The organism is Bacillus sp. CD3-5, from assembly GCF_006349665.1.
Taxonomy (GTDB): domain Bacteria; phylum Bacillota; class Bacilli; order Bacillales; family Bacillaceae_G; genus Bacillus_A; species Bacillus_A paranthracis.
Genome location: NZ_VEPX01000009.1, coordinates 173,015 through 216,993, shown reverse-complemented (window position 1 = coordinate 216,993; position 43,979 = coordinate 173,015). Strand labels below are relative to the sequence as shown.

At 38.6% G+C, this 43,979-nt stretch carries 49 protein-coding genes and 2 pseudogenes (1 of these 51 cut by a window edge); 4 read left to right on the top strand and 47 right to left on the bottom strand.

Features of this window, described 5'->3' with window-relative positions; translation table 11 throughout:
- The 3 genes and pseudogenes from FH036_RS18270 to nuoA form a co-directional block, all read right to left on the bottom strand.
- Nucleotides 1-368: pseudogene (locus FH036_RS18270) on the bottom strand (NADH-quinone oxidoreductase subunit C); the annotation flags it as partial.
- Nucleotides 365-883 carry an NADH-quinone oxidoreductase subunit NuoB gene (nuoB, locus tag FH036_RS18265; protein WP_000236331.1) on the bottom strand — a complete coding sequence of 173 codons (519 nt, stop codon included), beginning with the start codon at nt 881-883 and terminating at the stop codon, nt 365-367. The pseudogene FH036_RS18270 and the gene nuoB, both read right to left, overlap by 4 nt.
- Entirely contained in the window at nt 874-1,242 is a 369-nt protein-coding gene (gene nuoA / locus FH036_RS18260) for an NADH-quinone oxidoreductase subunit NuoA (protein ID WP_000179273.1), read from the bottom strand. Before nuoA ends, nuoB begins: the two co-directional genes overlap by 10 nt.
- 268 nt (nt 1,243-1,510) lie before the next feature.
- On the opposite strand from nuoA, the gene FH036_RS18255 reads away from it, so the two are divergent.
- Nucleotides 1,511-4,240, top strand: coding sequence for a putative bifunctional diguanylate cyclase/phosphodiesterase (locus FH036_RS18255; protein ID WP_139896051.1), 2,730 nt, complete (start codon nt 1,511-1,513; stop codon nt 4,238-4,240).
- A 50-nt stretch (nt 4,241-4,290) separates the two neighbouring features.
- On the opposite strand, the gene FH036_RS18250 is transcribed toward FH036_RS18255, so the two are convergent.
- From FH036_RS18250 to FH036_RS18160, 20 genes are all read right to left on the bottom strand, one after another.
- Nucleotides 4,291-4,944, bottom strand: coding sequence for a DUF975 family protein (locus tag FH036_RS18250; protein WP_000622476.1), 654 nt, complete (start codon nt 4,942-4,944; stop codon nt 4,291-4,293).
- Between the two features lie 49 nt (nt 4,945-4,993).
- Complete coding sequence (locus FH036_RS18245; protein ID WP_070807225.1) at nt 4,994-5,779, bottom strand: DUF975 family protein; 786 nt, start codon at nt 5,777-5,779, stop codon at nt 4,994-4,996.
- Nucleotides 5,780-5,910: 131 nt separating this feature from the next.
- A complete protein-coding gene (gene atpC / locus FH036_RS18240) occupies nt 5,911-6,312 on the bottom strand; it encodes a F0F1 ATP synthase subunit epsilon (RefSeq protein WP_000847211.1) in 402 nt (133 codons plus the stop codon).
- Nucleotides 6,313-6,332: 20 nt separating this feature from the next.
- Nucleotides 6,333-7,739, bottom strand: coding sequence for a F0F1 ATP synthase subunit beta (gene atpD, locus FH036_RS18235; RefSeq protein ID WP_139896050.1), 1,407 nt, complete (start codon nt 7,737-7,739; stop codon nt 6,333-6,335).
- A 364-nt stretch (nt 7,740-8,103) separates the two neighbouring features.
- Nucleotides 8,104-8,964 (bottom strand): F0F1 ATP synthase subunit gamma, encoded by an 861-nt coding sequence (gene atpG / locus FH036_RS18230; RefSeq protein ID WP_000157696.1) that lies wholly within the window; start codon nt 8,962-8,964, stop codon nt 8,104-8,106.
- A 169-nt stretch (nt 8,965-9,133) separates the two neighbouring features.
- Entirely contained in the window at nt 9,134-9,262 is a 129-nt protein-coding gene (locus FH036_RS27470) for a hypothetical protein (protein WP_256932408.1), read from the bottom strand.
- Nucleotides 9,263-9,337: 75 nt separating this feature from the next.
- On the bottom strand, nt 9,338-10,846 hold the full coding sequence (gene atpA / locus FH036_RS18225; RefSeq protein WP_000027518.1) for a F0F1 ATP synthase subunit alpha: 1,509 nt from the start codon (nt 10,844-10,846) through the stop codon (nt 9,338-9,340).
- A gap of 11 nt (nt 10,847-10,857) precedes the next feature.
- Nucleotides 10,858-11,400 (bottom strand): F0F1 ATP synthase subunit delta, encoded by a 543-nt coding sequence (atpH, locus tag FH036_RS18220; protein ID WP_000064679.1) that lies wholly within the window; start codon nt 11,398-11,400, stop codon nt 10,858-10,860.
- Nucleotides 11,397-11,903, bottom strand: coding sequence for a F0F1 ATP synthase subunit B (gene atpF / locus FH036_RS18215; protein WP_001142620.1), 507 nt, complete (start codon nt 11,901-11,903; stop codon nt 11,397-11,399). The genes atpH and atpF overlap by 4 nt, the downstream gene beginning before the upstream one ends.
- Before the next feature lie 129 nt (nt 11,904-12,032).
- Nucleotides 12,033-12,251, bottom strand: coding sequence for a F0F1 ATP synthase subunit C (atpE, locus tag FH036_RS18210; RefSeq protein WP_000052064.1), 219 nt, complete (start codon nt 12,249-12,251; stop codon nt 12,033-12,035).
- Nucleotides 12,252-12,307: 56 nt separating this feature from the next.
- Nucleotides 12,308-13,027, bottom strand: a complete 720-nt coding sequence (atpB, locus tag FH036_RS18205; protein WP_000399869.1) for a F0F1 ATP synthase subunit A — start codon at nt 13,025-13,027, stop codon at nt 12,308-12,310.
- A gap of 7 nt (nt 13,028-13,034) precedes the next feature.
- Nucleotides 13,035-13,427, bottom strand: coding sequence for an ATP synthase subunit I (locus tag FH036_RS18200; protein ID WP_000567600.1), 393 nt, complete (start codon nt 13,425-13,427; stop codon nt 13,035-13,037).
- Nucleotides 13,427-13,651, bottom strand: a complete 225-nt coding sequence (locus FH036_RS18195) for an AtpZ/AtpI family protein (RefSeq protein ID WP_001171223.1) — start codon at nt 13,649-13,651, stop codon at nt 13,427-13,429. The genes FH036_RS18200 and FH036_RS18195 overlap by 1 nt, the downstream gene beginning before the upstream one ends.
- Before the next feature lie 26 nt (nt 13,652-13,677).
- On the bottom strand, nt 13,678-13,791 hold the full coding sequence (locus tag FH036_RS18190) for a DUF4024 domain-containing protein (protein WP_000232961.1): 114 nt from the start codon (nt 13,789-13,791) through the stop codon (nt 13,678-13,680).
- Nucleotides 13,792-14,169: 378 nt separating this feature from the next.
- Nucleotides 14,170-14,799 (bottom strand): uracil phosphoribosyltransferase, encoded by a 630-nt coding sequence (upp, locus tag FH036_RS18185; protein WP_000517539.1) that lies wholly within the window; start codon nt 14,797-14,799, stop codon nt 14,170-14,172.
- 271 nt (nt 14,800-15,070) lie between these two features.
- Nucleotides 15,071-16,312 carry a serine hydroxymethyltransferase gene (gene glyA, locus FH036_RS18180; RefSeq protein WP_139896049.1) on the bottom strand — a complete coding sequence of 414 codons (1,242 nt, stop codon included), beginning with the start codon at nt 16,310-16,312 and terminating at the stop codon, nt 15,071-15,073.
- A gap of 216 nt (nt 16,313-16,528) precedes the next feature.
- Nucleotides 16,529-17,101 (bottom strand): TIGR01440 family protein, encoded by a 573-nt coding sequence (locus FH036_RS18175; protein WP_000136362.1) that lies wholly within the window; start codon nt 17,099-17,101, stop codon nt 16,529-16,531.
- Between the two features lie 66 nt (nt 17,102-17,167).
- Nucleotides 17,168-17,611: a ribose 5-phosphate isomerase B gene (rpiB, locus tag FH036_RS18170; RefSeq protein WP_000869919.1), complete on the bottom strand. Its 444-nt coding sequence runs from the start codon at nt 17,609-17,611 to the stop codon at nt 17,168-17,170.
- Between the two features lie 95 nt (nt 17,612-17,706).
- Nucleotides 17,707-18,147, bottom strand: a complete 441-nt coding sequence (locus FH036_RS18165) for a low molecular weight protein arginine phosphatase (protein WP_000832383.1) — start codon at nt 18,145-18,147, stop codon at nt 17,707-17,709.
- Between the two features lie 246 nt (nt 18,148-18,393).
- The gene (locus FH036_RS18160) at nt 18,394-18,891 is read right to left on the bottom strand and encodes a PTS sugar transporter subunit IIA (RefSeq protein WP_000473666.1); all 498 of its coding nucleotides are present in this window, start codon (nt 18,889-18,891) and stop codon (nt 18,394-18,396) included.
- A 387-nt stretch (nt 18,892-19,278) separates the two neighbouring features.
- On the opposite strand from FH036_RS18160, the gene FH036_RS18155 reads away from it, so the two are divergent.
- Together FH036_RS18155 and FH036_RS18150 are read left to right on the top strand one after the other, a co-directional pair.
- Nucleotides 19,279-19,665, top strand: a complete 387-nt coding sequence (locus FH036_RS18155) for a DoxX family protein (protein ID WP_000968618.1) — start codon at nt 19,279-19,281, stop codon at nt 19,663-19,665.
- Between the two features lie 159 nt (nt 19,666-19,824).
- Nucleotides 19,825-20,436, top strand: a complete 612-nt coding sequence (locus tag FH036_RS18150) for a flavin reductase family protein (RefSeq protein WP_000949040.1) — start codon at nt 19,825-19,827, stop codon at nt 20,434-20,436.
- A 632-nt stretch (nt 20,437-21,068) separates the two neighbouring features.
- Here the strand turns inward: FH036_RS18150 and FH036_RS18145 are convergent.
- The 16 genes from FH036_RS18145 to spo0F form a co-directional block, all read right to left on the bottom strand.
- Nucleotides 21,069-21,584, bottom strand: coding sequence for a hypothetical protein (locus FH036_RS18145; protein WP_139896048.1), 516 nt, complete (start codon nt 21,582-21,584; stop codon nt 21,069-21,071).
- A gap of 10 nt (nt 21,585-21,594) precedes the next feature.
- Nucleotides 21,595-21,870: a DUF3935 domain-containing protein gene (locus tag FH036_RS18140; protein ID WP_000197474.1), complete on the bottom strand. Its 276-nt coding sequence runs from the start codon at nt 21,868-21,870 to the stop codon at nt 21,595-21,597.
- Nucleotides 21,871-21,950: 80 nt separating this feature from the next.
- Nucleotides 21,951-22,082 (bottom strand): hypothetical protein, encoded by a 132-nt coding sequence (locus tag FH036_RS27465; RefSeq protein ID WP_001037626.1) that lies wholly within the window; start codon nt 22,080-22,082, stop codon nt 21,951-21,953.
- Nucleotides 22,083-22,101: 19 nt separating this feature from the next.
- Nucleotides 22,102-22,650, bottom strand: a complete 549-nt coding sequence (locus FH036_RS18135; RefSeq protein ID WP_000142416.1) for a manganese efflux pump MntP — start codon at nt 22,648-22,650, stop codon at nt 22,102-22,104.
- A gap of 77 nt (nt 22,651-22,727) precedes the next feature.
- On the bottom strand, nt 22,728-23,768 hold the full coding sequence (locus FH036_RS18130; RefSeq protein WP_044791923.1) for an L-threonylcarbamoyladenylate synthase: 1,041 nt from the start codon (nt 23,766-23,768) through the stop codon (nt 22,728-22,730).
- A 108-nt stretch (nt 23,769-23,876) separates the two neighbouring features.
- Complete coding sequence (locus tag FH036_RS18125; RefSeq protein ID WP_000758435.1) at nt 23,877-24,335, bottom strand: GNAT family N-acetyltransferase; 459 nt, start codon at nt 24,333-24,335, stop codon at nt 23,877-23,879.
- A gap of 49 nt (nt 24,336-24,384) precedes the next feature.
- Nucleotides 24,385-25,248, bottom strand: a complete 864-nt coding sequence (spoIIR, locus tag FH036_RS18120; protein ID WP_044792042.1) for a stage II sporulation protein R — start codon at nt 25,246-25,248, stop codon at nt 24,385-24,387.
- 112 nt (nt 25,249-25,360) lie between these two features.
- Entirely contained in the window at nt 25,361-26,212 is an 852-nt protein-coding gene (gene prmC / locus FH036_RS18115) for a peptide chain release factor N(5)-glutamine methyltransferase (protein ID WP_001267033.1), read from the bottom strand.
- A complete protein-coding gene (prfA, locus tag FH036_RS18110; protein WP_000887065.1) occupies nt 26,212-27,279 on the bottom strand; it encodes a peptide chain release factor 1 in 1,068 nt (355 codons plus the stop codon). The genes prmC and prfA overlap by 1 nt, the downstream gene beginning before the upstream one ends.
- Before the next feature lie 395 nt (nt 27,280-27,674).
- Nucleotides 27,675-28,262: a thymidine kinase gene (locus FH036_RS18105; protein ID WP_000280862.1), complete on the bottom strand. Its 588-nt coding sequence runs from the start codon at nt 28,260-28,262 to the stop codon at nt 27,675-27,677.
- Between the two features lie 108 nt (nt 28,263-28,370).
- Nucleotides 28,371-28,616 (bottom strand): type B 50S ribosomal protein L31, encoded by a 246-nt coding sequence (locus FH036_RS18100; RefSeq protein WP_000643437.1) that lies wholly within the window; start codon nt 28,614-28,616, stop codon nt 28,371-28,373.
- Between the two features lie 452 nt (nt 28,617-29,068).
- Nucleotides 29,069-30,340 carry a transcription termination factor Rho gene (rho, locus tag FH036_RS18095; RefSeq protein ID WP_001053898.1) on the bottom strand — a complete coding sequence of 424 codons (1,272 nt, stop codon included), beginning with the start codon at nt 30,338-30,340 and terminating at the stop codon, nt 29,069-29,071.
- Between the two features lie 562 nt (nt 30,341-30,902).
- Nucleotides 30,903-31,868 (bottom strand): class II fructose-bisphosphatase, encoded by a 966-nt coding sequence (glpX, locus tag FH036_RS18090; protein ID WP_000442333.1) that lies wholly within the window; start codon nt 31,866-31,868, stop codon nt 30,903-30,905.
- Nucleotides 31,869-31,984: 116 nt separating this feature from the next.
- Nucleotides 31,985-33,274, bottom strand: a complete 1,290-nt coding sequence (gene murA, locus FH036_RS18085) for a UDP-N-acetylglucosamine 1-carboxyvinyltransferase (RefSeq protein WP_000413260.1) — start codon at nt 33,272-33,274, stop codon at nt 31,985-31,987.
- A 331-nt stretch (nt 33,275-33,605) separates the two neighbouring features.
- Nucleotides 33,606-34,463: a class II fructose-bisphosphate aldolase gene (locus tag FH036_RS18080; protein WP_001131850.1), complete on the bottom strand. Its 858-nt coding sequence runs from the start codon at nt 34,461-34,463 to the stop codon at nt 33,606-33,608.
- A gap of 210 nt (nt 34,464-34,673) precedes the next feature.
- Complete coding sequence (gene spo0F, locus FH036_RS18075; protein ID WP_000398594.1) at nt 34,674-35,042, bottom strand: sporulation initiation phosphotransferase Spo0F; 369 nt, start codon at nt 35,040-35,042, stop codon at nt 34,674-34,676.
- Nucleotides 35,043-35,243: 201 nt separating this feature from the next.
- On the opposite strand from spo0F, the gene FH036_RS18070 reads away from it, so the two are divergent.
- On the top strand, nt 35,244-35,768 hold the full coding sequence (locus tag FH036_RS18070) for a DUF2529 domain-containing protein (RefSeq protein ID WP_000912424.1): 525 nt from the start codon (nt 35,244-35,246) through the stop codon (nt 35,766-35,768).
- A 30-nt stretch (nt 35,769-35,798) separates the two neighbouring features.
- Here the strand turns inward: FH036_RS18070 and pyrG are convergent, their stop codons facing one another.
- The 8 genes and pseudogenes from pyrG to FH036_RS18030 form a co-directional block, all read right to left on the bottom strand.
- Nucleotides 35,799-37,406, bottom strand: a complete 1,608-nt coding sequence (gene pyrG, locus FH036_RS18065; protein WP_000170453.1) for a CTP synthase — start codon at nt 37,404-37,406, stop codon at nt 35,799-35,801.
- Nucleotides 37,407-37,663: 257 nt separating this feature from the next.
- Entirely contained in the window at nt 37,664-38,197 is a 534-nt protein-coding gene (rpoE, locus tag FH036_RS18060; protein WP_000346275.1) for a DNA-directed RNA polymerase subunit delta, read from the bottom strand.
- A gap of 155 nt (nt 38,198-38,352) precedes the next feature.
- The gene (locus FH036_RS18055) at nt 38,353-38,982 is read right to left on the bottom strand and encodes a TetR/AcrR family transcriptional regulator (RefSeq protein ID WP_000238604.1); all 630 of its coding nucleotides are present in this window, start codon (nt 38,980-38,982) and stop codon (nt 38,353-38,355) included.
- A 64-nt stretch (nt 38,983-39,046) separates the two neighbouring features.
- Complete coding sequence (gene acdA / locus FH036_RS18050) at nt 39,047-40,186, bottom strand: acyl-CoA dehydrogenase AcdA (protein WP_000545533.1); 1,140 nt, start codon at nt 40,184-40,186, stop codon at nt 39,047-39,049.
- Nucleotides 40,187-40,207: 21 nt separating this feature from the next.
- Nucleotides 40,208-41,338 carry an acyl-CoA dehydrogenase gene (locus FH036_RS18045; RefSeq protein WP_001011168.1) on the bottom strand — a complete coding sequence of 377 codons (1,131 nt, stop codon included), beginning with the start codon at nt 41,336-41,338 and terminating at the stop codon, nt 40,208-40,210.
- Nucleotides 41,339-41,410: 72 nt separating this feature from the next.
- Nucleotides 41,411-42,262, bottom strand: coding sequence for a 3-hydroxybutyryl-CoA dehydrogenase (locus FH036_RS18040; protein WP_000116031.1), 852 nt, complete (start codon nt 42,260-42,262; stop codon nt 41,411-41,413).
- Between the two features lie 49 nt (nt 42,263-42,311).
- Nucleotides 42,312-43,593 (bottom strand): annotated as a pseudogene (locus FH036_RS18035) (acetyl-CoA C-acetyltransferase).
- Between the two features lie 9 nt (nt 43,594-43,602).
- Nucleotides 43,603-43,979, bottom strand: partial view of a (Fe-S)-binding protein gene (locus FH036_RS18030; protein ID WP_001086786.1) — the end only. 1,735 nt of this gene lie beyond the right edge of the window; only the last 377 of its 2,112 coding nucleotides appear in the window; its start codon lies off the right edge, out of view; its stop codon occupies nt 43,603-43,605.

Below are 43,979 nucleotides of genomic sequence, written 5' to 3'. Positions count from 1 at the left end.
TCTTCCGTTACCTCTTCTGTTTCTTCCCTTTTTTGCTTCGCTAACGCCGCTGCTTTTGCTTTTGCGGCCGCTGCTGCCTTCGCCTTTGCTTTGGCCTTTTCTTCTTCCGTTACCTCTTCTGTTTCTTCCCTTTTTTGCTTCGCTAACGCCGCTGCTTTTGCTTTTGCGGCCGCTGCTGCACGACGTTTCGCTTCTTCCAAATTCATCCCATCATTTTTTGGTAGCGCTTTCTCTTTTTCTTGATTTTCTTCTTCAAGTTTACTTATTTCTACATCATGTTTCGCAACGAGACGCTTTCTCGCCTCTTCTTTCGCACGCCTAGCCGCTTCTCTTTTCAAATCCTCTAAATCTTTGTTTGGATCACTCATTTATTCGTCACCTGCTTCCCAGTCTTTGCCTCGTAACGAATTTTTTCTTTTAATTTATTAATGCCATAAATTAAAGCAGCGGGATTTGGTGGGCAACCAGGGATATACACGTCAACTGGTACAATTTGATCTACACCTTTTACAACAGCATATGAATTTACATACGGGCCCCCTGCTGTCGCACAAGATCCCATTGCAATAACCCATTTTGGTTCAGGCATTTGATCATATAAGCGCCGAACAATAGGAGCCATCTTCTTCGTTACCGTTCCCGATACAATCATAACGTCCGATTGCCTTGGTGAAGTCCGAAAAAATGACCCAAATCGATCTAAATCATAATGTGATGAACCTACTCCCATCATTTCAATTGCGCAACATGCCAGTCCGAATGTCATTGGCCATAAAGAATTACTTCGCGCCCATCCCTTCAACTGTTCCAATGTAGAAAAAAAGATATTTCGTTCTAATTCCGCTCGCTCATTTGGATGTAATTCCTCAAAATTTATAACCATTGTAACACCTTCTTTTTCCAAGCATACGCTAACCCAACTAGCAACATTACAACAAAGATGAGCATTTCAATCAATGCAAATAAACCGAGCTTGTCATATGCAACAGCCCATGGATATAAAAATAAAGTTTCTACATCAAAGATGACAAACAATAAAGCAAAAATATAGTAACGAGCATGAAACCGAATATTTGCATCATGAAAAGGCTCAATCCCACTCTCATACGTCGTCGCTTTCGCTGCACTTGGTTTATTTGGGCGCAGCATCCTTCCTAATGTAAGAGCCACTACCGGAAGCAATATGCCTAATAGCAAGAAAATCAAAACGATCATATAACTATTTTCATATACACTTGCCATTGTGAAACCCTCCCCCCTAAATTAAGAACAAGTTCACTTAGTAAACAATATGTCCTAGTTGCAGTAATTATTATTTTTAAATTTTTCTAAATAATGCAACTATTTTAATCATTATAGCAAACTTCAAATTCCTATGTCGATATGTTGGGGACAGAAACGAGAATTATTAAAATCTATTTTTATAACTGGCTATACCTGTGCAAAATAAGTATAGAAACTATAAAAAATAAAAAGAGGAATTTATATGTATATACCGTGGGTGAGATAAATGAAAAAACAAACACATGTAAGCATTCTTATAAGCATTATATTGTTATCTATAATGATTCATTACGTGACAATGCCTTTTCTATATGAATACTCATTTCCTTTTCAAATATTAATTGGTATGAGTACATTATTCATTGATATTATCGCTTGTAGTTATATACTTTATTTTTCAAACTTGAAAGAAGGGTTACCTCGTTTATTTTGGACCATTTTATGTGTTGGAACCCTCTCTTATTTCATTGGTGATATCGTAGTTGCCTATCAACGTTTAATTTTAAAGGACTACTATACATTCGTTGATCCGTCTGATTTTTTTTATCTACTTTTTTTAATTAGCTTTGCATTTGCCTTTCTGTATGAAATCATTTATAACCGAGATTTATTAGAAAAGCTTTTTATGATATGTGATATTTGCATTATTGTTACAGCACAGTTCACTTTAAGTTACTACTTACTTATTGAACGAACCATTCACATTTCTTCAACATCCTATATCGACATATTTGTTCAACTTACCTATCCAATGACCGATTTACTCTTTTTTCTCATAGGAATTAACCTTTTATTCAAACCACTCTCCTTATTACCGAAAAAAGTTGGCGCGCTCCTTGGTAGTGCTTTAATTTTGTATGCGACTACAGATGCGATTTATGCTTATATCAAATACTTCACACCCGAATATTCTATGTTTACAATTACTCCTCTCTATCAAGTAACTTTAGTGCTAGTAGCAATCGCCTGTATTCTTCATACAAAAGAACCTGAAAGACAAGAACAAGTGCTATTAACACCTAAACTTGGGGAATCGATCAGATTATCATTACCTTATATTTCTGTCGTAATGCTTATTGTTTTCATATTAGTCGAATATGTTTTCGCGCCTATTGTAGTAATTGGGCTTATGATAACTTTCTCCTTCGTTCTCATACGCCATAGTTTAGTTCGAAAACAAAATAAAATATTATTATTAGCCCAAATGCAATTCAACTCAGAACTCGAAAAACAAATTGAACTGCGTACAGAAGATTTAGTAGAACAAAAAAATGAACTATATCATAACCAACAAATGTTTAAATCTTTATACGAGCATCATCCAGATCCAATCTTCACATTAGATTTATACGGTAATTTTCTTAAAGTGAATAACGCTGGTACGACTTTACTCGGTTATCAAACGAATGAATTATTAAATCAGCCTTACTATTCACTTACGTATGAAGAAGATTTGGAAGAAATCATTAATGCCTTTCATCGCGTAAAAAAGGGGAAATCTATTTCTTTAGAAATACGGGCATATCATAAAAATAGAGATATTTACTACTTGCATGTGACAGCTGTTCCTATCTTTTTAAAGGATCATATTTCTGGAGTGTATTTAATGATTAAAGATATTACGGAAAGCAAACAACAACAAGAACAAATTAACTTTCTAGCATATCATGATACACTAACAGAGCTTGCAAATCGACGTGCATTTCATCAATATGTAGAACAAGCAATTGCGCGATCCAAAATATCAAAAATGCCTTTTGCTGTTATGTTTCTTGACCTAGATCGCTTTAAAGTTATTAACGATACCCTCGGTCATAGGGTAGGAGACCTTCTATTAATTGCAGTAGCAAAAAGACTCGAAAGTATAGCGACACCAAATATGAAGCTTGCCCGATTAGCTGGAGATGAGTTCACAATCCTTATCGAAAATTATAAAAAGAGGCCAGATGTAAAAAAAATAGCTGATACAATTGTAGCAGCCATGAACGAACCATTCGAAATTGAAAATCAACATTTACAAATCTCACCGAGCATCGGGATAGCAATATACCCTGAAGCAGGTGAAGATCCATTATCGATTTTACAGCATGCTGATATGGCCATGTACGAAGCAAAAAATAAAGGGAAAAATGGTAGCTCTCTGTACACGAAAGAATTGTATAAAAAAATGGAACGAAAAGCTCGAATTGAAAAAGATTTACCACTCGCTTTAGTAAACGAAGAATTTTATCTCGTCTATCAACCACAAATTGATATTACGAAGAAAAAGATCATTGGTGCCGAAGCATTGCTACGCTGGAAACACCCACTCCTTGGTGACATTCCACCATGTGAGTTCATTCCAATTGTAGAGGAGACTCCTCAAGTCATTCCACTTGGTCATTGGGTATTAAATGAATCTTGTCGTCAGCTAAAAATATGGCATACTTTTGGCTACAAAGATTTAAAAATAAGTGTTAACTTATCAGCTAAAGAGTTCCAGCAAAATAATTTAATCGAGAACATTTTACAAATAATAACAGACGTTAAAGTCGATCCAAAAGATGTAACACTTGAATTAACAGAACGAATTGCAATGATCGATGAAAAGGAAACGTTATCCAAGCTAAAACAATTAAAGGAATATGGTATTCAAACGTCCATCGATGACTTCGGAACCGGCTATTCTTCTCTTGCTTATTTATCCATTTTCCCTATTGATACATTAAAAGTACCGAGAGAATTTACACAACTCGCCGATCATCGCCCTGAAGAAAGGGCCATCGTTTCCACTATCCTTTCTCTTGCAAATACGTTAAACCTATCTGTCGTTGCTGAAGGAATTGAAACAGAAAAACAACTTAAGTTTCTACAAAAGAACAACTGTAAATATATGCAAGGTTACTATTTCAGTAAACCACTTACTAGTCATCAATTTATAAAATTTCTACAAAAAACCCCCAGTATGAATCAATAACTCATACTGGGGGTTTTATAAAACGAATCATCCATGTGGGATGCCCCACTTTATAGTGTCGGAATTGTTTTCTCGTAATATTCCTCGGCAATCTCTTCATAAAAGGCTGCTGACGTCGTATAAAAATATGGAATTAGCCATAAGAATCCAATCCCGAGTGTAATACAACTTAATATAAACCAACCAATAAAGCTCAAACATAAAATGAAATACTCCATCTTATGCCCATCCATCATACGACGGCTTTCTGTAATCGCTTGATTTATAGAATACTCAGGGTGATCATTTATTATAAAGTACGTCATCGCATAAGAAAATGATTTAATAATGCCTGGAATAATAAACAGTAACGTCCATAAGAAAAGATAAAGATTTACTAATAAATATAATAAAAATGACTTTAAAAATCTCTTTCCCTCTGAAAACCAAATGAATACATTACCGATACTAGCTTGCTTTTCACGAAGGATATTTAAAGCAAGATAATATCCACCTAAAGTTAAAGGCCCAGTAACAAAAAATGTAATGATATTTATTGAAATTGAATTTTTCGTTTCTTTCCAATCAAAAATTGAAGAAAATACCCACTCAATACTAAAACTAAAGGTCGTAAGAAGAATCGAAATCAGTAATGTTGCCCCGACAGCTAAGCCCCATTTCCCTTCTAATGAATCCAGTGCTTCTCCTTTTAAATCACTAATCATGTTTAGCCTCGCCTCCTATACACAATAATTCTATTAGTATAGCATACTCCTACTGCAATTCACCCTTTGAAATGTAGCGATAAAAATGCGCTGTCGTTGTACTCACATACGGACTAAGCCATAGAAAACCTATTCCAAGTGTAAAAATCGCTAAAATAGCCCACCCTATAAAGCTTAACCATAAAAGAAATAGATCTAATTTATGCCCCTTCATCAGATTCTTACTTTCTTTCATTGCTTGCGAAACACTATACTCTGGATTTTCAACCATAACATAGTACGTCATTGCATAAGAAAAGTACATCACAATCATCCCAACGATTGAAATAGCTAATAGTACAAAGAAAGCAATAGCAAACGACGTATTTCCTTCTTCACCCAAAAATGCAAATAAGGCTACTAGCAACATCGGAATCCATGTACCTGTATATAATAAAATCGCAAGCATTGCCCACATTGTTTTCATCATTCTTTTAAAGCCACGAAATCCTTCGAATAAGTGATCTACTTTAGCACCTTCTCGTTTACTAATCTGTAAAAATACATTTGTATAACCGTATGATGTAATCCCATACGATGCGTTACTCAAAATTATCATAATGCAATAAAAAATCCCGAATGTAACACCTGCTCCGATTGACATTGTTTCCTCTTCAAGTGAACCTGTTAAACCAGCAAATGAGAAAAATATAATAATTCCTGGAATTAAAAGTATAAGCATTGCAGCCATTGAAACAACATAACTTAAAATAAAATATAAAATCGTTGATCCAACACCTAGTCCCCATTTTCCTTTTAAAGAGTGCAATGCTTCTCGTTTCATTTCACCGATCATTTCTTCATCCCCTTTATAAATTGTTGTACATTCTCTACTTATACGAGCACTGATGTAATTATACCATTTTTGTAAAATTATCCATAAAATCCATAAAAAAAATTCGTAAAGGCAAAGCCTTTACGAATTTTTTATTTCATATCGGAAACGTTTAAACGGTTCACAGCACGTTGTAATGCCATTTCTGCACGTTTAAAGTCAACATGTGCTTGTTTATCTTGCAAACGTTGCTCCGCACGACGCTTCGCTTCATTTGCACGATGGATATCGATATGGTTTGCTTCTTCAGCAGATGATGATAATACAGTTACTTTATCTGGACGAACTTCGATAAAGCCACCACTTACTGCTACATAATCAGTGTGTCCACCATTTTTCAGACGAACTGCACTAATTTTTAATGGTGCAACAGTTGGAATGTGACCTGGTAAAATCCCCATTTCCCCACTCTCTGCTTTTACACTTACCATTTCTACTTCTTTTTCGTAAACCGGTCCATCAGGAGTTACAATACTGACTGGAAATGTCTTCATACTTCGTCCCTCCTAAGGCCTTACGCCATCATTTTCTTCGCGTTTTCAATAACTTCTTCAATGCCACCAACTAAGCGGAATGCATCTTCTGGAAGGTCATCATATTTTCCTTCTAGAATTTCTTTGAAACCACGAACTGTGTCTTTTACAGGTACGTAAGAACCTTTTTGACCTGTAAACTGCTCCGCTACGTGGAAGTTTTGAGATAAGAAGAATTGAATACGACGAGCACGATGTACAACTAACTTATCTTCTTCAGATAACTCATCCATACCTAAGATAGCAATGATATCTTGAAGCTCTTTGTAACGTTGTAAAGTTTGCTGTACTTGACGAGCCACTTCATAATGCTCTTCTCCTACGATTTCTGGAGAAAGTGCACGAGATGTAGATGCTAATGGATCTACGGCTGGGTAAATACCCATTTGTGTTAAACGACGCTCTAAGTTTGTTGTTGCATCTAAGTGAGCGAACGTTGTAGCTGGTGCTGGGTCAGTATAGTCATCGGCTGGTACATATACCGCTTGGATAGACGTGATAGACCCTTTATTTGTAGATGTAATACGCTCTTGTAATTGACCCATTTCTGTTGCAAGTGTTGGTTGGTAACCTACCGCAGATGGCATACGGCCAAGAAGGGCAGATACTTCAGAACCTGCTTGCGTGAAACGGAAGATATTATCGATGAACAGAAGTACGTCTTGTCCTTGCTCATCACGGAAATATTCAGCCATTGTTAAGCCTGTTAATGCAACACGTTGACGTGCTCCAGGTGGCTCGTTCATTTGTCCGAATACCATCGCAGTTTTCTTAATTACGCCAGAATCGCTCATTTCGTGGTATAAGTCATTACCCTCACGAGTACGCTCACCTACACCAGCGAATACAGAGATACCACCGTGCTCTTGTGCGATGTTGTTGATTAACTCCTGAATTAATACTGTTTTACCTACACCGGCACCACCGAATAGACCGATCTTACCACCCTTAATGTAAGGAGCAAGTAAGTCTACTACTTTAATACCAGTTTCAAGAATTTCTACTTTAGTAGATAATTCTTCGAATGCAGGTGCTTGACGGTGAATTGGATCACGGCGTACATCCGAAGGAACCTCACCATCTAAGTCAATAGCATCACCTAATACGTTAAATACGCGACCAAGTGTTACATCACCAACTGGTACAGAGATTGCTTTACCAGTATCTTCTACTTCTGTGCCACGAACAAGTCCATCTGTGGAAGACATCGCAACTGTACGAACTGTATCATCACCTAAATGAAGTGCAACTTCAAATGTTAAGTTAAGTTCACCGTTTTCGTTGCTCTGTTTTACCGTAAGGGCGTTGTAGATTTCTGGTAGCTTTCCGCCATCAAACTTAACGTCTACAACCGGACCCATGATTTGCGTAACGCGCCCTTTATTCATCGGGTTCCCTCCTAGCTTTCTTTTAATTAGCCAACTTTCTACGAGCAGCTAGCTTTTCATTTTTTATTGGTTTATAAGCTTACGCGACTCTTTTGAATGAGCCGCTTCCGCTTTTTATTGAATCTAGTTCCAGCGGCTAGAACAGTCGGTCATTTCGCGCCTTCCTACGAGGCAAAAAACGCCTCTTTGTCAGGAGCTCCAATGCCCTCCTGTTCTGGACGAGCCGCTTCCACTTTTTATTGAATCTAGCTCCGGCGGTTAGAATGTTCGGTGGCTTCGCTTTTTCCTGCGAGGCACAAATCGCCTCTACGTCAAAAGCTCCATCCCCCTCTCATTCTGACCGAACCGCCTACGCTTTTTATTACTACTCTAACGCTGCTGCTCCACCAACGATTTCCGTAATTTCTTGCGTAATCGCTGCCTGACGCGCACGGTTGAATGAAAGTGTAAGTGAATCGATAACTTCCATTGCGTTGTCTGTAGCACTCTTCATTGCTGTCATACGCGCTGCGTGCTCACTTGCTTTACCGTCTAGTAATGCACCGTACACTAAGCTTTCTGCGTATTGTGGCAATAGTACTTTTAAAATTTCTTCTTCAGAAGGTTCGAATTCATAAGCTGTCGTCGGTTTATCAGACGCCACATCAGTAAGCGGTAAAATTTTATTTTCCGTTACTTCTTGTGAAATTTTACTTACGTAATGGTTGTAGTAAATATACAGCTCATCATAAGCACCATCTGCGAACATCGCAATTGCTCGAGAAGCAAGGTCTTTAATATCAGTAAATGATGGGTGATCAGATAATCCAACTACTTCATCAATGATGTTAAAGCCGCGACGTTTTAAATAATCACGTCCTAGTCGTCCAAGCACAATAATTGAATATTGGTTTGAATCCATATTATGACGTTCACGAATTACGTTACTTACTGTACGTAATACGTTACTGTTATAACCACCTGCTAGTCCGCGATCAGATGTAATAACGATGTATCCTGTACGCTTTACAGGGCGCGCATTTAGCATTGGATGATTAATTCCTTTACTTCCTTGCGCAATGCTCGCTACTACTTCTTGAATCTTTTCCATATACGGAACGAAAGATTTAGCATTTTGCTCTGCACGGTTTAACTTAGATGCAGATACCATCTCCATCGCTTTCGTAATTTGACTCGTTTTCTTTGTCGAGTTAATCTTCGCTTTTATATCGCGTAAAGATGCCACAGGTTTTCACCACCTTTTTTCCGGAAGTTGGCACGATTAGTAAGAATTCTCTTCCTAATCTACGTTGCAAGATATTCTTGCTCATGATTGAAGGAAAAGAATAGGTGCACCTACTCTTTTCCTTTACATAACCGTCAGCAATCTCAGAAATTGAGATGCCTTATATATACTATCTAGCTCCAGCGGCTTGAATGTTCGGTGGCTTCACTTCTTCCCCCTCACGTTCAGGACGAGCCGCTTCCACTTTTATTAATCTAGTTCCGCCTCCTAGCCCCTTTCGTCTAAGAACTTTCTCCACAAGAAGGTAAAAAGCACCTTCTGTGAGAAAGAACCTTAGCCGATGGGGCTGAACAGTCGGCTTCACTTTTTATTATTATTCAGAAGCTACGAATACTTTTTTAAATCCGTTAATTGCTGCTGCAAATTTGTCGTCATCCGCAAGTTTCTTAGTTGTGCGGATTTCTTCTAATAAGTCAGTTGCATTAGAATCTAACCAAGCATGGAATTCTTCTTCGAAACGAGTGATATCTACTACTGGGATATCATCTAGGAATCCACGTGTTAAAGCGTAAAGAATGATAACTTGTTTCTCTACACGTAACGGTTTGTGTAATCCTTGTTTTAATACCTCAACAGTACGAGCACCACGGTTTAGTTTCGCTTGAGTTGCTTTATCTAGGTCAGAACCGAACTGAGCGAACGCTTCTAACTCACGGTAAGATGCAAGGTCAAGACGAAGTGTACCTGATACTTTACTCATTGCTTTAATCTGAGCAGATCCACCTACACGAGATACAGAAGTACCCGCATCGATCGCTGGACGTACGCCAGAGAAGAATAGGTCAGATTGTAAGAAGATTTGTCCATCCGTAATTGAGATTACGTTTGTTGGGATGTAAGCTGATACGTCCCCTGCTTGTGTTTCGATGAAAGGTAGTGCAGTTAAAGAACCGCCGCCTTTTGCATCACTTAATTTTGCTGCACGCTCTAATAAGCGAGAATGTAAGTAGAATACATCCCCTGGGTAAGCTTCACGACCTGGAGGACGACGTAATAGTAATGACAGCTCACGGTAAGCTGCTGCTTGTTTTGATAAGTCATCATATACTACTAATACGTGTTTACCATTGTACATGAACTCTTCACCCATTGTTACACCAGCGTAAGGAGCTAGGTATAATAATGGAGCTGGTTGAGAAGCAGATGCAGTTACAACGATTGTGTACTCTAATGCACCATGCTTACGTAGTGTTTCTACTACGTTACGTACAGTTGATTCTTTTTGTCCGATAGCTACGTAAATACAAATCATATCTTCATCTTTTTGGTTAATGATTGTATCTAGTGCAACTGCTGTTTTACCTGTTTGACGGTCACCGATGATTAACTCACGTTGACCACGGCCAATTGGTACAAGAGCGTCGATCGCTTTAATACCTGTTTGAAGTGGCTCATGAACAGATTTACGATCCATTACACCTGGTGCTGGACTTTCGATTGGACGAGTGTTTGTTGTATTGATTGGGCCTAAACCATCAACTGGTTGACCTAATGGGTTTACAACACGACCAATTAGTTCTTTTCCTACTGGTACTTGCATGATGCGACCAGTACGACGAACTTCGTCACCTTCACGGATTTCTGTGTAAGGTCCTAAAATGATAATACCTACGTTGTTTTCCTCTAAATTTTGTGCTAGCCCCATAACGCCGTTAGAGAACTCTACAAGTTCACCAGCCATAACGTTATCAAGACCATGAGCACGTGCGATACCGTCACCAACTTGGATAACTGTACCAACATCACTAACTTCGATTTCAGACTGATAGTTCTCAATTTGTTGCTTTATCAGTGCGCTAATTTCTTCAGCTCTGATGCTCATGTGCTTCACCCCTATCTATTCTTCATTAATTCACGCTGAATACGTGCTAATTTTCCTTGTAAACTTCCGTCATAAATGCGATTTCCAATACGTACTTTAATGCCGCCTAGTAAATCTTCATCTACAACATTTTTTACGCGAATTGCATCTTTTCCTGTTCTCTTTGCAAATGCTTCTGCAATGTTAAGCTTCTCTTCTTCCGATAGAAGACGAGTAGAATATACTGTTGCATCCGCTACGTTACGTTCTTCATTCGCAAGAACTACGTATTCATTTGCAATTTCAGATAAGATATCAATGCGTTTGTTATCAATTAAAATATATAACGTATTTAAAATCGATTCAGAAACAGATCCGAATACGTTTGCAAGAAACGTCTTCTTCTGCTCTTTTGAAATGTTCGGTTGTGTTAAAAAGCTATGTAGTTCTCCGTTCTTCTCATAAACGTTTTGTACAAGGCGTAATTCCTCTTCAAACATTTCTAATACGTGTTTTTCTTTTGCAATTTTAAAAAGAGCGACAGCATAACGTTTTGCTACAATTCCATTGCTCATCGCGCTTCTCCTACTTCTTTAATATAATCGCGAATTAACTTCACTTGATCTTCTTCTTTTAATTCTTTTTCAATTACTTTAGAAGCAATTTGAACAGATAAAGAAGCAACTTGTTCTTGTAAAGCAGCAATTGCTTGCTCTTTTTCGCGTTGAATTTCTTGTACAGCAGATGCTTTAATTGATTCTGCTTCTTCTTTCGCAGCAGCAACAATTGCATCCTTTTGATCATCGGCTTGCTTTTTCGCTCTTTCGATTAACTCTTGTGCTTCAACACGTGATTGTTTTAACATCTCACGTTGTTCTTCTACTAATTTCTTCGCTTCAGCATTATTCTTTTCTGCAGCGTCGATTTCATTATTAACGTGCTCTTCACGTTCTTTCATAATTCCCATCAAAGGACCCCACGCGAATTTGCGTAGCATTACTAATAAAACTAAGAACACAAATAGTGTATAAGCAATCGTTCCAAATGGAATGGCAGCTCCTAATAATAAAGTTGGCACAAGGATTCACTCCCTTCGAGATTTCTAAATTGACTATATGAAAAAAAAAGACATATATTTTGTTCATAAAGCAATGGCGAAGAAAGTTCGGAAAAACACTCTTCGCCATCTATGTAAGGGGAGTCTCCCTTATTTGTTCATTACGATGAATGCAATAACTACACCGATAATTGGAAGTGCCTCAACTAATGCAACCCCGATGAACATAATTGTTTGAAGTGCGCCTTTTAGTTCTGGTTGACGAGCAACACCTTCGATTGTACGTGATACGATAAGACCGTTACCAATACCTGCACCTAATGCTGATAAACCAATTGCAATTGCAGCTGCGATTACACCTAAACTCATTTAATTTGTCCTCCTTTTTATTATAAAAAAATAAATTTTTTCTTACTTAAATTATATTAATGGTCATGACTTACTTTATGAGCCATATAAACCATCGTTAACATTACGAAAATAAATGCCTGGATTGAACCAACGAATACACTGAATCCCATCCATGCTAACATCGGTACAAGTGCACCTAATGCTCCAAGGAATGATGCTCCGCCTAATTTAGCAAGTAATCCTAATAGAATCTCACCTGCATAAATGTTACCGAATAAACGAAGACCTAACGTTAATGTGTTAGCAAATTCCTCAATAACCTTTAATGGGAATAAGAATTTCATAGGTTGGAAATAACCTTTAATGTATTCTTTCGTACCCTTCATCTTAATTCCATAGTAATGGGTGAGGGTAACTACCATCACGGCTAATGTTAATGTAACTGCTGGATCAGACGTTGGTGATCTCCACCATGCAATATGTTCACCAGCCTCAGTTGCTGAGTACATGAATGGTAAACCGAGCATATTTGATACGAAGATAAACATAATAAGCGTAACGCCAAGCGTTAAGAAGCGCCCACCTGTTTTCCAATCCATTGTGCTATTAATAATTCCTCTCACGAAGTCCAGAACCCACTCAAAGAAATTTTGCATTCCTGTTGGGCGAAGAGCTAAGCTTCGAGTTCCAATAACAGCGATTAAGAAAACAATAACTGCTGCTACAGTAACCATCATAACTGATGACAAATCGAACGTTAAACCTAGAAATTCAACTAATTTACCGTGTTCCACTAGTAATTCACCTCTCTTCCCTGCTCTTATACTCTAAATAAAGAAAATCTATGATCATGACAAGGTATCCTGTCAGCAATCCTACACCTAAGCCCCACATCGCAATTAACTCTTGATATTTGGCTGCAAATAAAATTAATAACCCAATCGTGGCGAATCTTGAATATGTACTTACCGCTGTCGCCTTAAACTTCACGTTTTCTCCATTTGTCACGCGATCCAACAGCTTGTCTGTCCTACGTGCAATGATGCGCAAACTAAGAAAACTGAAAATCGTCCCGATAATCAGTCCAAGAAATACATCCTTGTAAGAGGTGAATCCCCATCCTAGCACTAGAAGCGCAAGCAAGTAGTACATATATTTCTTTTGTCTTTGGACAAGTCCATGTACGTCTATCATCATTGCTCTCCCGAATAGTAATGTCGAATGAGTCGAATCATTGCGTATACCCCTGTTCCTAATCCGAGTAATAACCCTATAATAAGAAACAATGGAAACGTTCCAACCTTATTATCAATCCACTGCCCACCAAAGATCCCAACAAGAATAGAACCGACTAACTGAGCAAGAATACCTGACATTAAAGCATAAGCTTTTATATGGCTGCGATCGTTTTTTTGCAAGGATTCATCCCTCCAATATGTAACCCTCATTCACGATGTGTTAATAATAACTCATTTTTTTGCATAAATCCTATACAAAATAAAAAGTTTACATTTTCGTCACGGAATAGATGTATTTTTGTCACTGAAAGCCCTACCATCTATCCCCGTTGTTAGCATACAATAGGGTATTAACAGTGTCAACGAGAAATCGTAAAAAATCAAAAAATTTGAGTATTAGTCATTTCCTCCCAAAAATGAAAACGTTCCCCTTCTAAATACTGGTTAGAGATATGCAATTTCTAACAGTTTTCTCTTTATAATAGAAGGAAATGTTCACAAGTTTGTCACTATTATATTTTTACGATATAACGCTTTCCTTCCATAATATAGTGCTCTTTAGACGTAAGACTTCTATATTATATGTGATGTGTATGCAACTTATGTTGTATATACTATGTATATTTATCCTCTCCCCTCCCCTACTTGCTTACATCAAAAAAAGACGAGCTGAGGAATCCCCCTGCTCGTCAGTTGTCTTACTTCGTTCCGAATAAACGGTCACCAGCATCACCAAGACCTGGTACTACATATCCGTGGTCATTTAATTTCTCATCTAATGCTGCTACATAAATATCAACATCAGGATGTTCTTCTTGTACTACTTTTACTCCTTCTGGAGCTGCAACGATACACATTAATTTAATTTGTTTTGCACCGCGCTTTTTCAGAGAGTTAATTGCTTCAGCTGCAGAACCACCTGTTGCTAGCATCGGATCTAGTACGATAAAGTCACGCTCTTCTACATCCGTTGGAAGTTTCACATAGTATTCTACCGGTTGCAATGTTTTAGGGTCGCGGTATAAGCCAACGTGTCCTACTTTTGCTGCTGGAATTAATTTCAGAATTCCATCAACCATTCCTAAACCTGCACGTAAAATCGGAATTAAACCAAGTTTTTTACCAGCGATCACTTTTGTTGTCGCTTTGCTTACAGGAGTCTCAATTTCAATGTCTTTAAGTGGAAGGTCGCGAGTAATTTCAAAAGCCATTAAGCTTGCTACTTCGTCCACTAATTCACGAAAATCTTTCGTACCTGTATTCTTGTCGCGAATATATGTAATCTTATGTTGAATTAACGGGTGATCAAATACATACAGTTTTCCCATGTGAATCTCTCCTTTAGATGATATTCATGCGTTTGCACGCTTTTTTACACTATTTACGATTGTAAAGAAAACGCTACTAATATTCAAGGGCAAATTTGGAAAAGTCATGATTTCCGATGATTCTATCTAGTATCTTTACCAATTATGGGAGCTGTATCCTTCATTATATCGCCAAAATTTATTCATCATTTGTATACATACTTAAAGAACAATATATGTCCACAAAAAAGACTGCTAAAACAATTATGTCTCAGCAGCCTTCTTCAATCTATTATAGATCTGTGTACATTGGGAATTTGCTCGTTAACGCTTCTACACGCTTACGCGCTTCTTCTAATGCAGCTTCATTTTCATGATTTTTTAATGTGTAAGCAATAAGTGACGCAATTTCATCCATTTCTTCTAAACCGAAACCACGAGATGTTACAGCTGCTGTACCGATACGTACACCACTTGTTACAAATGGGCTTGCTGTTTCAAATGGAATTGTATTTTTGTTCACTGTAATACCAACTTCGTCTAGTACGTGCTCTGCTACTTTACCTGTGATTTCTAGGTTACGAACATCAATTAGGATTAAGTGATTGTCTGTTCCACCCGAAACAAGTGTAAGTCCTTCTTTTTGAAGACCTTTAGCTAAGCGGTTCGCATTGTTAATGATATTTTGTGCATATGTTTTGAAATCATCTTGAAGTGCCTCACCAAACGCAACAGCTTTTGCAGCGATTACGTGCATAAGTGGACCACCTTGAATACCAGGGAAAATTGATTTATCAATTTGTTTTGCAAATTGCTCTTCACATAAAATCATACCACCACGTGGACCACGTAATGTTTTATGTGTTGTTGTTGTAACGAAATGTGCATGTGGCACTGGATTTGGATGTAAACCAGCCGCTACTAAACCTGCGATATGTGCCATATCAACCATTAAGTATGCGCCCACTTCATCTGCAATCTCACGGAATCGTTTGAAATCGATAACACGAGGGTACGCACTTGCACCTGCAACGATTAATTTTGGTTTATGTTCTTTCGCTTTTGCTAATACATCATCGTAATTAATACGGTGAGATTCAGCATCCACGCCATATTCTACGAAATTATATTGTACTCCACTGAAGTTAACAGGGCTTCCGTGTGTTAAGTGACCACCATGAGATAAATTCATACCAAGTACTGTATCGCCTTGCTCTAAAATCGTGAAGTATACTGCCATGTTCGCTTGTGCACCAGAATGCGGTTGAACATTTACGTGCTCTGCGCCGAAAATTTCTTTTACGCGATCACGTGCGATATCTTCTACTACGTCTACATGTTCACAACCACCATAGTAACGTTTCCCAGGATATCCTTCAGCATACTTATTCGTTAAAACAGAACCTTGCGCCTCCATTACTGCTTCACTTACGAAGTTTTCCGAAGCAATTAACTCAATCTTCGAACGCTGTCTTCCTAGTTCTGCCTCAATTGCAGCAAATACCTTTTCATCTTGACGTTTTAAATGATCCACCAAAATCCCCCTTTTCTGAACGAATTACATCGATTCCCAACAGTTTTTTCTTATTTATTCAGAAAAAACGAAAATTCAGGTTGTAATTCTTTCGAACCTTCATGTTTTCAACTACATTCTAACATGACTTTCTATATCATAAAAGAAAAAAAAGACCGAAAATCGGTCTTTTCTTTCTTCTATAATAAAGTCAGACAACATACCTTATTCATAACTTTAACGGCAAGTGATAGTCTCTTCCTTCGCCGCATAAACAGCACGTGCTCCACCAATTAGCTTTCCACGTGTTGTTGCCATCGTTACATGTGCACTTCCAATTTCCTTCACACTAGTACGAACCGGAACAGCTACGTGCTTTAAATGCATACCGATAAATGTATCACCAATATCCATTCCCGCATCTGCTTTAATAAACTCAATTACTACCGGATCTTTCAAATTGTGATAAGCATATGTTGCTAATGCACCACCTGCTGATCTAACAGGCGTAACTGTTACAATTTCAAATTGATATTTCATCGCCAACTCTTTCTCAACTACTAAAGCACGGTTTAAATGCTCACAACATTGAAACGCCAACTCAATACCTGTTTGTTCTTGAAATTGTTTTAACTCAGAAAAAATCGCCTCTGCTACTTCCATCGTTCCTGATGTCCCAATTCTTTCTCCTAGCACTTCGCTCGTACTACACCCCACTACAAAAATTTGACCACTTTGTAATGAAGCTTGTTCTTGGAAATCAGAAAGCGAAATTTGTAGCTGTTCTCTTACCTTTACGATTTCTGTCATTACGCCTCTTCCTTTCACAGGTTGGTTCACCAAATTATATTTCCTACTGCTTCTAGTTAGAATCTATTACTTTGCTTCGTATGTTTTAATTTTTCCTACGCGGTTTTCGTGACGGCCGCCTTCAAATTCAGTTGTTAACCAAATTTTTGCGATATCACGTGCTAGACCAGCACCAATTACACGCTCGCCCATTGCTAACATGTTTGTATCGTTATGCTCTCTCGTTGCTCTCGCACTGAAAGTATCATGAACTAACGCACAACGAATACCATTTACTTTGTTTGCAGCAATTGACATACCGATGCCTGTCCCACAAACTAAAATACCACGATCTACTTCGCCATTTGCTACCATTTCCGCTGCTGGAAACGCAAAATCAGGGTAATCAACAGAACCAGCTTCACATTCACAACCTAAATCAATATATTCAATATTTAACTCTTCTAATAAACTTACAAGTTCTTTACGGATATTCATACCGCCGTGATCAGATGCTACTACTACTTTCATTTTTACCCCTCCAAAGTTTCAATCCATTATCTTCATTCTCACTTAATCCTTTAATGGGACGAAGTGATCTCCAATATCGTATTATACACGAAACATCAACCTTCTGAATGTTTTTTCAGTAAAGTTTGTACAAGTTTTTCCATCTCTTCTAATGTTTCTTTATAAATAGAGAGAGATCCGCCGAACGGATCTGAAATATCCTTACTCATCCCCTCAGTTACTCCATATAATGTATCTACTTTCCCTTCAACACTTGGATAATGCCCAAGGATAATTTCCTTATGTTTTTCCGTCATTGTTACTACAATATCTGCCCAATCAATTAAGGCTTCGTTTACCTGCTGCGAAGCATGATCGATTGCAATTCCCTTTTCAGCTAAAGCTTCCTTTGCATGTACCGACGCATCACTTCCAGGATAGGCGAAAACACCAGCAGATTGCACTTCAAACTTACCTTCTCCATAATGGCGCAGTAACGCCTCAGCCATCGGACTACGGCATGTATTTCCAGTGCAAACAAATAATACTCGTTTCATCTAAACCCACCCCTTTTCTCTATTTCCTTCCTTTTATCATAGCGTACATTACAATAGAACAAAAGAAATGTGAATATACGAAAGGCGCATCTCTCTTATATTTTTTCTAAGAAAAATGCGCCTTATCCACATATATGTGAAACCCTATTTCCAAGTGCCCAAAGTATTTTACCATATATAAGGAACAGACTACAAAACAAAATAAGGAATCCATTTCATACGAAACGGATTCCTTTCATGTGATAATTATTTCATTGTAACTTTCATTACTTCTGTTGAACCTTTTGTAGCAGTTACACCTACAGTTGTCTTAATAGACTCAGCTGCATCTGTGTTTGTAATAACGATTGGAGTAATTGTGCTTTTCGCTTTTTCACGAATTAATTCTAAGTCGAATGAGATTAATTTATCTCCAGCTTTTACAGCTTGTCCTTCAGAAACGTGAGCTTCAAAACCTTCGCCTTCCATTTTTACAGTTTCTAATCCAACGTGGATTAAAATTTCTGTACCGTTTTTCGCTTTAATTCCAATTGCATGTTTCGTGTGGAATAATTGTACGATTTCGCCATCAACTGGAGATACAACTACACCTTCAGTAGGATCGATTGCAACACCGTCACCCATCATACGACCAGCGAATACTGGATCTGGTACTTCTTCAATATTTTTCACTGCTCCAGTTAATGGAGCTACAATTGTTTCTTCATTTGTTTTTGAACCAAGACCGAATAATTTTTTAAACATAGGATAGTCCTCCTTATAATTTACCTAAAAGTTTATAGGGCAATCTCTATTAAAGATCAGAATAAACGTAAGACTTCATACTTCGAATATTATACTGTAAAAACGCTTTCGAAATAAATTACGTCATTACTACTAGACTCTTATTGTAGCGTCTCACAAAATTCCAGTCAATTCTGATTGTCTGAATAACAATAAGAAGTTAACTTCTACTTATATTTTCTCTTTTTTCACCTAACTTGTCTAGAGGTCTTTACTACATTTTATTTTTTGTTGTTAATTTGTAAAATTTTTTTCAAACTTTTTTCGAAATCCGCTTGACTAAAGTAAGTAACTATTTTATTATTACTTACATAAGGTAAGTTAATAACTTTTAGGAGGTTTTCAAAAATGATGGATTTCGGTCTTCTTATTATTCGTCTTATTATAGGTATTACATTCATGGGTCATGGTGCTCAAAAATTATTTGGTTGGTTCGGCGGTTATGGTTTAAAAGGAACAGGCGGCTGGATGGAATCAATCGGTTTACGCCCTGGTGTATTCATGGCATTTATGGCTGGTGCAACTGAATTATTAGGTGGTTTCTTATTCGCATCAGGTATTTTCACTGCAATCGGTTCATTATTTATCGTTGGAACAATGTTAATGGCAATCTTCACTGTTCATGGGAAAAATGGTTACTGGGTAACCCAAAACGGATATGAATACAACTTAATGTTAATCGCTGTTGCTATTGGTGTAGCTTTAATCGGACCTGGCGCATACGTTTTACTATAATTTTTATCTTGAATTCAAGATTATTTAGATGGAACTTACTTCATTGTGGTTGAAGTAAGTTCTTTTTATGTAATAAAAATATTATTTTCAGCAGGAGTTTTCCACTAACATCTTGTAAACAAACAATAAGTCGTCATATTTAGAAAGGGGATTTCAATCATGTTATCCATTAATCCAAATGAACAATCGGAAAAAGAGAATTACAAATTACTTACAGGAAGTATTATTCCACGCCCTGTCGCATTCGTTACTTCTGTAACAAAAGACGGCGTATTAAATGGAGCACCATATAGTTATTTCAATATTGTTGCTGCTAATCCGCCACTTATCTCAGTTTCTGTACAACGAAAAGCTGGAGAAAGAAAAGACACTTCTCGAAACGCAATTGAAAAAGGAGAATTTGTCGTACATATCTCTGATGAATCATATGTAGCGGCAATTAACGAAACAGCAGCAAATCTCCCTCCAAATGAAAGTGAAATTGAATTAGCAAAATTAACACCAATTGAAAGTGATGTCATCTCCGTTCCAGGTGTAAAAGAAGCAAATATTCGAATGGAATGCGTGCTAGAACGCGCAATCCCCCTTGGCGGAACAGAAGACTCACCAGCTTGCGATCTACTAATTGGACGCGTCGTTCGTTTCCACGTCGCAGAACACCTATACGAAAATGGACGCATTCATGCAGAAGGACTAAAACCAGTAAGCCGCCTAGCAGGACACAACTACGCAAAACTAGGAGAACAATTTGAATTAGTGAGGCCAATCTAAAAGCGGAAGCGGCTCACTCAGAATCGCAGGACATTGGAGCCCTCGACCTTGAAGCGTTCTTTGCTTCGAGCGAGAGAGCGAAATGACCGGAGATTCTAGCCGCTGGAGCTGGATATGTTTAAAAGTGGAAGGGGCCCATTTAGCTCTGACCAGCTAAGGTTCTCTCGCACAAAAGGTGCTTTTTACCTTTCGTGCGGGAGGTTCTTAGATGCGAAGAGCTGGCCACTGGAACTGGATAACAACTAAAAGCGGAGGCGGCTTGCTCAGAATCGCAGGACATTGGAGCCCTCGACCTTGAAGCGCTTTTTGCTTCGAGTGAGAGGGCGAAATGACCGGAGATTCTAGCCGCTGGAGCTGGATAACAACTAAAAGCGAAAACAGATCGTTCAGAATAGAAGTAACAATAATATAAAAGGGTGTACCAAATTAATTTGGTACACCCTTTTCATAGAAGAAGAAAAATAATTTTTCAGTATTGGTCATCGACCTCTTTTCCCATTATTGGTCATCGGTAAAAAGTAACAGTGTGATTGGTTATTGGATGATTGGTTGTCCTTTGGCCATCACAAATCTCATTTTTACAAAAGTGGTCTTCTTCTATGCCTTGAAGCGGAGTCTCACCACTTCAAGGTTTAAAAGTATTTTTCACCATCAAAGTCTAGTTCAATGGCGTAGTTTTTCGCATTAATTAAGTTGGACAATCTATTAGCTTGTCTCTCTAACTCTAAACCTTTTACACGATATACTTCAGGATCAAACATGGCTACTTTTACAAGCGATGATGTTTCACCGTAAGAATATACATGTTCTTCTTTCTTACTCACGCCAAACTCTTTACACTTTCGAGCTTTTGCACGTAACTGCGTTGCAAGTTCTATCGCTTCAACAATCGTTACATTCTCTCCGTTGAAATTCACTTCATTTCGGATATTTGCTTCATACATTAATTTATCTAAAAGACGAAAATCAGCGCGAACATCATCTAGTTCCTGTTCAACCTGTACCAATGTACGCGTCTGTTTTGGAAGTGTATCACCTTTTTCAATTTCAACAAATCCAATTTGATTCATCTCTTCTTCTAATTCATGTATTCTTTTCGATAATACACTTTTTAATTTTACAGCTTCTGCTAAAGAAATGTTAGACATAGTATCCCCCTTATATCTCTTCTTTCTGCTCCTCCAAAGTAGGCACTTTCTCTTTTTTTGGTTTCCCAAGCTTAATTACGAAGAAGTAAAGGGAAAGCAATGTAATAAGAAAAACAATTAAAAACGGGTATGGAGAATAAAAAGCACGCGCCGCCTCCGTTTTTCCCGCAACAAACTTCAATGACTCAATATCTAAAAACTCAGCAAACATTTGTACACCGAGCATACTAAACCAAAAAACAAAAAAACTAATAATAATACCAAAAACTTGCTTCAATCTCGTCATCCATCTCATCCTTTCTATATTGTAATTTTTTAGCGTAATCAGTATAGTACAAACAAAACTATGCACAGAAAGGAACTATCTTACCATTCACGAATTAATTTAATCCAACCTAAAATTGAAATTTGTAAAATAATACCCCAAATAATAAGTAGTCGTAACCACCTCGGAAAAAAGGTTACAAATCGAATATACCATTCCAATAACTTGTTCATAACGCCCTCCCCCCTAAAATTATATAGGAAAAAGGAGATATAATCCAAATCCAACCAAAATGATACCACCTACTATCTCGCCATATGTACCGAGCATATCTTTCGCATGTCTCCCAATGAATAAACCAATCCACGCTAATAACATACTAACAAATCCAAAAAGTAATATCGTAATGATCGTCTGTGCCCCGTAAATACCAAGACTAAGACCTACTGAAAAACTGTCTATACTAACCCCAAATGCAAATACGAATAAACTAATTCCAATAGGGGCCGTTCGAGTCTCTTCATTTTCCAAGATAGATGAATATACAATATAAAATCCTAATCCGATTAATAAAATAGCACCTGCAAAATGTGCAATGTCTCCATACTGCTCTGATAAAAAACGACCTAATACCATCCCTATAAATGGCATGATAATATGAAATATCCCTATCGTCACACCGATATACAGGATTTGTCTTATCTTTAAGGTCATCATTCCCATACCAAGACTTACCGAGAACGCATCCATCCCTAAGGCGAACGCCATAATTATTAAAGGTATTATCTGTTCAAACGTCATTCATGTCCCTCCTCGGACGTGCTACTTCACAATATGCTTATCCGAGGAGAAATATTCTGTTTGCTAATCGTACCTTATCATTCAGTAATAATTTGATGTCCTGCCGCTTTTGTTAAACGATTCATAATGGCATTCCCTATTCCTTCATTCGGGAATGATTCACTAAAAATAACATCCACTTCACTTGCATCAAATGTTCTAAGTACATCATATAATTTAGTCGCAACGCTAGCTAAATCACTTCGAACACCACAAGATAATACAACATCCGCGTTATATACGTGCTGATACTCTTCTGTCGTTAATACACCGACTTTGAATCCTTCTTCCTTCTTCTCATCCACAAGGCGTTGAATAAATTCACGTGAACCTTCAACAATACTTAGCGGCGCTTTCGGTGCATAATGTGTATATTTCATTCCAGGTGATTTCGGTTTTTCCTTCTCATCCTTTAAAGCTGGATCTAACGAAACCGTACCAATCACTGCTTCCAATTGTTCTTTCGTAATCCCACCTGGGCGTAATATCGTTGGAACAGCGCTCGTACAATCAATTACAGTCGATTCAACACCGACTCCTGTTGCACCACCATCTACAATACCTGCGATCTTCTCATTTAAATCTTCATATACATGAGATGCTAACGTCGGACTTGGACGACCTGAACGATTTGCACTAGGTGCTGCAACAGGTACATTTGCCTCTTCAATAAGAGCAAGAGCTACCGGATGATCAGGCATTCTTACTCCAACTGTATGAAGTCCTGCCGTTACCTTCTCTGAAATCCCTTCTTTTCTAGGTAAAATAATTGTTAACGGCCCTGGCCAAAAATGCTCCATTAACTTCTCTGCAACTGGCGGAATTTCCTTCACAATCCCATCTAACTGCGATTTTGTCCCGATGTGGACAATAAGTGGATTATCACTCGGTCTTCCTTTCGCCTCAAAAATTTTCGCAATCGCTTCATCATTCATCGCGTTTGCACCTAGTCCATATACCGTTTCTGTAGGGAAGGCAATCGCCTCATTTTCCCTTAATAATTTTGCTGCTTCTTGTAACTGTGGATAATATTTTTTTCTTTCCACAACATTATCCACAATCCACATATTTGTATGCATTTTTTCCCACGTCCTTTTCTACCCTGAAATACTTGTCTATTTTTAGTTTACTATGAGATTTATCCAAAAGACAAACAAGGTTTATCCACAAAATGTGGATAAACCTAATTAATCCGTGGATAACTTTGTGAATAGCTGACAATTTAGTATTATTGCATTTGGCTCTTTTATATTTTTACAAAAGTGTTCTAACTGTCGAATTCCCTCTGGTACGTTCTCTTTCTCTATCGTAACAAAGTCAAAAAACTGAAAGATCGTTATAGATTGTGGATGATTTGTTAGTAAGTACAATTGTCGAATATTTTTTTCTTTCATATACTGCAAAAACATTTCAAAAAAATATAAGAAAGTCTGTTTATCCACATTAGGTGTGAATAAACAAGAACGAATAAGTGCGTTTTCTTCACTTTGTTCATATCCAATGACTGCCCTTATTTCTTCCGCCTCTTCCAAAATCATAAATTGCGCGTACAACTCATTTATTTTATCATCTTTTTTATTAGCTTGTCCGAAAAAAGAATGCAATCTTTCCACATCTGCCTTCGTCGCAAAATATACCTTCTTCATAATAAATCCCTCCTCTTTTTTATATATGAGGAGGGATTTACGAATAGTACTATTTAGAGAATAAAGATGTAAAAGCTTCTACAATAAATAACTTAACTTCTGGCTCTTCTTCCTCTTCTACTTTTACATACTCATTTCGCTTTTCTTGTTTTTGCTCCACAGGTTTCTCCACTTTTTCCACAGTTTTTGTTTCCTCTTTACTTGCAGGTTGTTCTTCTACTTTCGTTTCATTTTTTACTACTTTCTTTTCAGAAGCTGTTACTTTTTTTGCGACTTCCTGCTTTACAACTTTCTTTTCCTTCACCTCATCCCCTTTTTTCTCTTCTGCATTTACTACTTCTTCATCATCTATTTGTTTCACTTGCTCCTCTTCTGGAGATTCAGCCTTCACAACATGTTCTTCTTTCCTTACAGCTGTACCACTTGAAAAATCTAAGAAACACATCGGTGGAAATAATACACACCACCAGTTTGCCCCTTCACCTTCCCCAATTGTAATTAAAACTGCTTCATATTCCCCTGCCGGATAAATAAAATTCCCATATACCTTTGTAGGAAACTTTACATTTTTACTGAATTTCACTTGGAATGAATCTTTGCTTCCTTCTTTTTTCAACGTATTTGCCACTGTTTTTTCGATTTCTGGAATATGACTTTGAATGACTTTGCGTGCTTCTTCAAATGAAGTTAAATCAGCTACCCATCCATCAATTTGCGCTTTTACTTCATCACGCACTTTGCGCTTTAACGCCTGATCTTTATCTGAATCACTATTTGCTAAAATCCGTAATCGAACGGCCTCTTTCGGAATAACTGAAGGCCCTTTCGCATCAGCTTTCATATATCCAAACTGCACAAGTAACTGTGCACCAATTAATAATAGAAGAAGATAAGCAATAACTTGTTTTTTCATTTCCTCCACCGTCCCTTCTACAAACAGTGTGGACAGACTTTCATCTTTCTAAACTATTAAATTCAAAATCTATATGAATTTTTCCACAAAAAAATAGAGTAAGGTGTAACCCTTACTCCATTTCTGCAAATACCATACGATCTTTTCCATTAATATCAAAAACAACCTCAACATGAGCATGTGGAAAAGCTTGTTGTAACAGCCCTTTCACGTCCTCACCTTGCCCTACTCCAATTTCAAATGCGACAATTGCTTTCTTCTGCAACACATTCGGCAACTCTTCCATAAAGCGGCGATAGAAATCTAATCCGTCTTCACCACCAACAAGCGCTCTCTTTGGCTCATGCTCTTTCACCACGGGAGAAAGACCACGCCAATCTTCTTCCGGTATATATGGAGGATTTGAAACAACAACATCTAACTTTTGACCCGTTTCATAAAATGGTGATAATAAATCACCATGATAGAACGTTACTTCTGCGCCCAAAGTTTTCGCATTTTCTTTTGCAACTTCAATCGACTCCTGCGCAATATCTACCGTATACACATGAAGATTTTTATTTTCTAAAGCAAGTGTAATCGAAATTGCTCCGCTACCTGTACCAATATCTGCTACATGTATTTTCTCATCACCAAAATGACGCTCAATTCTTTCTAACACTCCTACTATAAGCTCTTCTGTTTCTGGTCTTGGTATTAATACTTCTTCATTCACAAAGAACGATCTTCCATAAAACATTTCATGACCAATCATATATTGAATCGGAATACCTTCTACATGTTTGTGGATAAACTCTGTAAAACTTTTTTCTTGTTCCGCAGTTATTTCTTCACGCATGTTCATCAATAATCCTGTTCTATTCGTCTTTAATACATGACAAAGGACAATTTCTCCCGCATTTTCATCTCGTCCATTCTCCTGTAAAAAAGAAGAAGCCCATTTCAGGGCTTCATAGACACGCATTACTCAGCTGCCTCCATCCTTTGAGCCTGATCTTCCATTACTAAGGCATTGATGAAATCATCTAACTTACCTTGTAAGATTTGATCTAACTTTTGAATCGTTAAACCGATTCGATGGTCTGTAACACGGTTTTGCGGGAAGTTATACGTACGAATACGCTCTGAACGATCACCCGTACCAACAGCTTGTTTACGGTTTTGATCATACTCAGCTTGCGCTTCTTGTCTAAACTTATCATAAACACGTGCGCGTAATACTTTCATCGCTTTTTCTTTATTCTTAATTTGTGATTTCTCATCCTGACATGATACAACTACACCAGTCGGTAAATGCGTTAAACGTACCGCTGACATCGTTGTATTAACGCTCTGTCCACCAGGTCCACTAGAAGCGAATGTATCAACACGAACATCTTTCTCATGAATATCAATTTCTACTTCTTCTGCCTCTGGTAATACAGCTACAGTTGCTGTAGATGTATGGATACGTCCACCAGATTCCGTTTCAGGAACACGTTGTACACGGTGAGCGCCATTCTCGAATTTCAGCTTCGCGAAAGCACCTTTACCGTTAATCATAAAGATAATCTCTTTATATCCACCTAACTCTGTATAGCTAGCCTCGATAATCTCCGTTTTCCAACCTTGCACCTCAGCGTAACGGCTATACATACGGTATAAGTCACCAGCAAATAAAGCGGCCTCGTCGCCACCAGCAGCTCCACGAACCTCAACGATAACGTTCTTATCATCGTTAGGGTCTTTTGGTACAAGTAAAATTTTCAGACGCTCTGATAATGTTTTTTCTTGTGATTCTAACTCAGAAACCTCTTCTTTTACCATTTCACGCATTTCTGCGTCTAACTTATCTTCTAACATTGCTTTCGCATCTTTTAATTGCTCACGAACATCCTTATACTCACGATACACCTCTACCGTTTCCTGTATATCAGACTGTTCCTTTGAATATTCACGAAGCTTATTTGAATCACTAATAATTGCTGGGTCGCTTAGCAATTCATTTAACTTCTCATAACGATTTTCTACAGCTTGCAAACGATCTAACACATCATTCACCTCTACATCCTAGTATCTAATACAAATAGTATATGGTACTTACTCAAAAAAACGCAAATTATATTTAAAAGCACAAGCGGCTCGTTCAGAATCGCAGGCTATTTGGAACTCTCGATCTTGAAGCGCTCTTTGCTTCGAGCGAGAGAGTGAAATGGCCGGAGATTCTAGCCGCTGGAGCTAGATAATATATTTAAAAGTTTCGGTGACTCGTTCAGCTCTGACCAGCTAAGGTTCTTTCGACCTAAAGGTGCTTTTTACCTTTCGGGCGGAAGGTTCTTAGATGCGAAGAGCTAGCCACCAGAACTAGATATCACAACTTAAAGCGTAGGCAGCTCATACCACTCACACTCTCTATTCTGAAAAAAACCCGCCTTGCGCAGCGAGTTTTACTTATCTTTGTTTGTAGGAACTGCATGACAATGACGACAGCGTGGTTCATACGATTCTGAAGCACCAACTAAAATAATCGGATCATCAAATGCCGCTGGTTCTCCATCAATTAATCGTTGTGTACGACTTGCCGGAGATCCACATGCAGAACATACTGCTTGTAGTTTTGTTACATGTTCAGCAATCGCCATCAGCTGAGGAACTTGTCCAAATGGTAGACCACGGAAATCTTGGTCTAAACCAGCTACAATGACACGATAGCCACGATTTGCCAATACTTGCACCACTTCCACAATGTCCCCATCAAAGAATTGCACCTCATCGATTGCAATTACATCCATTTCTTCAGTGATATGTTCAAATATATCTTTTGAAGCTGAAACAGGAACTGCTTTTACCTTTAATCCGTTATGTGATACAACGTCTTCTTCACTATAGCGATTATCAATACATGGTTTAAATACAATTGCATGTTGTTTCGCAAATTGCGTACGACGCACACGGCGGATAAGCTCTTCTGATTTACCAGAAAACATACTACCGCAAATCACTTCAATCCAACCGTTCTGATTTATTAAGTACATGAAGCTCTCCTTTCATCTACTTTTTAATTAAAAGTAGGGTAAAGGTATAATATTTTCGCAAAAAAAACAGACAAGCGAATAGATACACTTGCCTGTTTTATGTTTTTATTACTTAAGACCGTATTTCTTATTGAAGCGGTCAACGCGTCCGTCTGCAGTAGCAAACTTCTGACGTCCAGTGTAGAATGGGTGAGAATCAGAACTGATCTCAACTTTTAGTAATGGATAAGTGTTACCATCTTCCCACTCAACAGTTTCGTTAGATCCTCTAGTAGATCCGCTTAAGAATTTGAAGCCTGTGTTTGTGTCCATGAATACAACTTTCTTGTAATCTGGGTGAATTCCTGCTTTCATTCTTTTCATCTCCTTCCGCCCTGAATCATTTTCGAAACAGAGTTTTTCATCTTCAGCTGCATACACAACTATATTGATGAAACACATATGATGAAATTATAACAAGGCTAACTTCATTTTGCAACTACCTGTTTTTGTCTTTTTAAATTAAAAGTGGAGACGGCTCGTTCAGCTCTGACTGGCTAAGGTTCTCTCGCACAAAAGGTGCTTTTTACCTTTCGGGCGGAAGGTTCTTAGATGCGAAGAGCTAGCCACCGGAACTGGATAACACCTTAAAGTGGAGACGGCTCGTTCAGAATGGGAGGAGGATGAAGCTGGATATTATCTTAAAACGGAGGCCGCTCATCCAACTAGAACCAACTAATGCCCTTCCACTCATCTCTCTTTAAGATCACCTAAAAGACATAAAAAACTCGCTTACCATAAAATAAGCGAGTCCCAATCTTTTCCCTTTACTTCGTTGTTACATATCTTTTCGAATCTGCAACAATGTTTTGTAAAAATTCTTCATTTGTCTTTGTTTGACGAAGTTTACGTAAGAAACCTTCAACAAAGTCTGGTGTATCACGCATTGTTTTACGAATACCCCATAGCTTGTCTAAATGTTCTTTCGGAATTAATAGATCCTCTTTACGTGTACCAGAACGGCGAATATCAATTGCCGGGAAGATACGACGCTCAGCTAATGAACGATCTAAATGAAGTTCCATATTTCCAGTTCCTTTAAATTCTTCGTAAATTACATCGTCCATACGAGATCCTGTATCAACAAGAGCTGTTGCTAAAATTGTTAAGCTACCGCCTTCTTCGATATTACGTGCAGCTCCAAAGAAACGCTTCGGTCTATGGAAGGCAGCTGGGTCGATACCACCCGATAATGTTCTACCACTTGGCGGAATAACAAGGTTGTAAGCTCGCGCTAAACGGGTAATACTATCCATTAAAATGATAACATCTTTTTTGTGCTCTACAAGACGCATTGCACGTTCTAACACAAGTTCTGCTACTTTAATATGATTTTCTGGTACTTCATCAAAAGTAGAGCTTACAACATCTCCTTTAACAGAACGTTCAATATCTGTTACTTCCTCTGGACGCTCATCAATTAAAAGGACAATTAATTCAGCTTCCGGATGATTTGTTGTAACACTGTGTGCGATTTCTTTTAATAGACTAGTTTTACCAGCCTTTGGAGGCGCGACAATTAAACCACGTTGTCCAAATCCAACTGGTGCAATTAAATCCATGATGCGTGTCGGTAACTTTTTCGGTTCCGTTTCCAATTTCATTTGGCGATCTGGGTATAATGGTGTTAATGCAGGGAAATGCACACGCTCTTTTGCTGACTCTGGATCATCTCCGTTTACAGCTTCAACTTGTAATAACCCAAAGTAGCGTTCATTTTCTTTCGGAGGTCGTACTTTACCAGAAACCTTATCTCCATTACGTAAATCGAAACGACGAATTTGCGAAGCTGAGATATAAATATCTTCTGAGCTTGGAGAGTAGTTGATAGGACGTAGGAATCCAAATCCTTCTGATTGAATAATTTCTAATACGCCTTCCATGAAGAAGAAACCTTCTTTTTCTGCTCGAGCTTTTAAAATGGCGAAGATTAACTCTTTTTTCGTTAATTTGCTATAATACGAAATTTTAAATTCTTTCGCAAGCTCGTATAACTCTTTTAATTTCATGTTTTCTAATGCTGCAATTGACAAATTCATTCAGACACCACACTTTAACGTTATTCTCTTTTCACATGGGTAAAGGGAAAAAATACGGAAGGCAAATAATTAATAATGAAAGGCAATAAGTTCAAGTAGGGTAATATTCACTATTGTAACCCTTTTATCTAGTTTTAATCAATACGTTGAAACACAAATACAAGAAGCGAAGACAAGAAAATTTGTCTTCGCTTTTTATTTAATCCAGCTCCAACAGCTAGAATGGTCGGTGGCTTCACTTCTTCCTACGAGGCAAAAAGCGCCTCTTCGTCAGAAGCTCCATCCCCCTCCCATTCTGAACGAGCTGCTTACGCTTTTTACTTAATCCAGCTCTGGTGGCTAGAAGGGTCAGTCATTTCACCCCTTCCTGCGAGGCACAAAACGCCTCTTCGTCAGGAGTTCCAATGCCTTCCCCTTCTAAGCAAGATGCTTACGCTTTTTACTCAATCCAGTTCCAGCGGCTAGAATCTCCGGTCATTTCACTCTCTCACTCGAAGCAAAGAGCGCTTCAAGGTCGAGAGTTCTAAATAGCCTGCGATTCTGAACGAGCCGCTTACACTTTTTATTTAATAACCAAGTTCGGTTTTTTATTTAAGCTGTGACGTCCGTCTACGAAGCGTACTGTGCCTGATTTTGCGCGCATAACAAGGGATTGTGTTGTTCCTACGCTACCTTTAAATTGAACGCCGCGTAATAGTTCTCCGTCTGTTACACCTGTTGCTGCGAAGATTGCATCGTCACCTTTTACTAAGTCCTCCATGCGAAGGATGCGGTTGATGTCGTCTATGCCCATCTTTTTGCAACGCGCCAATTCAGCGTCGTTTTGTGGTAATAATTTCCCGTGAATTTCTCCACCTAAACATTTTAATGCAACTGCTGCTAACACACCCTCAGGCGCGCCACCAGAGCCGAATAAAATATCTACACCTGTACGATCAAATGCGGTGTTGATTGCGCCAGCTACGTCTCCATCATTAATCAATTTAATGCGAGCACCAGCTTTACGAATTTCTTCAATAATTGCTTGATGACGTGGACGGTTTAAAACTGTCGCTACAACATCTTCAATATCTTTGTTTTTCGCTTTCGCAACTGCACGTAAGTTATCGATAATAGGCGCATCAATATCGACCGCCCCAACTGCTTCTGGGCCAACCGCGATTTTATCCATGTACATGTCAGGAGCATGTAACAAATTACCATGATCTGCAATTGCAATAACAGCAAGAGCATTCCATCCACCAGCTGCTACAATGTTTGTCCCTTCTAAAGGATCAACTGCAACGTCTACACGCGGACCATATCCTGTACCTAATTTTTCTCCGATATATAGCATTGGTGCTTCATCCATTTCACCTTCACCAATTACAACTGTACCTTTCATCGGAATTGTATCAAATACATCACGCATAGCTGATGTTGCTGCACCGTCTGCCTCATCCTTTTTCCCGCGTCCCATCCAACGCGCTGATGATAAAGCTGCAGCCTCTGTTACACGTACTAACTCCATAGATAAACTTCTTTCCACGATAATCCCTCTCCTTTAAGTCTTTATATTTCTGCCGTATTTTGTGAACCGTGTTTTTCTATAAAGTGTACTTCCGCAAGTAGTGATGCTTCGCTTCCCCCTCGCGGAAGTATCACTTATGCGTTCTTCATTTCTTCAATTTCTTGCTTTGTCATTTGTTCTCGCCAAATGTTTGCACCAAGCCCTTTAAGCTTGTCTACTATATTTTCATAGCCACGATCAATATGCTCAAGTCCGGTTACTTCTGTAATTCCATCCGCCATCAATCCTGCAATAACAAGGGCCGCTCCAGCTCGCAAATCACTCGCTTTCACTTTTGCACCTTGTAATAAAACAGGACCAGTTACGATAGCTGACCGACCTTCTACTTTAATTTGCGCATTCATGCGACGTAATTCATCAATATGTTTAAAACGTGCGCCATAAATCGTATCCGTTACAACACCCGTTCCATGCGCCTTTGTTAAAAGTGTTGTAAATGGCTGTTGTAAATCTGTTGGGAAACCTGGATATACAAGCGTTTTTATATCAACTACTTTTAATCTTCTATCACCGTTCACTGTAATCTGGTCATCATTCGTTTCAACTTGGACACCAGCTTCTCTTAATTTTGCAGTAACTGACTCCAAATGCTGAGGAATAACATTATCAACTGTTACTTCTCCTCCTGACGCAGCACCTAAAATCATATACGTACCCGCTTCAATACGATCTGGAATGATCGTATGATGACAACCGTGCAATGAATCCACACCATCAATTCGGATTACATCTGTACCAGCACCTTTAATGCGTGCTCCCATGCTAGTTAACAGTGTAGCTACATCAATAATCTCTGGTTCTTTCGCTGCGTTTTCAATAACAGTTCTACCTTTCGCTCGTACAGCTGCTAGCATAATATTAATCGTAGCTCCTACACTAACAACATCTAAATAAATACGTGCCCCTCGTAGTTCATCTGCTCTTAAATAGATAGCACCTTGTTCATTCGTAACATGTGCACCTAACGCTTCAAATCCTTTAATGTGCTGATCAATCGGCCTCGGTCCTAAGTGACATCCACCTGGAAGCCCAATAACAGCTTTTTTAAAACGGCCAAGCATCGCACCCATTAAATAATAAGAAGCACGCAATTTTTTCACTTTTCCATTTGGTAAAGGCATTGCAACCATGTTAGAAGGATCGACTACCATCTCTTCCTCCTGTCCATAAGTCACTCTCCCTCCAATTTCCTCTAGTAAGTCTCCTAACATTTTCACGTCCGAAATATTAGGGACACCACCAATAGTTACTGGAGTATCTGCTAAAATTGTCGCTGGAATTAGTGCAACGGCGCTGTTCTTTGCACCACTCACGCGAATTGTTCCATTTAAAGCTCTTCCGCCTTCAATTAGCAATTTTTCCATATTGAGCTCCCTTCTTGTGAATGTATTTACTTTCTATATTTTTATAGAAAGCTCCCCCTTAAGAATCTCAATTACTTTTCCATCCCAAAACTCAATAAATAGGAAACCATTATCTTCATTTCTCCTGTCATACAAAAAGATAAAGATTAACTATTTATCGAATTTACTTTATCAATTTAGATACGTTATCACATTTATTAATAGGACTATGCACATTATTTTCTATTTCAAAAACAAAATGATAAAATCTTTAGACTTGTTCACGCTTTCATTATACAACGAAAGGAAACCGTCTAAAAGAGTAGACGGTTTCCAAAACGGAATTTTATTCTTACGCTTTACCGTTAGAACCGAATTCGCGAATTTTACCAATAACAGTTGCTTTGATAGCGTCGCGGCCAGGTCCGATAAATTTACGAGGATCGTAAACTTCTTGGTCTTTGTTTAATACTTCACGAACAGCTTTTGTAAACTCAATTTGGTTCTCAGTGTTTACGTTGATTTTTGAAGTACCTAAAGAGATAGCTTTTTCGATATCAGCAGTTGGGATACCAGTACCACCGTGTAATACTAAAGGTACGCCAGTGAAGTCACGAACTTGTTCCATTTCAGCGAATCCTAAGTTAGGCTCACCTTTGTAAGGACCGTGTACAGAACCTAAAGCTGGAGCTAGGCAATCGATACCTGTTGCTTCAACAAGGTGCTTACACTCAGCTGGGTCAGCGTAAATTACGCCTTCAGCGATTACGTCGTCTTCTTGTCCGCCAACTGTTCCAAGCTCAGCTTCAACAGATACGTTACGAGCGTGTGCGTATTCTACTACTTTTTTAGTAGTTTCTACGTTTTCTTCGAATGGGTGGTGAGAAGCGTCGATCATTACAGATGTGAAACCTGCATCGATTGCTTCTTTACATTTTTCGAAGCTTGAACCATGGTCAAGGTGAATCGCTACAGGAACAGTGATGTTCATTTCTTCGATTAAAGCTTTAACCATAGCTACAACTGTTTTGAAACCAGTCATATGACGAGCTGCACCCTCAGATACACCTAGGATTACAGGAGATTTTTCTTCTTCCGCAGCAGCTAAAATAGCTTGAGTCCACTCTAAGTTGTTCATGTTGAATTGACCAACTGCGTATTTTCCTTCTAGTGCTTTGTTTAGCATTTCTTTCATAGAAACTAAAGGCATGGTGAATCCTCCTAAAAAACGTTTTTTGTATCCGATAAGTTCTTATCGCTGGTAGTATGACCAGAATAAGGTAAAATATGTATATCTACATACCGGACTTTTTTCTACACTCAATAGGATAACAACTTGTACTCAAAAACTCAACCGTATTCACCTGCACAATAGTCCATGTAAACGCTTTTTTCCATATTTTTTATAAAAAATTCATTTTTAAGCCTCTACAGCGAGCTCATTTCTCACCGCTTGACGAATTTCATCAATATCAAATGGTTTAGCAAAATGCATTAAAGCACCTAAATCTTTTGCTTCTTGGATCATATCAAGCTCTCCGTAAGCAGTCATTAAAATCACTTTAATACTCTCATCAATTTCTTTTACATGCTTTAAAATCTCTATACCATCCATACCTGGAATTTTCATATCTAACACAACTAAATCTGGATTATCTTTTTTCACGATATCTAAAGCTTGAAATCCATTCGCTGCTTGGAATGTCTGATAACCTTCTTTTTGGAACACTTCATGTAATAACACACGAATGCCATATTGATCATCAACGATTAAAATTTTCCCTTCCATAACTCCCAACCTTTCTGTGTAAGTACAAGATTTAAAGCTTCTTATATCTTAACGATTAATTTTCGCTATTCTTTACCAAATTCCTTCCTATTTCTTTCTTATTTTACCGTTTCCTATTTTGTTATGCCACCTTCGATTTCACCTTTCTAAAAAAATAAACTATAATGAAAGCCGGTAAACACGTACGAAGGGAGTAACATTATGTTAAAAATTTTTTCAACCCAATTAAGCGGTTATTTCTCAAGAGTTTCTCAAAAAGAGGAAATGAATATAGAAGATAGCGCCCGTCTACTTGCTCAAGCATTAGTTGGCGAAGGTTTCATTTATTTACATGGTACAAATGAAATGGAGGGCGTTGTTGCTGAAGCGCTATTCGGTACTGAACCAATGAAGCAAGCAAAACGATTATTTGAAAATGGTAAGGAAGTAGAAGTAACTTCTGCAGATCGTGTACTTCTTATTAGCCGTTTTTCAACAGATGAAGAAGTTGTAGCAATAGCAAAAAAACTTCAAGCAGATGGACACTCTATTGTCGGCATTTCTGCTATTCAAGAAGGCAATGAATCACTAGAACAATATACAGATGTACATATTGATACAAAACTGTTAAAAGGGCTTATTCCAGACGATGAAGGTAATCGCTACGGATTCCCAAGCTTAATGATAGCTTTATTTGCATATCACGGAATCAAATTTACAATCGATGAAATGTTAAATGAATATTAAAAAAAGCGCCCTATTTCAGGCGCTTTTTTATTACTTGCTCTCTTTATTCGTAATAGACGCTCTTACGAAGTCATGGAACAATGGTTGTGGACGGTTTGGACGAGAAACAAGTTCTGGGTGGAACTGTGCTGCTACGAACCAAGGGTGATCTTTTAATTCAACGATTTCAACTAAACGACCGTCTGGGCTTGTACCAGAGAATACAAATCCTGCTTTTTCCATATCCGGACGGAATTGATTGTTGAACTCATAACGATGACGATGACGCTCATATACAACCGGCTCATTGTAAGCGTTGTAAGCATTTGTTTCTTCAGCAAGCTTACATGGGTATAGACCAAGACGAAGTGTACCACCTAAGTCTTCTACATCTTTTTGTTCTGGTAATAAGTCGATGATTGCATAAGGTGTGTCAGGATTGATTTCAGAAGAGTTAGCTCCTTCTAATCCTAATACGTTACGTGCGAATTCGATTGATGCAAGTTGCATACCTAAGCAAATTCCTAGGAATGGAACTTTGTTTTCACGAGCATATTGAATTGCAACGATTTTACCTTCTACACCACGATCACCGAAGCCACCTGGTACAAGGATACCATCTGTGTCTCCTACTAATTCTTGTACGTTCTCTGCTGTTACGTGCTCAGCATTTACCCATTTCACTTCTACATCTGTGTCGAAAGAGTAACCCGCATGACGAAGTGCTTCTACAACAGAAATGTATGCATCTTGAAGCTCTACGTATTTACCAACAAGAGCGATTTTTGTTTTCTTAGAAAGGTTACGCACTTTTTCAACTAGCGCAGTCCACTCTGTCATATCTGCAGCTGGATTGTCTAATTTTAAGTGATCGCAAACGATTTGATCCATATTTTGCTCTTGAAGAGATAATGGAACTGCATATAAAGTATCTGCATCGCGTGCTTCAATAACTGCTTTTGTATCAATGTCACAGAATAATGCAAGCTTGTCTTTCATATCTTGAGAAACAGGCATTTCTGTACGAACAACGATAATATTTGGTTGAATACCTAAACTGCGAAGCTCTTTAACGCTATGTTGCGTTGGTTTTGTTTTCATTTCACCCGCTGCTTTTAAGTACGGGATTAACGTACAGTGAATGTACATTACATTGTCACGACCGATGTCGCTCTTAATTTGACGGATTGCTTCTAAGAATGGTAGAGACTCGATGTCACCAACAGTTCCACCGATTTCTGTAATAACAACGTCCGCGTTTGTTTCGCGACCAGAACGGTATACGCGCTCTTTAATTTCGTTAGTAATGTGAGGAATAACTTGAACTGTTCCTCCTAGGTATTCACCACGACGCTCTTTTTGAAGAACTGAAGAGTAAATTTTACCTGTTGTTACGTTGCTGTATTTGTTTAAGTTGATGTCGATGAAACGCTCATAGTGACCAAGGTCTAAGTCAGTTTCTGCACCATCATCTGTTACGAATACCTCACCGTGTTGGTATGGGCTCATAGTCCCTGGGTCTACGTTAATGTATGGATCAAACTTTTGAATCGTTACGTTTAAACCACGATTTTTTAAAAGTCTTCCAAGAGATGCTGCTGTAATACCTTTTCCTAGAGACGATACTACACCGCCTGTTACAAAAATATACTTAGTCATGAAAAAGCTCCCTTCTATTTTGCTGTTATATAATCACCGTTGCAAAGCGCAACGTATGTAGATAACACTGTATCCATCTTATTGTTAGACTCTTTTTATTTTCTAAACAAAAAACAAAAAAGAAAATTGCTCCCCTCATCACATAAAGTAATAAGTAGGGAGCAATTTTCTTTTATATTTACACTTTAAAAGTATTATCGTCCTTTTTTAAAGAGCCCAAAAATGATTCTACATGGACGATAATGAAAAGTCAAGAACTACAGTTCTTCCTCTTCTTCTTCTTCAGTTTCATCATACTCAAGTTCTTCTTCAGCGAAGTCATCTTCATCTTCGTCTAAATCATCAAGATCATCGTCGTCTCCGTCTTCGTCTTCAAGAACCTTGTCCAAATCTTCTACATCATCATCTTCGTCTTCATTTCCGTCTACATCATCAAAGTCATCTTCATCTTCGTCAATGTAGTCGTCAAAACCGTCTTCTTCAACTTTACGTTTCTTCTTCGGTTTTGGTTGAGGCAAGATTTCTTCATCAATTTGCTCGTATGGGTACCAGCTGCGTAGCCCCCAACGATTTTCTCCTAAATTAATGAAACGTCCATCGATGTTTAAGTCTGTATAAAATTGTGCGATTTTCGCATTAACTTGCTCTTGAGATAGTCCCAGCACTTGAGCGATTTCTTGAACCAACTCGTTGAATGTCGTTGCTTGTTTTTTATCCCCTAAAACGCTATGTACAACTTCAATCATTGAACATTCTTTTAGCTCTTCTGGTGAATATTGCTTAAAATCCACTTATGCGGCACTTCCTTTCATCAAATATAACCTTATATATAACGGCCTGCTTAAAAAAATCCATACTATTCATTATAAACAAAAGTCGCACAAATATGCTACAAAAAAAAACGGGAAACTTTTATGGGGTAGTAAAATTATAATTTGTGCATTCCTTATTTCGGAAGCATATGGGCCCCTTGTAATACATACCTAATTTGCATGTCTGTATATTCTTCGAGCGTATATAGCTTTTGCAGCGCCCAACGTCGAAATCCCCACATCTGTCCTTGTATAAAAATATTATGCGCAAGAAGCTGTATTTCTTTTTTATTTAATGTAAATGTTCCGTTTTCCGTACACTGTTCTAAAATATTCTCAAACATTCCTACCATTTGAAACTCCTTTTCTAATACGTACGGGAGTGATTCTTTCGGTAAAAAGCGTACCTCTTGATACATTATTAATACTTCTTCCTGCAATTCGTCCATCACTTTAAAATAATTCGTTATTGCTATCTTTAAACTTTCTACACTTCCTTTTTCCGTACAAACTACTTCCTCTAATCTTTCTTTTACATGTTCATAAATACTATCACAAACTAAATACAAAACATCATCTTTTGTACGAATGTATTCATAAAGCGTTCCAATACTAAATCCAGCTGCCTTTGCAATCTCTCTCGTTGTTGTACGCGGAAATCCTTTTTGTTTAAACAGTTGCACTGCACCTTTAATCATTTGTTCACGCCTTAACGCGACTAATTTTTCATCTTTCACTGATGCATGCACATTATGTTTAACCATCCCCTTCACCTCTCTATTATTTTTTGGAAGGAAAAAGCGTAGGAAAATACCTACGCCTTTGATCCTACTTCGTTAACATACGAGAAATTACGAGCCTTTGAATCTCTTGTGTTCCTTCATATATCTGTGTAATCTTTGCATCTCGCATGTATCGCTCTACTGGATAATCTTTCGTATAACCGTAACCACCAAATACTTGTACCGCTTCCGTCGTCACCTTCATCGCTGCATCACCTGCAAATACTTTTGACATCGCTGACTCTTTCCCATACGGAAGCCCTTCCGATTCCAACCAAGCTGCTTGATATGTTAGAAGACGCGCCGCCTCCACATCCGTTGCCATATCTGCAAGTTTAAAGCCAATCCCTTGCTGCGCCGCAATCGGCTTCCCAAACTGATGACGCTCTCTTGCATATTCTACGGAAGCATCTAAAGCCCCTTGTGCAATACCAACCGCTTGCGCCGCAATACCGTTACGGCCACCATCTAATGTTTGCATCGCTATCTTAAACCCTTGTCCTTCTTCCCCTAGTAAATTCTCTACAGGAATACGACAATCTTCGAACATAATTTCAGTTGTTGGTGAAGAGCGAATCCCTAATTTACTCTCCTTCTTCCCAACTGAAAATCCTGGTGTATCACTTTCCACTATAAATGCACTCGTGCCACGCTGCTTCGATTCAGGATCAGTTAATGCGAAAACAACATAAATATCAGCAATACCACCATTAGTGATAAATATTTTTGATCCATTTAATACATAATGGTCTCCATCTCTTTTGGCGATCGTCTTCATTCCACCAGCATCCGATCCAGACCCTGGCTCCGTTAAGCCGTACGCACCAATTTTCTTTCCTTCAGCCATCGGTCGTAAAAATGTTTGCTTTTGCTCTTCTGTTCCAAATTTAAAAATTGGCCAACCAGCAAGTGAAGTATGTGCAGACAATGTTACACCTGTAGAAGCACATACGCGTGATAATTCTTCAATAGCAATTACATACGCCAAGTAATCGCTTCCAATTCCGCCGTATTCTTCAGGCCACGGAATTCCGGTTAAACCAAGCTCTGCCATTTGATCAAATAGCGCTCGATCAAACCTCTCTTCTTCATCACGTTCAGCTGCTGTCGGTGCTACTTCGTTCTTAGCAAAGTCCCGAACCATTTTTCTTATCATTTCATGTTCTTCTGATAGTTTAAAATGCATGCCCGTCTCCCCCTTGTGCTTTTATAAAGCCCGGCTAATAACAAGTTTCTGTATTTCACTCGTCCCTTCATATATTTGCGTGATTTTCGCATCACGGAAAAATCTTTCTACTGGATAATCTTTCGTATAACCGTAGCCACCAAATACTTGCACTGCTTCAATCGCAACTTCAACAGCCGTTTTAGAAGCGAATAATTTCGCAATAGATGCTTCTTTACCACATGGTAATCCTTGCGCTCTTAGCGATGCCGCCCTATATACGAGTAATCGCGCCGCTTCTACGCTAGTTGCCATATCTGCAAGTTTGAAGCCAATCCCTTGCTGCGCCGCAATTGGCTTTCCGAATTGCTCACGTTCTTTCGCATAATCAATCGCACATGCAAGCGCCGCTTCAGCAATACCTAATGCTTGCGCCCCAATTCCAATTCGTCCAACATCTAAATTCGCCATCGCTACCTTAAATCCTTGTCCTTCTTCACCAAGTAAATTCTCAGCCGGTACCTTCATATCCTCGAACGTAAGTTGTACAGTGCGAGAACCGAGCAGTCCCATTTTATGCTCATCTTTACCGATAATTAAGCCTGGTGTATCTTTCTCTACTATGAATGCAGAAATCCCACTCTTTCCTGCCTCTGGATTTGTAGAAGCGAATACAATATATGTACTTGCTTCACCACCATTTGTAATGAACACCTTCGATCCATTAATAATGTAATGATCGCCTTTCTTCACAGCTCTTGATTTCAAACTTCCTGCATCCGATCCTGCATTTGGTTCTGTTAATGCAAATGCACCTAAATATTCACCAGTCGCAAGTTTAGAAACGTATTTCTCTTTCTGTTCTTCTGTTCCGAAATATAAAATCGGGTTCATTCCAACTGACGTATGTACAGCTAAAATTACACCAACTGTTGCGCTTACCTTTGAAATTTCTTCAATTGCTAAAATGTAAGAAATAAAATCCATTTCTGCACCACCGTATTTTGCAGGCGCTGGAATTCCCATTAATCCAAGCTCACCCATCTTCTGCAAAATCTCTTTTGGGAACACCCCTTGTTCCATACTAGGAACAAAGGGAGCAATTTCCTTCTGTGCAAAATCTCGAACCATTTTCCTCATCATTTGCTGCTCTTCATTAAAACGAAAGTTCATATACTCCGCCTCCATTTGCTATATAACCTTTTAACAATTTGGTAAGACCACTATTTTGTAACAAAGGGGGATTTATTCGTAAACGTAGAAACCACGACCTGTTTTACGTCCTAACCATCCTGCATTTACGTACTTACGTAGCAATGGACATGGGCGATATTTACTATCACCTAAACCTTCATGCAACACTTCCATAATGTATAAACACGTGTCTAAACCGATAAAATCAGCGAGCGTTAGAGGACCCATCGGGTGATTCATACCAAGTTTCATTACTTCATCAATTGCTTCTTTCGTCGCTACACCTTCATATAACGTATAGATTGCTTCGTTAATCATCGGTAATAAAATACGGTTCGATACAAATCCTGGGAAATCATTTACTTCAACTGGTACTTTGCCAATTTTCTTCGTAATATCCTCAATTGTTTCGTATACCGCATCATCTGTAGCCAAACCACGAATAATTTCAACAAGTTTCATAACCGGAACCGGATTCATAAAGTGCATACCGATTACTTTTTCCGGACGTTTCGTTACCGCGGCAATTTCTGTAATTGGCAAAGATGACGTATTTGTCGCTAAAATTGCGTGTTCTGGAGCAATTTCATCTAAATTTGCAAAGATTTTCTTTTTAATATCCATTTTCTCGACAGCTGCTTCGATAATAAGATCCGCTTCCTTCACACAATCTAAATCAAGCGTTACTGCAAGACGGTTTAATGTCGCTTCCTTTTCTTCTTCCTTCATGCGCCCCTTTTCTACTTGGCGTGCTAAGTTTTTCGTAATAATAGCCAATCCTCTATCTAATTGCTCCTGTTTTAAATCTTGTACCTTCACATCGTATCCTGCCATTGCACATACTTGTGCAATTCCTGATCCCATTTGTCCTGCACCAATTACAACAATTTTTTGTACACTCATTTCTTCTTCCCCCTTAATTTTCAATAAACTATATACCGTCTAATCTTAATTAGTGAACTTCAATCATCACTGCATCACCTTGACCACCACCGCTACAAATCGAAGCAATTCCAATTCCGCCGCCGCGTTGCTTCAGTGCATGGATTAGTGTAACGATAATGCGCGCTCCGCTTGCTCCAATCGGATGCCCCATCGCCACTGCGCCGCCATTTACATTCAATTTTTCTGGGTCAATTCCCGCAATCTCTGTACTTGCAATTGCTACTGCTGCAAATGCTTCATTAATCTCGAATAAATCGATGTCTTCAATTGTCTTGCCTGTTTTTTCAAGCAATGCGTTAATTGCATAACCTGGCGTTCTCGGGAAATCTTTAGACTCCACTGCAATTGCTGTATGTGCCAAAATTGTCGCTAACGGCTTTCTTCCTTCTTGCTTCGCTCTGTCTTCGCTCATTAATACAAGTGCAGCACCACCATCATTTAAGCCTGGTGCATTACCAGCTGTCACTGTCGCTGTTTTATCAAATACAGGTTTTAATTTTGCTAACTTTTCAATTGTTGTATCCGCGCGTGGCGCCTCATCCTTTGCAACAACAATAGGATCGCCTTTTCTTTGCGGAATCGTTACTGGCACGATTTCCTCTTCAAAACGTCCTTCATTATGTGCTGAAACCGCACGCTGGTGGCTACGATATGCCCATTCATCTTGCGCTTCGCGAGAAATTCCATCTTCCTTCGCAACTTCTCCGCCATAAACACCCATGTGTATACCTGAAAATGCGCATGTTAAACCGTCAGCAATGTTTAAATCAACGACTTCGTTGTTGCCCATTCTGTATCCCCATCTTGCTCCTCGTAAAATGTAAGGACTGTTACTCATCGACTCCATACCACCAGCTACAATCAATGATTGATCGCCAGTACGAATAATTTGATCCGCTAACGTAACCGCACGAAGCCCCGATGCACAAACTTTATTCACTGTTTCCGTCTGCACTTCCCAAGGGATTCCAGCAGCCCTCGCCGCTTGGCGCGATGGAATTTGCCCCTGCCCACCTTGAATAACCGTTCCGAATATAACTTCCTCAACATCACTAGCAGAAACATTTGCTCTTTCAAGCGCCGCTTTAATTGCAATCCCTCCAAGTTCTGTTGCTTTTACATCTTTTAAAGATCCTCCAAATTTCCCAACCGGTGTTCTTGCTGCACTTAAAATAACTGTTTTACTCATTCCTCTTTCCCCCATTTCCTTTTATCACTGAGCGGGCGCTCGGTGTTCCTACGTTGAGAAGAGGTGCAATCATTGCACCTCTTTCTAAAGTTGTATGCATTCCTACAAACTAGATTGCTTCTTTCTTCTGTCCAATCACTGAGCGTTCTAAAATCTCTGTTACATCGAGAGTTTGAACTTTCTCTTCAACTTCTTTCGCTTTCGTCCCATCACTAATCATCGTTAAGCAATACGGACATCCTGTACCGATAATGGATGGCTGTACAGCTAATGCTTGTTCTGTACGAGCAACGTTAATGCGTGAACCTGTTGTTTCCTCCATCCACATTAAGCCACCACCTGCTCCACAGCACATTCCCGTTTCACGGTTACGTGCCATTTCTACAAGATTCACACCAGGAATCGCTTTCAAAATGTCACGCGGGGCTTCGTATACTTCGTTGTATCTTCCTAAGTAGCAGGAATCATGGTACGTAACTGTTTCCT

Bases quoted from the DNA above. Each gene is read 5' to 3' on its own strand.
- nuoB (WP_000236331.1), bottom strand. From the start codon at position 883: ATGGTTATAAATTTTGAGGAATTACATCCAAATGAGCGAGCGGAATTA.
- nuoA (WP_000179273.1), bottom strand. From the start codon at position 1,242: ATGGCAAGTGTATATGAAAATAGTTATATGATCGTTTTGATTTTCTTG.
- FH036_RS18255 (WP_139896051.1), top strand. From the start codon at position 1,511: ATGAAAAAACAAACACATGTAAGCATTCTTATAAGCATTATATTGTTA.
- FH036_RS18250 (WP_000622476.1), bottom strand. From the start codon at position 4,944: ATGATTAGTGATTTAAAAGGAGAAGCACTGGATTCATTAGAAGGGAAA.
- FH036_RS18245 (WP_070807225.1), bottom strand. From the start codon at position 5,779: ATGATCGGTGAAATGAAACGAGAAGCATTGCACTCTTTAAAAGGAAAA.
- atpC (WP_000847211.1), bottom strand. From the start codon at position 6,312: ATGAAGACATTTCCAGTCAGTATTGTAACTCCTGATGGACCGGTTTAC.
- atpD (WP_139896050.1), bottom strand. From the start codon at position 7,739: ATGAATAAAGGGCGCGTTACGCAAATCATGGGTCCGGTTGTAGACGTT.
- atpA (WP_000027518.1), bottom strand. From the start codon at position 10,846: ATGAGCATCAGAGCTGAAGAAATTAGCGCACTGATAAAGCAACAAATT.
- atpH (WP_000064679.1), bottom strand. From the start codon at position 11,400: ATGAGCAATGGAATTGTAGCAAAACGTTATGCTGTCGCTCTTTTTAAA.
- atpE (WP_000052064.1), bottom strand. From the start codon at position 12,251: ATGAGTTTAGGTGTAATCGCAGCTGCAATTGCAATTGGTTTATCAGCA.
- FH036_RS18200 (WP_000567600.1), bottom strand. From the start codon at position 13,427: ATGATAGACGTACATGGACTTGTCCAAAGACAAAAGAAATATATGTAC.
- FH036_RS18190 (WP_000232961.1), bottom strand. From the start codon at position 13,791: ATGGTAGGGCTTTCAGTGACAAAAATACATCTATTCCGTGACGAAAAT.
- upp (WP_000517539.1), bottom strand. From the start codon at position 14,799: ATGGGAAAACTGTATGTATTTGATCACCCGTTAATTCAACATAAGATT.
- FH036_RS18175 (WP_000136362.1), bottom strand. From the start codon at position 17,101: ATGACAGAAATCGTAAAGGTAAGAGAACAGCTACAAATTTCGCTTTCT.
- rpiB (WP_000869919.1), bottom strand. From the start codon at position 17,611: ATGAAAGTAGTAGTAGCATCTGATCACGGCGGTATGAATATCCGTAAA.
- FH036_RS18165 (WP_000832383.1), bottom strand. From the start codon at position 18,147: ATGAAACGAGTATTATTTGTTTGCACTGGAAATACATGCCGTAGTCCG.
- FH036_RS18160 (WP_000473666.1), bottom strand. From the start codon at position 18,891: ATGTTTAAAAAATTATTCGGTCTTGGTTCAAAAACAAATGAAGAAACA.
- FH036_RS18155 (WP_000968618.1), top strand. From the start codon at position 19,279: ATGATGGATTTCGGTCTTCTTATTATTCGTCTTATTATAGGTATTACA.
- FH036_RS18150 (WP_000949040.1), top strand. From the start codon at position 19,825: ATGTTATCCATTAATCCAAATGAACAATCGGAAAAAGAGAATTACAAA.
- FH036_RS18145 (WP_139896048.1), bottom strand. From the start codon at position 21,584: ATGTCTAACATTTCTTTAGCAGAAGCTGTAAAATTAAAAAGTGTATTA.
- FH036_RS18140 (WP_000197474.1), bottom strand. From the start codon at position 21,870: ATGACGAGATTGAAGCAAGTTTTTGGTATTATTATTAGTTTTTTTGTT.
- FH036_RS27465 (WP_001037626.1), bottom strand. From the start codon at position 22,082: ATGAACAAGTTATTGGAATGGTATATTCGATTTGTAACCTTTTTTCCG.
- FH036_RS18135 (WP_000142416.1), bottom strand. From the start codon at position 22,650: ATGACGTTTGAACAGATAATACCTTTAATAATTATGGCGTTCGCCTTA.
- FH036_RS18130 (WP_044791923.1), bottom strand. From the start codon at position 23,768: ATGCATACAAATATGTGGATTGTGGATAATGTTGTGGAAAGAAAAAAA.
- FH036_RS18125 (WP_000758435.1), bottom strand. From the start codon at position 24,335: ATGAAGAAGGTATATTTTGCGACGAAGGCAGATGTGGAAAGATTGCAT.
- spoIIR (WP_044792042.1), bottom strand. From the start codon at position 25,248: ATGAAAAAACAAGTTATTGCTTATCTTCTTCTATTATTAATTGGTGCA.
- prmC (WP_001267033.1), bottom strand. From the start codon at position 26,212: ATGCGTGTCTATGAAGCCCTGAAATGGGCTTCTTCTTTTTTACAGGAG.
- FH036_RS18105 (WP_000280862.1), bottom strand. From the start codon at position 28,262: ATGTACTTAATAAATCAGAACGGTTGGATTGAAGTGATTTGCGGTAGT.
- FH036_RS18100 (WP_000643437.1), bottom strand. From the start codon at position 28,616: ATGAAAGCAGGAATTCACCCAGATTACAAGAAAGTTGTATTCATGGAC.
- rho (WP_001053898.1), bottom strand. From the start codon at position 30,340: ATGAATTTGTCAATTGCAGCATTAGAAAACATGAAATTAAAAGAGTTA.
- murA (WP_000413260.1), bottom strand. From the start codon at position 33,274: ATGGAAAAATTGCTAATTGAAGGCGGAAGAGCTTTAAATGGAACAATT.
- FH036_RS18080 (WP_001131850.1), bottom strand. From the start codon at position 34,463: ATGCCTTTAGTTTCTATGAAAGAAATGCTAAACAAAGCACTAGAAGGA.
- spo0F (WP_000398594.1), bottom strand. From the start codon at position 35,042: ATGGAAGGGAAAATTTTAATCGTTGATGATCAATATGGCATTCGTGTG.
- FH036_RS18070 (WP_000912424.1), top strand. From the start codon at position 35,244: ATGTTAAAAATTTTTTCAACCCAATTAAGCGGTTATTTCTCAAGAGTT.
- pyrG (WP_000170453.1), bottom strand. From the start codon at position 37,406: ATGACTAAGTATATTTTTGTAACAGGCGGTGTAGTATCGTCTCTAGGA.
- FH036_RS18055 (WP_000238604.1), bottom strand. From the start codon at position 38,982: ATGGTTAAACATAATGTGCATGCATCAGTGAAAGATGAAAAATTAGTC.
- acdA (WP_000545533.1), bottom strand. From the start codon at position 40,186: ATGCATTTTAAACTATCAGAAGAACATGAAATGATAAGAAAAATGGTT.
- FH036_RS18045 (WP_001011168.1), bottom strand. From the start codon at position 41,338: ATGAACTTTCGTTTTAATGAAGAGCAGCAAATGATGAGGAAAATGGTT.
- FH036_RS18040 (WP_000116031.1), bottom strand. From the start codon at position 42,262: ATGAGTGTACAAAAAATTGTTGTAATTGGTGCAGGACAAATGGGATCA.